This is a genomic window from Cysteiniphilum litorale, from assembly GCF_003428165.1.
In the GTDB taxonomy this organism is placed as follows: domain Bacteria; phylum Pseudomonadota; class Gammaproteobacteria; order Francisellales; family Francisellaceae; genus Caedibacter; species Caedibacter litoralis.
The window spans coordinates 1-57,671 of sequence record NZ_QLIQ01000004.1 but is presented as its reverse complement, the minus strand read 5'-3'; the positions used below and the strand labels follow the sequence as shown (position 1 = coordinate 57,671).

Annotated in this window: 62 protein-coding genes and 1 pseudogene (1 of these 63 running past the window's edge); 14 read left to right on the top strand and 49 right to left on the bottom strand. The window is 34.1% G+C overall.

From position 1 onward, the window contains the following. From DNJ75_RS03045 to tnpA, 21 genes are all read right to left on the bottom strand, one after another. On the bottom strand, positions 1-222 hold the 5' portion of the coding sequence (locus tag DNJ75_RS03045) for a hypothetical protein (RefSeq protein WP_117001710.1). The gene continues 9 nt to the left of window position 1, outside the view; 222 of the gene's 231 nt are visible here — the first part of the coding sequence; it begins with the start codon at positions 220-222; its stop codon lies off the left edge, out of view. A 31-nt stretch (positions 223-253) separates the two neighbouring features. Beyond that, the gene (locus DNJ75_RS03040; RefSeq protein ID WP_117001709.1) at positions 254-2,713 is read right to left on the bottom strand and encodes a DotA/TraY family protein; all 2,460 of its coding nucleotides are present in this window, start codon (positions 2,711-2,713) and stop codon (positions 254-256) included. Positions 2,714-2,845: 132 nt separating this feature from the next. Next, a complete protein-coding gene (locus DNJ75_RS03035; RefSeq protein WP_150468866.1) occupies positions 2,846-3,217 on the bottom strand; it encodes a hypothetical protein in 372 nt (123 codons plus the stop codon). Between the two features lie 16 nt (positions 3,218-3,233). After that, on the bottom strand, positions 3,234-4,718 hold the full coding sequence (locus tag DNJ75_RS03030) for a coiled-coil domain-containing protein (RefSeq protein WP_117001707.1): 1,485 nt from the start codon (positions 4,716-4,718) through the stop codon (positions 3,234-3,236). An 18-nt stretch (positions 4,719-4,736) separates the two neighbouring features. Further along, entirely contained in the window at positions 4,737-8,348 is a 3,612-nt protein-coding gene (locus DNJ75_RS03025) for a DotG/IcmE/VirB10 family protein (protein ID WP_117001706.1), read from the bottom strand. After that, on the bottom strand, positions 8,348-9,439 hold the full coding sequence (locus DNJ75_RS03020) for a DotH/IcmK family type IV secretion protein (protein ID WP_117001705.1): 1,092 nt from the start codon (positions 9,437-9,439) through the stop codon (positions 8,348-8,350). The genes DNJ75_RS03025 and DNJ75_RS03020 overlap by 1 nt, the downstream gene beginning before the upstream one ends. Positions 9,440-9,445: 6 nt before the next feature. After that, on the bottom strand, positions 9,446-10,099 hold the full coding sequence (locus DNJ75_RS03015) for a DotI/IcmL/TraM family protein (protein WP_117001704.1): 654 nt from the start codon (positions 10,097-10,099) through the stop codon (positions 9,446-9,448). Positions 10,100-10,235: 136 nt separating this feature from the next. Then, on the bottom strand, positions 10,236-10,508 hold the full coding sequence (locus tag DNJ75_RS03010) for a hypothetical protein (RefSeq protein ID WP_117001703.1): 273 nt from the start codon (positions 10,506-10,508) through the stop codon (positions 10,236-10,238). After that, a complete protein-coding gene (locus tag DNJ75_RS03005; RefSeq protein ID WP_117001702.1) occupies positions 10,495-11,442 on the bottom strand; it encodes a hypothetical protein in 948 nt (315 codons plus the stop codon). Before DNJ75_RS03005 ends, DNJ75_RS03010 begins: the two co-directional genes overlap by 14 nt. Positions 11,443-11,445: 3 nt before the next feature. Then, complete coding sequence (locus tag DNJ75_RS03000) at positions 11,446-12,141, bottom strand: phospholipase D family nuclease (RefSeq protein WP_117001701.1); 696 nt, start codon at positions 12,139-12,141, stop codon at positions 11,446-11,448. Continuing rightward, entirely contained in the window at positions 12,125-12,421 is a 297-nt protein-coding gene (locus tag DNJ75_RS02995) for a hypothetical protein (RefSeq protein WP_117001700.1), read from the bottom strand. Before DNJ75_RS02995 ends, DNJ75_RS03000 begins: the two co-directional genes overlap by 17 nt. A gap of 2 nt (positions 12,422-12,423) precedes the next feature. Further along, complete coding sequence (locus DNJ75_RS02990; RefSeq protein WP_117001699.1) at positions 12,424-12,846, bottom strand: hypothetical protein; 423 nt, start codon at positions 12,844-12,846, stop codon at positions 12,424-12,426. Beyond that, positions 12,847-13,044, bottom strand: a complete 198-nt coding sequence (locus tag DNJ75_RS02985) for a hypothetical protein (RefSeq protein WP_117001698.1) — start codon at positions 13,042-13,044, stop codon at positions 12,847-12,849. Positions 13,045-13,064: 20 nt separating this feature from the next. After that, positions 13,065-13,271, bottom strand: a complete 207-nt coding sequence (locus tag DNJ75_RS02980) for a hypothetical protein (protein WP_117001697.1) — start codon at positions 13,269-13,271, stop codon at positions 13,065-13,067. Between the two features lie 113 nt (positions 13,272-13,384). Then, positions 13,385-13,603, bottom strand: coding sequence for a hypothetical protein (locus tag DNJ75_RS02975; RefSeq protein WP_117001696.1), 219 nt, complete (start codon positions 13,601-13,603; stop codon positions 13,385-13,387). Positions 13,604-13,625: 22 nt separating this feature from the next. Next, the gene (locus DNJ75_RS02970; protein WP_117001695.1) at positions 13,626-14,120 is read right to left on the bottom strand and encodes a hypothetical protein; all 495 of its coding nucleotides are present in this window, start codon (positions 14,118-14,120) and stop codon (positions 13,626-13,628) included. Continuing rightward, complete coding sequence (locus DNJ75_RS02965; RefSeq protein ID WP_117001694.1) at positions 14,120-14,407, bottom strand: hypothetical protein; 288 nt, start codon at positions 14,405-14,407, stop codon at positions 14,120-14,122. Before DNJ75_RS02965 ends, DNJ75_RS02970 begins: the two co-directional genes overlap by 1 nt. Further along, entirely contained in the window at positions 14,400-14,645 is a 246-nt protein-coding gene (locus DNJ75_RS02960) for a hypothetical protein (RefSeq protein ID WP_117001693.1), read from the bottom strand. The genes DNJ75_RS02965 and DNJ75_RS02960 overlap by 8 nt, the downstream gene beginning before the upstream one ends. After that, a complete protein-coding gene (locus DNJ75_RS02955; protein ID WP_117001692.1) occupies positions 14,635-15,144 on the bottom strand; it encodes a GNAT family N-acetyltransferase in 510 nt (169 codons plus the stop codon). The genes DNJ75_RS02960 and DNJ75_RS02955 overlap by 11 nt, the downstream gene beginning before the upstream one ends. A gap of 8 nt (positions 15,145-15,152) precedes the next feature. Further along, on the bottom strand, positions 15,153-15,422 hold the full coding sequence (locus tag DNJ75_RS02950) for a type II toxin-antitoxin system TacA family antitoxin (protein WP_117001691.1): 270 nt from the start codon (positions 15,420-15,422) through the stop codon (positions 15,153-15,155). 150 nt (positions 15,423-15,572) lie between these two features. After that, entirely contained in the window at positions 15,573-15,986 is a 414-nt protein-coding gene (tnpA, locus tag DNJ75_RS02945; RefSeq protein WP_117001690.1) for an IS200/IS605 family transposase, read from the bottom strand. A 49-nt stretch (positions 15,987-16,035) separates the two neighbouring features. Between tnpA and DNJ75_RS02940 the strand changes: the two genes are divergently transcribed. Beyond that, a complete protein-coding gene (locus DNJ75_RS02940; protein WP_117001689.1) occupies positions 16,036-17,211 on the top strand; it encodes an RNA-guided endonuclease InsQ/TnpB family protein in 1,176 nt (391 codons plus the stop codon). Between the two features lie 90 nt (positions 17,212-17,301). Here the strand turns inward: DNJ75_RS02940 and DNJ75_RS02935 are convergent, their stop codons facing one another. The 20 genes from DNJ75_RS02935 to DNJ75_RS02840 form a co-directional block, all read right to left on the bottom strand. Further along, complete coding sequence (locus tag DNJ75_RS02935; protein ID WP_170137179.1) at positions 17,302-17,877, bottom strand: DotI/IcmL/TraM family protein; 576 nt, start codon at positions 17,875-17,877, stop codon at positions 17,302-17,304. Between the two features lies 1 nt (position 17,878). After that, positions 17,879-18,214: a hypothetical protein gene (locus DNJ75_RS02930; RefSeq protein WP_170137178.1), complete on the bottom strand. Its 336-nt coding sequence runs from the start codon at positions 18,212-18,214 to the stop codon at positions 17,879-17,881. Positions 18,215-18,266: 52 nt separating this feature from the next. Beyond that, complete coding sequence (locus DNJ75_RS02925; protein WP_117001686.1) at positions 18,267-19,553, bottom strand: NAD(P)/FAD-dependent oxidoreductase; 1,287 nt, start codon at positions 19,551-19,553, stop codon at positions 18,267-18,269. Beyond that, entirely contained in the window at positions 19,553-20,224 is a 672-nt protein-coding gene (locus DNJ75_RS02920) for a hypothetical protein (RefSeq protein ID WP_117001685.1), read from the bottom strand. Before DNJ75_RS02920 ends, DNJ75_RS02925 begins: the two co-directional genes overlap by 1 nt. Next, on the bottom strand, positions 20,224-20,583 hold the full coding sequence (locus DNJ75_RS02915; RefSeq protein ID WP_117001684.1) for a hypothetical protein: 360 nt from the start codon (positions 20,581-20,583) through the stop codon (positions 20,224-20,226). The genes DNJ75_RS02920 and DNJ75_RS02915 overlap by 1 nt, the downstream gene beginning before the upstream one ends. Next, positions 20,580-21,704, bottom strand: coding sequence for a radical SAM protein (locus tag DNJ75_RS02910; protein WP_157968174.1), 1,125 nt, complete (start codon positions 21,702-21,704; stop codon positions 20,580-20,582). The genes DNJ75_RS02915 and DNJ75_RS02910 overlap by 4 nt, the downstream gene beginning before the upstream one ends. Next, complete coding sequence (locus DNJ75_RS02905; RefSeq protein ID WP_117001682.1) at positions 21,697-22,809, bottom strand: radical SAM/SPASM domain-containing protein; 1,113 nt, start codon at positions 22,807-22,809, stop codon at positions 21,697-21,699. The genes DNJ75_RS02910 and DNJ75_RS02905 overlap by 8 nt, the downstream gene beginning before the upstream one ends. Further along, positions 22,806-23,960, bottom strand: a complete 1,155-nt coding sequence (locus tag DNJ75_RS02900; RefSeq protein WP_117001681.1) for a radical SAM/SPASM domain-containing protein — start codon at positions 23,958-23,960, stop codon at positions 22,806-22,808. Before DNJ75_RS02900 ends, DNJ75_RS02905 begins: the two co-directional genes overlap by 4 nt. A gap of 12 nt (positions 23,961-23,972) precedes the next feature. Then, positions 23,973-25,430 carry a prepilin-type N-terminal cleavage/methylation domain-containing protein gene (locus tag DNJ75_RS02895; protein WP_117001680.1) on the bottom strand — a complete coding sequence of 486 codons (1,458 nt, stop codon included), beginning with the start codon at positions 25,428-25,430 and terminating at the stop codon, positions 23,973-23,975. 10 nt (positions 25,431-25,440) lie between these two features. Next, positions 25,441-25,995: a type 4 pilus major pilin gene (locus DNJ75_RS02890; protein WP_117001679.1), complete on the bottom strand. Its 555-nt coding sequence runs from the start codon at positions 25,993-25,995 to the stop codon at positions 25,441-25,443. A gap of 23 nt (positions 25,996-26,018) precedes the next feature. Then, on the bottom strand, positions 26,019-27,146 hold the full coding sequence (locus tag DNJ75_RS02885; protein WP_117001678.1) for a type II secretion system F family protein: 1,128 nt from the start codon (positions 27,144-27,146) through the stop codon (positions 26,019-26,021). Positions 27,147-27,157: 11 nt separating this feature from the next. Continuing rightward, positions 27,158-28,942 carry a GspE/PulE family protein gene (locus tag DNJ75_RS02880; RefSeq protein ID WP_117001677.1) on the bottom strand — a complete coding sequence of 595 codons (1,785 nt, stop codon included), beginning with the start codon at positions 28,940-28,942 and terminating at the stop codon, positions 27,158-27,160. A gap of 21 nt (positions 28,943-28,963) precedes the next feature. Then, positions 28,964-29,539 (bottom strand): hypothetical protein, encoded by a 576-nt coding sequence (locus DNJ75_RS02875; protein WP_117001676.1) that lies wholly within the window; start codon positions 29,537-29,539, stop codon positions 28,964-28,966. Further along, positions 29,532-30,920, bottom strand: a complete 1,389-nt coding sequence (gene pilO2, locus DNJ75_RS02870) for a type 4b pilus protein PilO2 (RefSeq protein WP_157968173.1) — start codon at positions 30,918-30,920, stop codon at positions 29,532-29,534. The genes DNJ75_RS02875 and pilO2 overlap by 8 nt, the downstream gene beginning before the upstream one ends. An 8-nt stretch (positions 30,921-30,928) precedes the next feature. Beyond that, positions 30,929-32,539 (bottom strand): hypothetical protein, encoded by a 1,611-nt coding sequence (locus DNJ75_RS02865; RefSeq protein WP_117001674.1) that lies wholly within the window; start codon positions 32,537-32,539, stop codon positions 30,929-30,931. A gap of 20 nt (positions 32,540-32,559) precedes the next feature. Beyond that, positions 32,560-33,165, bottom strand: a complete 606-nt coding sequence (locus tag DNJ75_RS02860) for a TcpQ domain-containing protein (protein ID WP_170137177.1) — start codon at positions 33,163-33,165, stop codon at positions 32,560-32,562. Between the two features lie 70 nt (positions 33,166-33,235). Beyond that, positions 33,236-34,087: a hypothetical protein gene (locus tag DNJ75_RS02855; RefSeq protein WP_117001672.1), complete on the bottom strand. Its 852-nt coding sequence runs from the start codon at positions 34,085-34,087 to the stop codon at positions 33,236-33,238. A 46-nt stretch (positions 34,088-34,133) separates the two neighbouring features. After that, the gene (locus DNJ75_RS02850; protein ID WP_117001671.1) at positions 34,134-35,213 is read right to left on the bottom strand and encodes a hypothetical protein; all 1,080 of its coding nucleotides are present in this window, start codon (positions 35,211-35,213) and stop codon (positions 34,134-34,136) included. Positions 35,214-35,275: 62 nt separating this feature from the next. Continuing rightward, a complete protein-coding gene (locus DNJ75_RS02845; RefSeq protein WP_117001670.1) occupies positions 35,276-35,974 on the bottom strand; it encodes a hypothetical protein in 699 nt (232 codons plus the stop codon). Further along, positions 35,971-36,954 carry a thioredoxin domain-containing protein gene (locus DNJ75_RS02840; RefSeq protein ID WP_117001669.1) on the bottom strand — a complete coding sequence of 328 codons (984 nt, stop codon included), beginning with the start codon at positions 36,952-36,954 and terminating at the stop codon, positions 35,971-35,973. Before DNJ75_RS02840 ends, DNJ75_RS02845 begins: the two co-directional genes overlap by 4 nt. A 69-nt stretch (positions 36,955-37,023) precedes the next feature. Between DNJ75_RS02840 and DNJ75_RS02835 the strand changes: the two genes are divergently transcribed. Further along, positions 37,024-39,852: a type IV secretory system conjugative DNA transfer family protein gene (locus DNJ75_RS02835; protein WP_170137176.1), complete on the top strand. Its 2,829-nt coding sequence runs from the start codon at positions 37,024-37,026 to the stop codon at positions 39,850-39,852. 43 nt (positions 39,853-39,895) lie between these two features. Here the strand turns inward: DNJ75_RS02835 and DNJ75_RS02830 are convergent, their stop codons facing one another. From DNJ75_RS02830 to DNJ75_RS02795, 8 genes are all read right to left on the bottom strand, one after another. Next, complete coding sequence (locus DNJ75_RS02830; RefSeq protein ID WP_117001667.1) at positions 39,896-40,360, bottom strand: hypothetical protein; 465 nt, start codon at positions 40,358-40,360, stop codon at positions 39,896-39,898. After that, positions 40,360-41,304, bottom strand: a complete 945-nt coding sequence (locus DNJ75_RS02825; RefSeq protein WP_150468871.1) for a hypothetical protein — start codon at positions 41,302-41,304, stop codon at positions 40,360-40,362. Before DNJ75_RS02825 ends, DNJ75_RS02830 begins: the two co-directional genes overlap by 1 nt. Before the next feature lie 95 nt (positions 41,305-41,399). After that, entirely contained in the window at positions 41,400-41,594 is a 195-nt protein-coding gene (locus DNJ75_RS02820) for a hypothetical protein (RefSeq protein ID WP_117001665.1), read from the bottom strand. A gap of 3 nt (positions 41,595-41,597) precedes the next feature. Further along, positions 41,598-42,521, bottom strand: coding sequence for a ParB/RepB/Spo0J family partition protein (locus tag DNJ75_RS02815; RefSeq protein WP_117001664.1), 924 nt, complete (start codon positions 42,519-42,521; stop codon positions 41,598-41,600). Positions 42,522-42,534: 13 nt separating this feature from the next. Further along, positions 42,535-43,164 (bottom strand): ParA family protein, encoded by a 630-nt coding sequence (locus tag DNJ75_RS02810; protein ID WP_117001663.1) that lies wholly within the window; start codon positions 43,162-43,164, stop codon positions 42,535-42,537. Positions 43,165-43,278: 114 nt separating this feature from the next. Continuing rightward, entirely contained in the window at positions 43,279-45,060 is a 1,782-nt protein-coding gene (locus tag DNJ75_RS02805; RefSeq protein ID WP_117001662.1) for a hypothetical protein, read from the bottom strand. Between the two features lie 600 nt (positions 45,061-45,660). Then, the gene (gene trfA / locus DNJ75_RS02800) at positions 45,661-46,461 is read right to left on the bottom strand and encodes a plasmid replication initiator TrfA (RefSeq protein ID WP_117001661.1); all 801 of its coding nucleotides are present in this window, start codon (positions 46,459-46,461) and stop codon (positions 45,661-45,663) included. A 13-nt stretch (positions 46,462-46,474) separates the two neighbouring features. Then, a complete protein-coding gene (locus DNJ75_RS02795; protein WP_117001660.1) occupies positions 46,475-47,386 on the bottom strand; it encodes a hypothetical protein in 912 nt (303 codons plus the stop codon). A 333-nt stretch (positions 47,387-47,719) separates the two neighbouring features. On the opposite strand from DNJ75_RS02795, the gene DNJ75_RS02790 reads away from it, so the two are divergent. The 12 genes and pseudogenes from DNJ75_RS02790 to DNJ75_RS02730 all read left to right on the top strand — a co-directional run. Then, positions 47,720-48,565 (top strand): hypothetical protein, encoded by an 846-nt coding sequence (locus tag DNJ75_RS02790; protein WP_117001659.1) that lies wholly within the window; start codon positions 47,720-47,722, stop codon positions 48,563-48,565. Positions 48,566-48,646: 81 nt separating this feature from the next. Then, positions 48,647-49,237, top strand: coding sequence for a hypothetical protein (locus DNJ75_RS02785; RefSeq protein WP_117001658.1), 591 nt, complete (start codon positions 48,647-48,649; stop codon positions 49,235-49,237). 22 nt (positions 49,238-49,259) lie between these two features. Then, on the top strand, positions 49,260-50,132 hold the full coding sequence (locus DNJ75_RS02780) for a hypothetical protein (protein ID WP_117001657.1): 873 nt from the start codon (positions 49,260-49,262) through the stop codon (positions 50,130-50,132). A gap of 79 nt (positions 50,133-50,211) precedes the next feature. Next, on the top strand, positions 50,212-50,667 hold the full coding sequence (locus DNJ75_RS02775; RefSeq protein ID WP_117001656.1) for a cytochrome P450 family protein: 456 nt from the start codon (positions 50,212-50,214) through the stop codon (positions 50,665-50,667). A 32-nt stretch (positions 50,668-50,699) separates the two neighbouring features. After that, the gene (locus DNJ75_RS02770; protein ID WP_117001655.1) at positions 50,700-51,710 is read left to right on the top strand and encodes a DUF1173 family protein; all 1,011 of its coding nucleotides are present in this window, start codon (positions 50,700-50,702) and stop codon (positions 51,708-51,710) included. Between the two features lie 269 nt (positions 51,711-51,979). Further along, complete coding sequence (locus DNJ75_RS02765) at positions 51,980-52,552, top strand: hypothetical protein (RefSeq protein ID WP_117001654.1); 573 nt, start codon at positions 51,980-51,982, stop codon at positions 52,550-52,552. Between the two features lie 44 nt (positions 52,553-52,596). After that, entirely contained in the window at positions 52,597-53,280 is a 684-nt protein-coding gene (locus DNJ75_RS02760; protein ID WP_117001653.1) for an outer membrane protein, read from the top strand. A 201-nt stretch (positions 53,281-53,481) separates the two neighbouring features. Beyond that, a complete protein-coding gene (locus tag DNJ75_RS02750; protein ID WP_117001651.1) occupies positions 53,482-53,700 on the top strand; it encodes a hypothetical protein in 219 nt (72 codons plus the stop codon). A 95-nt stretch (positions 53,701-53,795) separates the two neighbouring features. After that, the gene (locus DNJ75_RS15805; protein ID WP_117001650.1) at positions 53,796-54,008 is read left to right on the top strand and encodes a restriction endonuclease; all 213 of its coding nucleotides are present in this window, start codon (positions 53,796-53,798) and stop codon (positions 54,006-54,008) included. A gap of 103 nt (positions 54,009-54,111) precedes the next feature. Continuing rightward, a complete protein-coding gene (locus DNJ75_RS02740) occupies positions 54,112-54,759 on the top strand; it encodes a hypothetical protein (protein ID WP_117001649.1) in 648 nt (215 codons plus the stop codon). Between the two features lie 176 nt (positions 54,760-54,935). Beyond that, positions 54,936-57,146, top strand: a complete 2,211-nt coding sequence (gene recD2, locus DNJ75_RS02735) for an SF1B family DNA helicase RecD2 (protein WP_117001648.1) — start codon at positions 54,936-54,938, stop codon at positions 57,144-57,146. 13 nt (positions 57,147-57,159) lie between these two features. After that, a pseudogene (locus DNJ75_RS02730) lies at positions 57,160-57,671 on the top strand (DEAD/DEAH box helicase); the annotation flags it as partial.

Below are 57,671 nucleotides of genomic sequence, written 5' to 3'. Positions count from 1 at the left end.
CACTTTTCTGTATTGACTCCGAAGTTTTTTTTGCTTCTCAATTTGCGCAGCTGGATAAAGCAAAAACCCATGTCCTATAATCAAGCCTATGATAATAAAGGTAACTGAGCCCATAATATATGACCCCAAACTATCATCGTAAGACATTCCTGAAAAGGGCCAAAAAAACCATATTAACCAACCTGACCAAATAAAAAACAATAACCTTAAAATATGCTCCATTACTACCTCCTAATAATACTTTATTTATTTGTTACTTATTTGCTTTTTTATTGCTTTTATCTCTTTCTGCTTTTTTAGAAGCAAAGGTATCATATCCCTGTCCAGTAACTTGCATTACTTCTGCAGTTGAATCTACCACATTTACTATATTTGCTTCTCCAAATGTTGGAATGTGTGCAATACCACCTGATACATAATCAAGAACTCTGTCTCTAAAGTTATGCATTACAGGTACGCAAACATTTGCTAAAAACCTATACATGATATTAAGATAAAAATACATAATTGCAACAAATACCCATATCCATATAGTATAACTTTCAATAACAGTAAAAAACATCAAGTTTATTATCGCAAAGCCTATACTTGCGATCACTAACATTACTATATAACCCATGACAGACAGAAACGGTGTTAACAGAACTGCCAGTAATATCATTATCCCTCTTACCTCCTTCCCTGCTAATACGACATTATTACTTGTTGCATAAGTTGCCAACAAGAACGGTAGAATGACGACTGCCTCAATAATCATTTTTAAGTAACCAATAACAATAAATGCAAAAGTCAGCACCGGATATAACGGCAACAAATATCCCAATGCCAATGCCAATCCCTGAAGCGCAAATAGCGCTATGATCATTGACAATAAAGTATCAATTAACATGTTGATGAGAGAATCCGGAATAATAAACCCCCAACCATATAACGTAGAGGTCATTTGCCCTTTAAAATAACTCCCAACAGAATCCACACTTGATTTAGCAAACAAAGCTAAATACTTAATCATGTTAATTGCAGTATAAATATTTTTTCCTAACTCAGACATCGCTCTAAATGGGTCCACACTATAATCCTTAAAGGTAACCTCTTGCGCGATGTTTTTCATTGCCCCATTAGTTTTAGCAGCTAGCTCTCTAGGGTTCATAGTACCAGCACTTGCTGAATATAAAAAAGCATTCATTAACCACTTCATACTGTAATTTTCAAAGTCATTGGTATTGCAATCTACATCTTTGCCATTAATAGTGCATGAATTAGATATGCTGCTTGAATACTTGGCAGTAGGAATAGCTAATTTGTTGTCTTTTGCAAGCGCAGCTTTTAAGGCTTTGCTCGTATAGGAGGCGCTTTGCTGAATAGCTTGGGCTTTATCCTCATTTAAACACACGGGACTTATTAGCCATGAAAACCATTTTGCCATGACCCCACAAGTTTCAATACTGCCAGTCGCCCCTTTTGACGTAATAGAAGATACAGGAGAAGACATATTTGTATTAATAATGTCAGATATTTTTTCTATCTCTTTATAGTAGATAGGGAAAAGCGCCCATCCATTTTGGGTGACTGATTTTTTGATTTCATCCATGTATGCATCTTTATCTTTATTGCTTTCTCCAATAAGTTTTATTGCACTTAGATAGGATGAAAATGCCTCATAATATCGATTCAAAATATCTTGGTATTGTTTTGCTTGATCTTGATTTAAGCTGTTTTTTTGAAGATTTGCTATTTGAAAATCATCCAAAATAACCAAGTTGTATAGTTGCTGAGAAATTGAAGCTGTTGTCTCAAAGAACTTAGCAAATGCTTTAACACTTTCCTCATACGTTCTATCTGAAGCTTTCTCTAATATTTGCGATTTATTAGCATCATAAGTCGCTCCTGGAAAACTAATCACCCCGCATTTGTAAGTTGTAGGTGTATTACCATCATTCACACTCCCTACATAGAATGTGTTTTTATCTTTTGCTTTACTGTTTGCCATGGCTTGCGATAATTCTGTTAGAGAGCGGTATTCCTTCATCCCTGAGGGCATTGCTGCATACTGACCTAAAATCGTTGATGGTGTTATGCTCTCACTATAAGTATAGGCTATCGGTGCATTTCGTGTTTTCTGTGCAAATCCAGGAGAATCTTTAGACTGACTTTCTGTGATTGAGTTATATTGGTTTTGAGCTGTCATCGTTGCAAATGTGCACATTTGCATATTAATAACATCATCTAATAATTTCGGCATCTGATCACTATATTGCACATTAAGATTTATATTCTTTAACAACAAATCGGCAGCATATTGCTCGGTAAGATCACCTATTTTATTTCCCCACAACGCTAAAGTCATAGTAAATTGATGAATATTCGCAATATTTAACGCTTGAGCTGGTGGCACATTTGGCTGAGCTCCACTTGATATAAAAGCAAATGCCACAACAGCCTTAATTCCCAAAGCTAATGGACTTTTTTCCTCTACTCGTTGTCCTTCCTGCTCCAAACGCTGGCTTTTGTGTATAATTAACGTAAACAAATTCCAACCAGCTACGATAAAGTAAATGATAACCGCAATGAAACTAGTTTTTGAAATTAAGTTCATTAACAATGAGTATTCAGGACCACCTGGCAAAACTGGCTCAGTGTAACCAGCAAGATAGCCAACCCAATTACCAAATACATAGCAAAGTGCGGACATTATAAAAGTCGGATCTGACATATTTACATTAATTTATTTTGTGATCTTTGTATCATCGCAAATTATTAATAATGCTGTAAGTGATATGAAAAAATGAATATTATAATTTATGGTAGATACAATGGGTTGTAAGCACCCATTGATGAATTACAATCAATTATTTTGATATTTAAATGAAATTTGTTTGGCATTACTATCCGCATTCTGAATGCCCATTGATGTACCAAAGTATGATACTGCTCCAGAGCCCAAAGCTCCTACCATAAATAGTGCTGATGCCGCAATTGCAACCATAACGTGTCCGGTCCCTATATTTGATCCTGGTTGTTTTTTCCTATATAACAAAAACCCAGCAGCAGCCAATGACCCAATAAAGCATATAATACATATAATGATTAATATTGATACAACCGCCCCCAGTATCCCATTAAACTTGTTCAGACTTGTTTGTATATCATCTGCTAATGCAAAAAGTGGCATTAGTAACACAAGCCCCAATGTTAACGTTTTAATTATACTCTTCATAAGTTCTCCTTTTGGTTTATTTTTTGATTGAAACTCTATAATTAACACCATCACTTGACTGCATTGTCCAGTAAGTCTCATTTTTTTCAATAACTCTATATTTAATATGATTTATCGTGAGATAAGGCATATTCTCCAACGAAACTTGAATAAACCCTATATCATCACTTTTTACCAACAATTTCCCCTGCAGCTCGCCAAGAATATAAAAGTTTGCATCCTTATACCTTTGATGTGTTAATTTTTCCAACTGTTGGTCTATCCGATTTATTGAATCATTCAGCTGTTGATTACTATTAGTTAACACATATATCTTGCTATCAGAACTTTTAATCATTGACGTTATATCCTGTAACGAATTTAAATAATTAGCTGAAGTAGAGTTAAATTTACTATCCAATGATTCGAATGCTTTTATTTGAGAGTCTATTATGTTTTTGTTTTTGTTTATTTGGCTCTCATTACCTTCAATTTTTTGTTTTAATGTACTTATATCTCCTTTTATTTGATTATATTGATCCTGCAAATTACTTATTTGCTCATTGATAAGACTTAATGTTCCCTGTAATTTTGTCATCTGTTGATTACTTTTATCAGTCATGTCCTTGATTTGCTGACTTACCTTAGAGTTTAGTTCCGTATTTTTTTGAGATATTTTTGTATCTAATGTTTTTAATTCTAGAGATGCTTTGCTGACCCCACTACTATTGTTGAAGCTTAGGTATATAGATAATATAATTGTCACAACACATAAAAAGCATATAAGTATCAAAATCCATCTAAGTTTTCTTTTATTTTTTTTTGTTGGCGCATCACGATGTATTTGGTTGTCAGAATCTGGCACGTCCTCATTCTTATCTAATCCATTGGAATTATCGATCTGATCTTCATTATTCTCTTTAGAAGCTTTCGTAACATTATATTCTCTATGATTATTGATAGTTTCCTGCTTGAGATCACTTATAGGCTCATTTGATACGGTTGTTTCATCTTTTTCTAGAGTAGGTGATTTTGCATCAGAACCCACGTTATTATTTGAATCTGCAATATTTAATTTTTCAGAACTAGCTGAACTATCATCATCTAAGCATTCAATCTCAATGTCATCGATCCCATCCAGATAATTACCGTCTAAGGTTTTGTTATTATCACTCAACTTATCATTAGGTACTGATGTTGGTGATATTGAACGATCTTCTGTTAGGTAACTTTTTTGATTTGAATCGTCGTAGGCAAACCCCTTTAATAACTCCTCATACAACGCATCACTATTTTCAATTATGTCATTATTTCCAGCCTTATTGGTTTTAATATCATCTATACTATTGTGATCTGATTCACCGAATGGATGAACTTTTTCAAAAACAGGTTGATTGCTTTCGGCTTTTTCTGCTGCCTTATTTATAACTTCATCATCTACAGATTCTTTTGGCTTAATATAGTCCTGCAATGATTTGATGACTTTACTATCTGTTTTATATTTTTTTTCTAAGTTGTCCATAGTTAATAAGCTCCAAACCTAAGAATTTAATATTTTTTTAGATTGATCAATTGCTGTTTGATCTGGTGCAAATGAGTATTTATCACCCGATGAAGTATTGCTGTTTAATGATTTAATCTTTTCTTCTCCACTTTCAATTACTCCTTTATATTTATCGGAATAGTCTTTTATAAGAGAGGTATCACTAGCAGTGCTCTTTGAACCATTCTTATAAACAGGGGAAATGAAATACAGCCCAAAAGACCTTCCCGTGTCTACGGTTACCGTTGGCGGTCTATTAATATTTTCAGATAACGGTTTAATAAAGTGGCTCGCCCCCTTACCCACGGACATGAAAACTTGATCTGTTGGTGATGGTAATTGTTGCACGATACTCTGTGTCCCGTTTTGAGTTAGAACCTGAGTTGACTGTACTCCTTGCATTACTTCAGCATAGCCACTTAAGATTGTTGCCAGACCTAATGATCCATATCTAAATAAATAATGGTTGTCGACATCATCAGATAACCCTGGCTGCATGTTAGATATATCAAACGCAACCGCATCTATGTCATATACATCACCTTTGTAAACCATTTTTGTAAACTCCAGAGTTATGCTGTCAGTCCACTTTGGTAAAGTAAACGTCCCAAGTATCCTAGCCCCTCTCAATACCCCTGATACTATTTCCGCTGTTACAGGGATCTTTGTATAATCACTATTGACAGAGGATAGTAAAACAGCATAAAACCTTGCTGAAGGCAATACAATGGCTTCTTTCTTGCCACCCTCAACGACCCCCTTATTTTTAATGGCATTATTTTGCAGCATTTTTTCTAGCTCTTGAGGAGTTGTTACAATATTGATTGCAAAAGGAGCTGACGTTACCTGAGATTTCACTTCATTACTCATGTTATTATATGCGTCGGAGACTTTTGATTTAGCCTCACCTAATAACTGCTGCAACGCCTGTTGAGCCTGATCTGGAAGCTTAACTCCTGGAAATGATAATTTGTTATTACATCGCTGATTTTGATAGTCCCAATCTTTCCCTTCATTCAAACACTGATTTTTAGTTGAAATAAGAACAGGAATCTTTTTCCTATTCTCAGGTATCTCACACATTTGTAACTGACTATTCCATTTATACCCATTTTGCATACATCGTGAATATTGGAGCTTTAAATCTTTAAGGTATTGATCAGAGAAATTACCTGTATTACACACCCCCAACAGATAATCCCACTTCCCATTAATAATTTTACAGTTCTCCTTGTCATTCTCTAATGCCTTCAACTCATTAATGCTATCTTCTTCAACACATCTCTCTATTATTGAGTTCCAATAGTTACCATTTTTTTCACAAGCTTTTTTTTGTGCAATGAGTATATTTGCATCAATATCATTGATCTCAAGAGAGCATTGTTCTAACTCAGTATTCCACAACCCGCCAGCTTTGGTGCATGCTAACTGTTCTTTCATAAGCTGATCTGCATTTTTGCTTTTTAATGTGACTTCTTTAGAAGGCGTTGATTTATCGCGACTATTTATATCTCCATTACACTTCTTCTGAAAAGTATCCCATGTGTATCCTTCAGAAATACATTTGTTTTTGATTTTCCTATAATAGGCAACATCATCACTAGTGCACATTTGCAAATCGTAATCCCAATCATAGCCTTTTGATAAACAATCTCGTTTTTTAGCAATTAAATCGGCAAGTTGCTTTTCTGTGAAATTATTCGAACATGTTTTTAACTCAGACACCCACTTAAATCCGGCTAACTCACATGTATTTGACAGCTGATCCTGTAATGATAAATTTTTGCTTGTTGTTGCTATTATGCACTTGTCATTTAAATAATCCCATTTATTGCCAGATGCCTCACATGTTTTTTTAGTTGCTTCCATGAGACTATCAAGTGCCTTATTTCCTGTTGTACAGGATAATTGTTTGTCATCCCATATCTTCCCTGATTTAATACAGCTTGATTTTTTTGCCTCTAAAGCTTCTCTGTCTAATTTGCTTAAATTAGGTTTGCATAGTTTATTTTTCTCATCCCATACCTTATTTTCTGCTAGACAGGTTTCTTTTACTTTATCTGTTTTTGTGCTAACAGCAACATTAACACATTTTGTTATTGCATAGTTCCAACTCCCGCCAGAATCTCTGCAATCCTTAATATCTTTGAGTATCTGTTGAATATCAGCACTACCATCATTACAAACTTGTGCTATATAATTCCATTTATAACCTCTATCTTCACAGCTCTTCTTTTTTAATTTCAATAACTCCATCTGCTCTTTTGAGAGTTGATTATCACATAACCCCAAATCATATAACCACTTGCCACCACTTAATTGACATTGCTTTTTCCTATGCAGTAATTCTTTAAGCTCTTGTGGAGCAATTGAATTTGAACACATTTGTAAATCAGCATTCCAACAGCCCCCTGATGTAATACACTCAAGCTTTTTATTTTGAAGTTTATCCTCTTCCTTTTTATTATTTACATCACAAGTCTTTAATACTGGATTCCATATTTTCCCTTTGGTTTGGCAGTCATATTGTGTGTTTTTTAGAAATTTAACGGCATCAGTAGTCAAACATTTATCTTTGCAAGTTTGTAATGCATAATCCCATTGTGCGCCTTTATTTGAACAGATCTCATATTCTTTTTTCAAGTCACTGAGTAATTTTGTGTCGTAGGCATTTGAACACATTCTTAGAGAATAATCCCATTCCCCACCAGATTTTCTGCAATCCTGAATTTGTGACCATAATTTAGACGTACTCATCCCGCCGTCTAAATCACAAGCCTGAACTTTATAATTCCACCTAAAACCTTTATCTTCACAACTTTGTTTATTCTTCAGTAATGAAGCTATTTCTGCTTCAGACATACCTGAAGTACACAGTAACAATTTCACATTCCAATCATCAGGTGAACAATCTTTTTTTCTTTGCAAGATTTCATTTGTAAAATCAGAACCTATATCACAAAGACCTAACAAATAATTCCATTGCTTTCCTTTTGATACACATTCATTCTTACGTTTCAATAAGCTTTCTATAGCTGATTTATCTTTAGCGTCTTCACATCGCTGTGCAAAAACATTCCAGTTTGCAACACACTGCGCTTTCAGAGCTAGCAGCCTATTTATTTCATCTTCTGTCATTCCCTCAGTGCACAAAGAAAGCTCATAGTTCCATTTTCCTGCAGCACAATTATTTTTAGATTTTTCCAGTTCATTTAACTCTTCTCGCGTTAACCCAACTTTATCACAATATTTCAAACTATCTATCCATCTGCCGTTTAGTGCTTCACATCCATTTTTGTCAATCAGGAATTTACTCTGCGCACTTTGTCCAGACTCTGGTTTGTAGTTGATCACGCTAGCAATGTGATCATCACCCTGCTGTATCTTCCTAATAGCATCTTCATCCGTCAGCTTTTTAGTTCTTGATAATGCAACTTGATTTACTTCTGTTTTTTTAACATCAGAGAGCGGTGCTGTTTGATAATTTGAATCTGATGAATAATTACTAATTTTAGGTTTAGATGGAGAAAAATATATAAAAATTGCTGCCATAATCGCAACTGTAATTATAACCGTTAAAACAATATATTTAAATTTATTATTTTTCATTAGCCAATCCCCTGAGTCTCTATCCCTTGGATAGTATTGAAATCATTTGCTGGATTAAAATCACCAAGTTTTTCGTCATATGTCTTGTCTTGAATTTGAGGGACAATATACTGCTGAGCCACCCCATTAATGGCAAGCATTACCATACTTGTAGGCTTTAGGATATATAAGATATATCCAGTACCATTTGATGGGATTCTTTTTTGGAAATTTGGATAGGTTAAATCATATCGTGTTTTTAGATACATTTCTCCCTTATACGTCCATATGTCAGTATTCGGAATATTTGCATCATGATAGGTGGCATCTTTCGGAGGAGCTCCGATTGAAAACATTAAATCTAAATCTGATAAGACAATTTTCTGTTCACCTACATCCTGTTTTGGGGCAGTTGGTGAGGTGACAGGCATTCTTAAAATGAAGCGTTGATCATAATTTTCTTTTGATTCGATTATTTGCAGACTAATAACTTGTGGGTATCCAGCCAGGGTGACCAACATATTAGTTGGCGGAACAGACTCTTTGTTTGGCTGAATGAAGAGAGTATTTTTATTTTGATCTGGCGCCTTATCAACTTTAAAGGCATCTGGATTCCCTAGAACACTATATGTAATAGGATATGGATTACCGTATTCATCAACTATTTGCAGTGATGACACCTGATGGAAGGCTGTATAAATCACTAATTGCTTACTCTCCGAATATACAGACACCCGATTCCCACCGTTAACCGGAGTAAGCGAAATCGCTTTTGCCTGTTCAATCTGACTTTGATAACGTCTTTGCTCTATTATATCGCTAGGTGTAATAGCTTGTTGTTTTTGCATCTCTATCCCCTGTTGGTATCTTTGTTCAGAGGTTATCATCGCTTTCATATAAGGCATCATTTGCTGATTTTGCTCAATATTTCTCACTATGTTTTTTTTGTAATCATTATCAGCATTACGGATTAGAGAGTTCAATTGCTCTTGGGTGACAACATATTTATCCTGTTGCTCTTCTGCTTTTTTCTCATCGGCAAAACCATTACTTATTGTCATTATTGAAAACAACACCACGCCTAAAGTTATTATCGTTTTTTTAGATATCATAAGCTTCTAGTCTCTCTCTCGCATTGCGTACTGTATTACAGCTAAACCCATTGGATTTTCAATATATGTCTCTCTGTTGATTGTTAGATAGAACCTATATTTTGTGGTATATTTCATTCCATTAAATGCACTATAAGTCACTACAGTCGCAGGAATTGATGCCTTCCATTGAAAAACTCCATTTGAAGTCAATCCTTTTTCAATACTTACAGAACCATTAAAGGTAACTGACCCAAATAACTTTAAGTTTTTAACTTGATATAAGTTATTTGTTTCATTCATAGCTTTGACATATTTTCCAATACCTTCAACGCTAAAGTATTTTGTAAATGCATTCCGCATATTTTCTTCTAGATTATCATAGTTATAAAACTGAACTGACCTAATTACCTCTTCAGTATAATCTTGGATATACTCGTCTGAAAAATATTGCTCAGCAATAGCTGGATATTCATAAACTTGATTGTATTGATTAACCGGAATGAAAGTTCTGCTATTCTTTGCTGATATCAAGTATATAGTCATCGCTAGGACTATTATGAATAGTATCACAGATAAAAAGAATACTACTTTCTCAAGAGTATATACCTGTGATTGATAACTTGGGGCTTTAAGTTCAATTTCGATTTTATCGTCAGTTTTTTGCTTTAACTTTGCCATTATTGATTAAGGTAAGCATTTGTATGTGCATAGATTTTAAAGGACTTTTTAAAAAAAATAAGTGATATGAAATTTTAATATTTTATACCCAATACCAAATCCAAACTGGTTAACCATCAATTTGTACGCTATTCGCTCACCTTAATGCTCGCCAACTATCAACCTTTAATACAATATCTTTTTTATAGGCATTTTTAGTTTTAACTTCTTCTATCCACTCAACAACAGCCTCATGCAAACACATGGTTTCTTTTGCCTTGGCCAGATCACTAATACCAATCTTAATAGCACAACGCTCATAGTACTTGTTCGAATCATTAGGCTTCGTAAACTCACAACGTAGATGGCACTCCCATGCTTTGACCTTGCCAGATTTTTTTCGTTTGGTTTGCTTCTTATTTATCTTCACTATCAATGTCCACTAAGAGATTATTTACTATTGTTGCTGTTACCCTAATCTCGTAACTAAAAGGTCTTATATCATCCTTTTCTTTTGTCACCATATTGAGATTTGATTCCACTAGCAATTCATCAAACAAATCTCTCCTCTTATCTTTTATGCTCTTAATACAATCAGGTGGCAGAAGTTTATCAAATCCTGCATAGACGGATTCCTCAGGAAGAATAATTGTGGGAGTGGTTGACGGAAAATAATGCTTATCTAAAAGCCCGTAAACACGAAGAATAAAGCGAAATGTACTTTTAACTATTTGCCACTCAGATTCTCTACTTATAGAATTATGAGCAATTGCTTTATTTCTATAATATACAAAACCCTTTATATCTCGCGTTAGGTTATCAGATGGTTCGGCGTTATAATTTTTAACATCTTTGAATAGTTTAGTTATATAATTTTTTTCTTTTTCACAAATTTTAAGCTTATCACATGAATTACTCCAAATGTTACGTAAGGAAAAGTCATAGGATCCCTTATCAAATAATTTAGATAGTTGACTAAACACAACATGAGTCACTCCAACACCTAAAATACTATTCAAGAAATTTTTATTTGTTATAACATAGTCATGATCATCAATATGTATTGAGTGCCAAAATATGAAAGTCTCAAGCGCTTCTTGCAATATTTCTCGCATTGCCTTTGGTAGTAATCCACTACTGTACCATTGATTATTTTTCAAATTATTATAATTATCTAAACGATCTTGATTTTCATAACTTTCATTTAGCGTACTCTTCAACCATTCTTGATTCTCAATAAGCCTATCTAGCTCATCTTTGGGTGGTAGTCCTGCTAATAACAGTCTGAAGTTAGACTCTGTTTTCTTCATATTGTTAAAGCTAAAGCCTTCTTTTTCATTAATCTCAGTTTCAAACTCCAACATAACCTAATTTGAACTCCACCAGTCTTTAACTTTACGCCAAGCTTCCGAGGATTCTTGCTTGGTTTTTTCATAGACACTGGCGCTTGATGATTTCACAGTATCCCACCATGTCTTGCACTTACCAGTTGATTCGCAGTACTCCGGCAGACTTTGCGACTCCACCATTCTGTTACTGAAATTCGCTTTATACTGACTCGCCAGTTTGGCATCATCAATAATTAGTAAGTTTTCAGCATTACGGACTTGCGCGGATTTGGTAAAGTTGAATGACCCTGTGACTACTTCTTTGCCGTCAATAATCATCACCTTGTTGTGTGCAATGGCAGGCTTATAGTCTACATACACAGGAATATTTGCATTTGTTAGCGTCCGGACAACGCTATATTTTGACGTAATATTACTTTTGTCGATCAGTGCCACGATCTTAACGCCACGCTTATGTGCTTCAAGCAACGCCTTAACAATTGGTGCTGACGTGAACGAATATGCTTGCACGATAATATTGCTTTTTGCTTTACCAATAGCATTTGTCAGCATATCTGTACACTGCATTGCTGTTTGTGACGGTGTAAAACAAAGTTGATACTTAGCACCGGACAAGGCGCCAGTGTACTCACTCGGTGTTGCTGATTTTGCAAAAGAGTAGGGCACTGTAACCGCTAGCGTTAATGCAATTGTAAGCTTAATTCTTAAATTCATGGTTACTCTCTTGTGATTTCTGACCTCTCGTAATGCCATTTTGACGACAAAAGCTTACATACTTCATCCTTGCTCCCAAAATGAAAAAACCTAACAATATTGCACCAATTATTATTCTTACAAATATATTTACATGACTGTCAAAAGCTAAGCTCAAACCTTTAATAAACAGAAGCATCACGCCCACCGTTCCCAATATGGCAGCTATTAGAATTAACATAGTGAAAGCTTCATGATCAGCTATTTGTTTTAATAATATTTTAACCTTGCTAAAGTCCATATTCACCTCTGCTTTTCTTCTTCAAAAACCGCCACAGCGTCATCTTTACTGAATTTCTTAGTCATTGCCTTATCTTTGTATACATCGCGTACATAGCCCAAGTTTTTGGCATAATCGTCATCAGACTCAACCACCCAAGACACCAAGTCCTCACGTACAAAAATGGAGCCTTTTATTTTGACTGCTTCACTGGGTATTGTGTACGGCTTTTTCAAATAAAACGTGCCAGTGTATCTATAACCAATAGGCAGCTTTTGCCGTTCATCTTTAAGTTTATCCATTACGCCTTTTACATAATCAACGGTTTTGTCGTACTCACTTTCAGAGGATGCGCCAATGAAAGCATCTTTTTTGTATTTGAATAGCCATAGGATTCGATCTAAGGTCTCGATGTCATTTTTTATGTTTTTGCGTTGGGCTGTCATTTAAAGTTCGCCTTTTTTGATTTTTTCTACAAGCTTATCGCAATAATATTTACTATCCTTTAAACCAGAACCTGTTTTATCCATAAAATATTTCATAGCAGGAACCATGTTAAACCCATTATCGCCTGTAAATCGTTTGCTAACTTCATCACCTTTTAAAATTCTCACCACTTCATCTTGATAAGCATCAAATTCCATAATTACAGCCTCATTTTTTGTTATTTTCTCAACAGCGATATATCGCTTATTTTTTCAATCTCAAGCGCCACAGGCTCATTATTGTCCGGTGTCGCTATATGAACGAATACGTTGCCAATATCTGCCACTTTGCCGCTGATTTCTTCAAAGTTAGTATAGGTCAGATAGACACTTTTGTTATTTGATCTGGCTTTTTTTAGTTTTTGCGTGTTTGCGTGTAGATTCATTTTTTCTGCTTTTTAGTTTACTTGTTTTGTTGTTACGATCTTGCTTAATTGCACCTAATTTTTGGCGCATGATTTTCTTGAGAACATCTAAGCGACTATCATTATCCATTCGACTATTTTTCATCGTTCTGCTCATCAGTACCTTTTGTTTTAATACCATCGCGCAGCTCTTTTTTCATCTTCGCCAAATTGAAAGCATCTACTGCGTCACAGGCTTTTTTCCATAGCGCTGCATAATTAGGCTTTGCTTTTTCATGATCTGACAGTGACTTGAGTTTAGCTTTTAACGCTTTGGCGCCCACTTCGGTTTTTAGGAATTTGTCAATATTCATGCTAACAGCTCCATGAAAATAGCTATAAATTATGGTTGCTGACCCGGTTAAAGGTTGCAATATTTGCTACATCAAGATCATGAATCCATTGATCGACCAATGTATCACCCACTCTGTTTTTTACTTGATTTATGTTGCGATCAATTTTTTTGATGCCAATGGCAATAATCATTCTTCTTACCAAATGCAATGATGCATAAAGAGCCAGTAAGATCACAAATAAATTAGATAACGTAGATAAGGTCAATTCATTCAAACTGCTCAATGTGATATGCAAATTAATACCATCATCTACTTTAAGTAGCAGTACGGCTTTGATTAAAAAATAAATGACTAACACCGATTTAAATAAAAACATCCAATCATCACACTTATGACGAATGATGCTTCGTTTAAAATATAAGTCTTCAATTTGTTCTCGCTCTTCATTCAAGCATAAACCCTCATTAATAAGAGGTAAATGATAATTAGATTTCATTATTTCGTTGGATGAATTGTTTGTGTATTGGCTAGCCATTATTTATGCCTCCATTTTCTAGACAAAATATTGAACTTATTGATCTCTTTGCTATAGAACATCGGACACAAAGCCGCTTCTACTTCAATCCTGTCAACACTTGGATTCAGTACCACATTATAACGATGGCAATATTTTCTGATGGTAGTGACTTTGTAGCCTAAATATTTTGCTGCCTCGTTATAACTCATTTTCTTGATCGAAAGCTCTACTAATAACTCTCCTGCGGGTTTACCAAATCGTTTCTGGACTTTAACCACAAAACTGTCTGCATACTGATTAGCCATTGTTTGACTCTCTCAACTTATCTAATCCTTTCGACAAAACCAACGCCACACCATACTGCTGCATTGCAAGCTTAAACTGGCTCACGCTGCTATAGCCTAACAGCTCAGCTATCTTCGGCAATGGTGCGGATTCGCCATTCAAAAACCAACGACTGGTATTCCTATTGTTGGCATAGTAACCAATATCAACACCTAGCATTGATTTGCCTACTTTGCTTTTTGGTTCGCTAAACCTCATCAAGAACCTCTTTAATCGTGTCCATCGTTATAAACAGCTGATTCTCTTTTAAATCTAAAAACCCATAGCGTTTATAAAAGTCACTGGCACTTTTGTTTTTCGCATCAACGACTACTACAACTGAGCCTATTGCAGCACTATTGCGATAAGATCGAGTTAGCGCATCAATCAAAAGCAATTCACCATATCTTTTGCCCTTTGTCTCACTCTTTACTGCCAATCTGCCCAATAAAGTTGCAGGCAGGTACGGATATTTTGGCAGCTTCTTTGCCATTCTATCATCGATATTAGTCAGTTGGTAAAAATGGATAATGGTTGACGATAAAGTATAGTAACCAAGTAATGACGATTCATCTAACAATATATACGTAGCACAAACATGCCTTTTCATATCCTGTTTGGCTTGCCTGAGTATATAGTTATTTAACGCTTCTTCACCACAGTCGAACTTAACACCAGACATCTTTTGCTTTGTCAGCAACTCAATTCTTATTGCCATTAACAAACCTACTGAGACAATGTGTCTTTGTGAGTTAAATAAGCTTTTTTCAACGCATCATTCACCTTAGGTGGATTTTCTAGCGCTGCAAAAAAATTCTCTTGTTGTGACAAGGTGAGCTTAATCAAGTTCTGCTCGGTCGTAACTTTCTTAGCAAAGCTCGTCATCGCTCGCATGCCAAACTCAGTTAATGACACACCCATGAGCTGAGCCGCCTTTTCAAAAATAGCCTTGCTATCTGCTGTCACTTTAAACTCTATTCGTGCCGATTTACTCATAACGCTGCCTTATCCGTAATTTATACGGATATTTTAGTTTTTAATTTCTAATTAGTCAATATCACATCACACTCTCTTTAGTGGTTATCAAAATGCGCCGTAAAACACCTTCCTTTAGATGGGTGATATAAGGCGCTTAGGCTTTAAATTCTAGTGAGGACTGTCCTGCTGCTCAATATACTGTTTAATGACTGATATTGGAGCACCACCACAGCTACCTGCAAAGTAGCTAGGCGACCAGAGAACACCTTTCCAATAATATTTGTGTATGTCTTGGTGGTGTTGCCTTAAACGTCTACTAGATACTCCTTTCAAGCTATTAACTAGCTTTGATACTGCAACTTTTGGCGGGTAATTAATAAGTAGGTGTACGTGATCAGCTTCACCATCGAACTCGACAAGCTCTGATTCAAAGTCATCACAAATTTTGTTAAATACTTCACGCATGGTTTCAAAGTGAGCTTGAGTGAATACAGTTCTACGATATTTTGCGACAAAGACCAAATGGACATGTATTAAGAAAGTGCAATGTCTTCCGCTTCTGATTTCCGTTGTTTTGCTCATGCTATTTTAGTATAATATTAAGTATTAGACTAATATTGTATTTTAGTTAATGAAGATACGCAAGGCATACAAATTTAGACTAAAGACCAATGATGTAATAGATCAAAAGTTTTGGTTATTTGCAGGTCATTGTCGTTTTGTATGGAATTACTTTTGGCAGATCAATCAAAATAGATTGTCTCAAGGTCAAAAGATCATGCGTTATCAGGAAATGGACTATTGGTCTAAGTTGTTAAAAGATTCAGATAAGTATCATTTTCTAGCTGAAGCTCAAGCCCACATCATTCAACAGAAGCTTAAAGACTTAGATAAGGCTTACATGGATGCGTTTGATAAGAAACAGCCAAATAAGCGAATGCCTAAGAAACGTAAAAAGCAGCTTCACAGCTCATTTAGATTTCCTCAAGCTCAACACTTTGAGATTGATAATCACAGAGTTAAATTACCTAAGATTGGTTGGGTCGGTTTTCATAAAAGCCAAGAGATAGTTGGCAACCCTAAAAATATAACTATCTCACATAAGTCAGGATATTGGTATATGTCCGTTCAAGTTGAGGTTGAAGTTACTCAAAGAGATATAGCCAATGATACTGCTGTTGGGATAGACGTTGGTATTGCAAAGTTTGCCACTTGTGCAACGGTTAATAGCGACTGTATCTATGAGCCTAAAAATAGTTTTCGTAGCATTGAGGCTAAGTTAGCTAAAGAGCAATGGAAGCTTAAGCACAAAAAGAAATTCTCTAACAACTGGGCTAAGCAAACCAAAAAGATACAAAAACTTCACTCTAAAGCAGCAAATATTAGAAATGACTATTTGCATAAAGTCAGCACTGAAATCTGCAAGAACCACGCAATGATATTCATTGAGGATTTAAAAGTTTCTAATATGAGCAAATCAGCTAAAGGCACACAAGAGCAGCATGGCAAGAATGTTAAAGCCAAATCTGGCTTAAACAAATCAATTCTTGACCAAGGTTGGTATAAGTTTAGGAATCAGCTTGAATACAAGAGCCATTGGCAAGGTGGTGTTGTAGTTGCAGTTGAACCAAGATATACCAGTCAGACTTGCTCAAATTGTGGAAATAAGGCAAAAGAAAGCAGGTTGACGCAATCTTCTTTTGTGTGCATTAGTTGTGGCTTTGAAGCAAATGCAGATGTCAATGCTGCAAGAAATGTTTTGGCGGCTGGACTTAGCCGTGTCGGTCTGTGTAGCGAACTGCATTAGCAGTCGACAGCAGAAACCAGTGGGAAAGCGTGAGTAAGTACCAACCTACTTAATCAGTAGGAATCCCCTTCCTTTAGGGAGGGTAGGATGTCAAATGATTGGACTCATATAAAATCCGGTCACTCCAAGTCCATCAGGGTTAAGCATCCCTGGTGATTTTGTGATTGCCATTGTAATCACATATGCTGCTTGTCTTTGTGTATCTACATTATATGCGGTCATTAGAATTTTTAATTGAACTATCCATATATATCCATCTGTATTAGCCTCCCACCATACGATTTTAGGCTCATCCAAAAAAGTTATTGATGATAGTATTTTATTCTGATGTATGTACTTTATCTGTTTAAGAGCATTTTGACTAATGTTTTCAAAGCCACTTGGGGTGAAGTAATCCTGGAATGATTTTTCTAAATTCAAAAACACATTACCGTAATCATAGGTTAGCATTCTTCTTGTCACAACCTTAGCAAAACTTTCAATAATCATATCGCCATATATCACAGGGTCGTTATATGTTTTTATTGCTACAACATTTTTTTGAGGTGTGACCAAATAGTATTGAACATTATTTCTTTTCTCAATCAGAATTATTGCTATCACTATGCCTATTATGCTTATTAACATGGTAATAGCGGTGGATAATAATATTTTTTTGCTCGTCAATTTATCTTTCCTTCCCATTGGAAATTAAAAGCTGTTTTAATGCTTCATTAATTGCTAATTGCTTTTCTATCGCCATTTTATATTTTGGAATTTCATACTTAATGTACTCATTATATTCTCCAATATCATTATAGGTATGAATAACGGAACTCCCTCGGTTTTTTAAGGCGATATCTGTTCTAGAATATACATTCTTAAGATTAAATAGACCTGTTGCAATTACAATGTATGAAAAGAGCAACATGATTAATGTCAGTATCAGATAAGCTCTTTTTTTTCTATAAATATTTCTGTTCACAAAACCGTTATAAACTATAATGCATTTAATATACAGCATAACAACGACATGACACTTAATCTAGTGATACGATTTTCTATCTTCTGCACTCCTACACTTTAGGTGCATGTTCAGTGTGAGCCAAATTTTTTTGATATATACTGATGTCTGTTTTAGGATATGGAAAAAACTCTTCTAATTTGTAATCTAAATTTGTAAGCCATCTAAAAGAATCATTTTTGTTCATATCGAATCCATGTATGTTCTTCACAACCTGTTGTGTATTTAAAAACCAATCTGATAGTGTGTTGTTTTCTTTATACCATTCAGCTATAACATGTTTCAATACTTTGATTTCCTCAGTATATTGATGTGTTATTTCCTTTTGGATATCAGTATTACCCATTATGGCTTCAATGGCTGCTTCTCCTCTTAGTATCCCATATGACATTGCTAAAGTAACACCTTGAGACAGAATTGGATCTAAAAATGCTGACGCATCCCCTACACTACTCCAGTTCTTTCCATCCATTTTTTCAGAGTAATATGACCACTCTTTTTGGTATATAAAATCATCAATATCATTGCCAAGATAATCATAAAGTCTAAACTCATGCCCAAGCATAAATATATCTTTTAACTCAGGAATATATTGATATATATTTTTTGTTGATATTTTTGTTCTAATCTCTTTGGTCGTAACAAATCCAAAGCTTGTGAGATCACCTAAATGTATTAACCACATCCACCCATACTTATTATGTATAATATTTGTCGTATTTGGATAAAATTTGCCTACAAGCTCCCAATTAATTTTTACGTATCCTCTCAATGCTACTCGATTTTTATATATTTTATGCCTTGAGCTGAATTCTTGTGCAATAACTGCCGCCTGACCAGATGCATCTATCCAATACTTTGATAATATAGTTTCCCCATTTTTCAGTTGGCACGAAAGCAGTGTTTCTCCCCTTTTCCTAATAGAAGATAGCTCATTTTGGATATAGACAACACCTAACTTCTCTGCGCACTCAAGCAGCATACTATCAAATTTATCGCGCCTAACATGAAAGGACATTCTGTGTCCGTTTGCTATCAGCTTTTTTGGGTAGTTGGATAGCTCTGTGTATTTTACATACCAAGGATCAAGACTCATCCCCCATCTATAAGCTGCTCCTATTTTTGTTTGGAACCCTTGATTTAAACATGCTTCTATAACTCCCAGTTTCTCCAAAGCATACACAGTGCCAGTCAGTAAAGCCTCACCAACTTTATTGGTAATGCTTGGATTAATAGCATCAATTATAACAACATTCATATTTGGGTTTTTATTTTTTATTGCTATGGCAGCACTAGTTCCTGCTGGACCAGCTCCAACGATTACCACATCCCATGCCATCACTTAATATCTCCAAAGAGTTTAGGCAACTCTTCTTCTACTGTTTTCTTAAAAGCGACTCCAATGCTGTTAATATAACTTTTAATACCTGCTTCTCCACCCATAAATTCATAAACCACATCTTCAATGGCTGACTTCACTAAATCCATGTGTTTTAAAAAATTGTCTTGCGTGAATACAGTATCCATATAATTACAGGACGTAATTTTTTCTGGCTTGTACCCAAGTAAGTTGCCTACTATATAAATATAATAATTCGCCACAGGGAGTAACATCCCTCTCATGGATTTTGCCTCTAACCATTTTCTCGTTAATTTTTTAAGGTAATCTATATACTGTATAATATTATCTTCCGAAGATGGGGGTAATAATGATGCGTTAACATCCAAAGACAACATCATTAAAATAATCTCATCTAAATCTAGAAGTAACAAAGACTCATAACTGATTTCCATAGTAACTTCTTTAACGCCGCTATTTTTATAATTCAAGATAACATCAAGATAGACTTCTGATATTTGGGTTCTATCACAAAACTCCTCTGTTAGGAGAAATGATGCGTTGTTTAAATTTGTTGGAATATGGCAACTATCTTGATCTATATAAATATGATGCGCATCTTCATTAGTATATAAATCATTTTCAATATCGCTCAACTTAATTTGCTGCATTAACGCCACCCCCTTGAGCCATGGCACGCACTATGACAGTTACTATAGCAACCATTCATATTGGTGGAATCACTCCCTCCCACAAACATTTTTGCTGCATTCAAAGCTAATGAATCCACTCTAAGTGCAGACGTTAATGTTGCAAAACTATCACCGATTGCCTCCAGGGTGCTCTTTTTTGTAAGGATATTAATTGCATCTGACACAACACCACTATCTGTATTATCAGAATCTATGTCTAGATATTGATCATCTGAGTTAATCTGGATTACATCAGGCAAAATCGACCTTGCTTGAGCAACGGTACTCATGGCTTCTAATGTTAAAATTAGTATTGCTGTAGAACTTTTATTATTCATAAAACCCCCTTCATTTCTTTAATTCCTTGACTCTGTTTATATATTGTTTCCAATAAGATTTTGTTGCCACTGCACTCGCCTGACTCATCTATATACGATGATGCCAGACAACCAGATGAACAAACTTCAGTAAATAAACACTTACTGCAATTTGCTTTTCTTTTACTTCTTGACTCAAGTATATTTGACACAAAAAGTGATGCGGAAGCTCTAGAATTGTCATACTCACTATTTAACGCTGTACATCCAGGTTTATAGCCGTTTGCATCGTATGTATGAAAGTTTTTGTCACAAGCTCCAGAAAAACATACTGGCATTTTATTGAGAGCATTTACATCGGACTCTATGAATTTTTCTAGCCCTAATTTTAAATCATCTAATGGTGATATACTTAATTTCATTTTTTCTGACTCATTCCACAAGGAATATAATTTAAATAGGCGGGACATATATTTACTATATTCAATATTATTCACTCCAATCTCATCCCAATACACTCGAGCATTGCCTGTTTTGGTTAGTTTTTCTATATGTATACTATTAACGCCACAATCTGAAAATCTTCTAAATAAGGCTATAGGATTTTTCCAGTCTTGTATGAAGTATTTTGTTAATGTAATCGTAACATCAAGTGCGATACCATCTTTATGAGCTTGATTTAGCAAAGTCCAAAACTTACTCTCATAGTCCTCATGTGATATTATTTGATTTTTCTTTGTTAATCGTATTCGATGATCCCATGAGACGCCTATTTTCCCACTAAAATATTTTTTGAATACTTGTTCCCACTCATGGTTATAGTTCATCAAGTTGGTTTGTATGCTATGCTCAATATTTACTTTTTTATATTGATTTATGATAGTTACGGCTTCTTCTATCCAACTTGGTGATTTTAGTGTTGGCTCTCCGCCATGCCATTGGATTAATACTCGGTCTCCTTCCTTTGTATGAAATTTCATGTTTTCCACAATTTTATGAATCATGTCCATATTCATTTTCTTAGGGTTTGAGGGAATAAAGCAATGTTGACAATATAAGTTACATCCCTCATGAACTCTCAAATAAAAAATCTTATTATATTGACTATACCCATTCCCAAAGGTTTCTGTATTCTTACTCATTTGCCTCCCTCCTTGCATACTGTATCAACCTCCCCTCGTTATCATTACTTGCCTCACGATATTTTTTTATATGATTCAAAAACAACTTGTAGCCACTGCATTCACCGTCATTAAATTTTGAGGCTATAGGACACCCAGATTTACACCAAAGCCTGTAGTCACACTTCATGCAAAAGTTGTTGAAATGATGAAGGCCTTGCGTTTTAATCCACGATTTGCGCAATGGTGACTGTTGTAACTCTTGAATAGACTTGATTTGATCTAATTTTACAAAATGTTTTTCATGGGAAGATCTGTCGGGGCAAGTATTAACACCTGTGTCTGGTTCTATTACAAGAAAATCTTTTTGGCACGTGGTCCCCCATCTATCACCTGGCATGCCATGAATAACTCCATTAATTCCTGCTATGATTTGCTTTATATATATTGTTTTTTCTTGATTATGAACTTGACTCATTACTATATTAAAAAGCTCTATTAGAAACATACTATGCTCATAATTAGTTGGCCAATCTGAAGGAACCTCCTTTAAACCAAAAATGTTATATCTTTCAAAATTAACATAGTCAAAGTTATTATCGATAAAGAAGCTGATAATCTCTTTTTCTCTACCTATTTCATTCCTAGTTGGGACAACGCCAGGATATACATCTATATTAGCTTCACGTGCTAATGCAACTTTATTAAGCCATAAATCAAAATAACGCTCACTTGAACCTTTAATCTTTCGTTGAGAAAAATCTATACTACTGCCTATCTCAAAATTAAATCGGTCTCTTATTATAGAAATATGTTCATCTTTTAATGGAATTAATGATGTTTGCATGCTTTCAGTATGGTCAGGAAAATGCATATCTATCACATCAAACATTTCAGCATATGTTTTTGCTGATATAGTTAATGGTTCACCACCATGCCAAATAATATGCAATTTTTTCTTTCTCTCACTATGCATGAGTTCTTTAATTCTTTTACATACTATCTCAAGCTTGTTTAAGCTAAGCTTATTTTTCTCTGCTCTAGTAGCCTCAGATAAATAACAATGATCACAGCCAACGTTACAATAATTTGTTGGCTTCAGGTAAACAGTTAGAACTTCGCTCATACAGACACCATCAGTCTATCATTTATTAATTTATCTACCTTGCCCTTGCGCACATCTGATTTAATTTTATCAAAGACAATTTTCCATGAGTGACAGTAATAAAACTTCCCTCCAAGTCCTCGGTCAAAAAGTACAGCATCCCTCATGCATCCTCCTTGGCACTCTCTAAAATGGTCGCACGTCAAACAATCTTTAGGGAGATCGTATTGCCTTCTTTTCATTAATACCGCTGCTTTGCTTGTCATCGCTTTTTTCATAAACCCATCAACATTAACTTTGATTTCAATGTTGGTATCTCTCAATGGAACATTACCTGAAATGGCATTGCCGTATTTATATTTGGGCATCCTCAAATCTGCAAACTCACTACAGTTATATAAATCTCCATTTGGCTCTATTCCAATAAATCGTCCACCACATTTATTCGTCCAAGGGCATCTGTCTTGTTCAATCCCTAAAACAGCTTTTAACATTTGATCAAGAGGCGTTATATCAAAATTAGGCACATCAGAAATCCACTTTTCCCATAAGGATAAAAGCATCTGCGCATATGTTTCAGGTGTAATAAACTCTGATGAGTTTGATGATTTACCCGCTGGATACCGATAGTTATATCTAATATTAAATGAATTGTTACTTAGGCCAAGTGAGTAATCATATATCTTATGACCATAGTCTACCGTATCCTCAGTATATGTTCCAATAACCAAAGGATAAAACCCATCATTTATAACATTTCCCAATGCCTCATGAAATCTTTTAACATACTTTTCGCTTGATCCTTTGATAGTTCTATGTTTTTCATCTGGATCATAACTGGTAGAAATCCTTCCGCCAAATATTTCATCAAAAATTTTTTTCCATCTAGATGTTTTATATAGTAATAAATTTGTTTGCACTGAAAATTTGATGTTAGGCTTTAAAGATTTGGCATATTCATAGCACGACACATAAAATTCTGGCGACATTAACAATGGTTCGCCACCATGCCATATCCAATTAACATTTTCAGCTAATTGCGGGGATACTTTATTAAATATTTTTACAAATGTTTCCACCGTCCACTTGTTAACATCATAAGGAGGTGCAGCGCAGTAATTGCAATCTGCATTACAAGCTTTTGTTGGCTTTGCGATAACTGTTCCAATCATATACTTCTTTTCTCATAGATAGGCGCAATAAACATTAGCTAAACCTTGAAAATAAGTATCTGAACTTCTAACAACCCAACTTGCTCCAGAGTTATCAGCCCATACATTCATTTTTGATCCTGCACCAGACGATGGGTTACCAACTGTTTGGGGTATCACTATGATCTTAGGCTCTCCACCATCTGGGCACGCAGGTTTAGTAATAACGCTATTTGAATATACACTGTAGACATTTTTTAACACATACCCAGCAAGAAATGAAGTGATACGTTTATTTGCTGCAGACCTTAAAGTAATGTCATTCACATAAACATTACTATTGCCAGGAACACCTGTCTGATTTCCAATGTAAGCATCACCATATGTTCCATCTGCCCTTAACTGGCTATTAATATTGGTTGTTTTAGATACTATATTCACATTTGAATTACTGTTAATGTTCCCAATGACTATATTCATGGATGAATTAGTGAAATTAACTCCATTTATATCAACGCTGTTATTAGTCACTTTTAATGAAGATCCATTTGATAACAGATTAATATTAGCCGAATTTATAGTGGTGCTATTTGTGCCATTAATCGAAATGCTATCTGATGAATTTATAGTGCTTTGGCGTGCGGATATGCTAAATGAGTCAATTGCCTGAGATACAATATTCCTTGCATATGATTCAATTGAAGTATTAGCATGGTTCTCGATTCCTGATGATCTCACAATAAATTTATTATTAGGTTCTACTTGTATAGATCCTTGATCATTAGTTATTGTAGCTATTCCTGTATTTTTCATTCTTATAGCGGAGGTATTAACAATCTCCCTTTTATTCTCAGGTTGGGCATCATTAAACGACACATTTGCCTGCATTTGGTTAGCGCCATCAATCCTTAACCAAACATCAGCTGTCTGCTGTATTATGATGTTGATTGTCAGCGTCGCATTAACTTTGTCAAAATTATATGAAGTGGTTCCATTAAAAGCGCCGTGATAAGGACTACCAAGCTTTGATTTAATTGCCATTACAACTTCAGAAGCTAAAACAGGCGATGGAGCTTGAACGCCATTAACATAATCAACTATTGGTCCTATGTTTATCTGAGCAGCGACTCTTGAGTGTACTGGTGTGTTGATTATAACCTGAGGATCAGGGTTATTTATTATGGGGGAATTTAACGTAAAATTACATGGAAGATACGCAATAGGTGATATGCCATGACAAGTTGCATCTTGCAGCCATAAAACTCCATTGTATACACCAGCTGCTAATGTTTGATCTTCAGCAGTGCGAGTTTCTACTGCTGATATAAAACTTGCTAATTGGTTGCCAAGCGCAGCCGCATCTTTACTCTTTTGCCCTCTCATCATGAATTGATAAAAAAGCATTGATAAAAAGCTAATAACCGCAATTACGATAAGTAGCTCAATTAAAGAGAATCCATTTTGCTTATTGTTTGACTTTCTCTTTCCCATATTTTTTACTCTATGAAAAATTTATTGTTAAGTTTGCAGTATCACCATTTCCAGCGCATGCTGTTGCTAATTCACCAGGACCATTCGCAACCTGACCATTTGCAGATACAGAAATCGCATTACCATTTAGATATTTGCTACCAATAGATGTGCATGAACTTGAAGGTATAGCATTTAACTGAACACTAAACTGACGCCCACCTTGTGCTGGATTTACCACAATTGTTGAAGCATTATCATCACCGTACCATGCGGTGCCTATAATGCCTGCAGCGGAATCTTTAACTAAAGTGCTAGGAACTGACCCAGATCTGATCGCTACAAGTGAAGAAACATCATTATAATTACCTCCAGCTGCGGCATATATACTGTGAATCCCTTGAGATATAGCATCTACACCGCTTGTCATTTGCTGATCTTTTGATTTACCCCAAAGCATTGTACCTATTGTAAAAACTATGATTATTAAAAATGCTATGACGCCAATTACAATCAGTAATTCTATGACTGAGTATCCATCTTGTTTAGTGGTTAATGCTTTCATATTTTTTTGATCGTTACTCATTTATATCTCCTAATTATTTACTTTTAAAAACTACCATTTGTCATTCCAATGCCATATATCGCTAACATAAACGCACATAAATAAGCGCCTAAGATCAACATACAAACCGTGTTGATTGTTTTGAAGCCAGCTTGGATTTTTCGTATTTGTTTATCTAGGTAATCAGTTGCAAGGTCATCTATTGCATTTTGAAGTTTTCCTGCATTTGTATATATCTCTAGCAATCCTGATATTTCTTTGGTGAAAAATGTGCTTGATGATAAAGCAACCCCCGGCTTACCACCAGATTTAATAAAATTTCTCATTTTATATATATAGTATGTTAAGTAATCATTTGCATTTACCCCTATCACTTTCAATGCGAAATCAATAGAATTTTTTTTCGACTTCAACAGTAAAGAAAGCGATATTAAAAATTTAACTGCAATAATTTTTTTATAAATTGAGAATGGAGGAATTTTATCTAAAACGTCCAGTCTAAACCTGAATGTGCTTCTCGATATCATATATACACATATAACAACTAGGACAGTGCATATTACCAAAAACTCAACACTATGAGAGAGGATGAACTTATTAAAACTATCAAATTTATAGGTAAATGGGGGAAGTCTATCTGTTGGTATTGCTCCAACAATAGTTGGCATTATCTTTTTAGCTGAGAAAAGCATTAACCCAATAATACCAACTATAAAAATTATTGGCTTTATCATGCTCAGTATAATTGCTGACCGCACTTTACCAAGTTTTTCAGTAATCGCTATGACATTAGATAAGCCATCTCCCACTTCTTTAGCATCAGCAGATGAAAGTAACATTGTTTCATCTTTTGGAATATAGATTTTCACTGCTTCTGAAAATGTCATCCCCATTGCAGAATATCTGTAATATACATCATTAATGATATTTATGATGGTTCCATGTACTTTTATAAACCTGCCATCATGCTTCTTATACATACTCCTAATTTGATCAAGAGCCTCTTCTATACTAAAATTTGATGACATTAGCATAATGAAGGTACGATAAAACTCAATTCTCATGCTCGTGAAGAATGTGACTCTTAACATTAACACCCTCCATGGCGAATATAAACTAATTGTTTTACTGTTCAATAGGGGTTTTATAATTCCCAATACGCTGTTAAACATGTTGAATCTCCCTAAAATTTAATAATGTTTTTATAAAAGTTTTTGTCAAACAAATCTTCCGTCTTCTCTATGTGCAAAGGACCTACTTTGCTTTCCAATGCCTCAGGGCATACCATCCCTTCTAAAACCTTTACTAACCCATGCTCTTTGATTGTCATACCACCTTTTTCTCTCCAAACCTTATAAGCTAACTCATGCTCTTTATTGCGAATATGCACAAGCATTGAACTTGTTGGTGAAACCACCTCAGCAACAACAGTTCTCCCCTTCACACCCAAATGGTTGCAATTAGAACAACCTTTTTTGTTTTTAAATCTTATATTTTTAATAAGCGATTCATCTAAGTTATATTTTTCAATACATGCATATATACTTTTAATCACTGACTTTCTTGATGAGTTTGTGGCATCATACTCTTCAATACTCAGCGAACAATCATGGCATAGTGTTTGCACCAAGGTTTGATAAACTAATAAAAGTAAAAAATCGGGAGAACATACCACCTCCCTCTCCATCCCTATTCCACACAATCGTTCCACGATAGCAAGCGCATTTTGAGCATGCACAGTTGTATAAAATGGATGACCTGACTGAATTGACTTTTGAGCTGATTTAGCTGTGTTTTCGCTACGTATCTCATTACAGTAAATGATATCAGGGTCAAGTCTCATCGTAGTTTTTACTGTTATATCATATACTTTTGAAATTTCTTCTTCAGTCATATTTGCTGACTCATGCACTATCAACTGGTTCACCAATTCAATTAAATACTCCACTGGAGATTCAATTGATATATATTTTCGCGTATCTCCATACCATTCAATTAATCGAGTTAGCATTCCAGCAAGTGTTGTTGATTTTCCAGACCCGGTTGTTCCCGCAATGATTATTCCTCCCGAAGGAAAGCGCATCGCCTCCTCTATTAACTCTATTTGTCTGGTTGAATAACCAAGATGAGTCAAAGGCTTAATATCTGATTTATCTGTTGATAATATTCTCAGCGCTACAATATATGCCTCTTGCCGCTCTAAGTCATCATTCATTAAATCATTCGCTTCTATAGCAGCACTTGCAAATCGTAACCTATATTTTTTTTGATTAATTGTTCGCTCAATAATAGTTTGCTGCATTTCACTACCACTGAATTGAGTATCCTTTTGCCCCTCTATTCCTTTTCCATTATAAATAGCTCTGATCATATGATGAATATAATTAACTTCATAGGTATCATATGTTATTAGATCACCGTGCACCCTAAATTGTATTTTGGCATATGTCCCTCTAACAGTGAAATGTATATCTGTCGCATGGTTTTTAATAGCAACTTGTAATATTTTATCAAAGTCCCTAACATATACCTCACGTAATTGGTTTTGATCATCTTTTCTTATTTTTTGTAGAAAAGTGCTTATTACTCCTGCTTTAGCACGATATGTTTTTGAAGTAGTTAAATTATATTTATGTTCAGCAATCTTTGAATATTTTAATATAATGTCTTTAATTTGAGTTTGAGGCACATCCACTACGTGCAATACTGCTAAATACACCCCACCTTTACTTGAGCCATCCGTTTTTATAAACAGTATATTTTTTAGTTCCGCTTCAGTTAAATGATCTTTCTCATTTTGATCAGTGAATAAAAGCTTGTCCGCAACAAAATCAACATCTTCGTATTTCTCAATTATATTGCGATGATTATTGCTTTCTATCTTATAAGTAACATGATCTTTTTGCTCAACTTGAGTAAAACTACTAGGAAAACTTATTTTTTTGTCTTTTTTTAGAAAAAGTCTCATCTTACACCACTACTCTACAATCTATCTACTTTTATTGTCTTCCGTTGGGATATCCATTACTGGATCTGTTGATGGGTATAAGTAAATTTTTTGTTTAGTTTTTTTATTCTCTAAAATAACCTCTAGAGGGTTTATTTTAGTTACTTTCCAAACCCCTGAAATTACTTGACCAGTCTCAACTGGTAAAACTTCATTATTATTTTGGATGAGCGCTTTTAAGTTGTCTTCAACACCATATATTTGAAATAAGCTAAAAGATGGAGATCCCTCTTTTGGCTTATTTGTTTTTTGTTTATCCTCTTGAGAGTTGTTTACAAATGGTGTGTATATTGGTTGAGAGGCAGATGTTTGCGTATATGCAGTAGGTTGTTCAACATTCGAAAAATCGCCATCTTTAGCTTTTTTTATTTGATTATTGAGTTTTAAATTATCAAGCTTAGCTTTGTCTATTTTGTTTTTCATTTCCTGTAAGTTTAAACTTTGAGACAACTGATCCATGCTATCTGCATATTCAGTGTTCACATCATTCGCTACTGCAATATTACTACAGCCATAGCAAATTATTGTTATTGATAGTGCTAATATATTTTTATGCATAAATTACTCCTTCAAAAGACCATCTTTGAATCTGTGCTTCATCATTAAATTGGATTTTCATGCTCTTAAGCATAAGAAACGGGTTCTGCTGTATTGCTTTTGTAAATTTCAAGAATTCAAGATATCCAGTACCTATTATACTGATTTTCCTATTACCTAACGCTAAACTAGATGCGTCCACCTTCTGATCTTGTTTGATGCTTCTTTCATCAGCAGTAATTGTATATTTCAAGGCTGAACTTTGGATCTTGGAGACAAGCTCTACTAAATATTTTTTTTGAATATCAACATTTGCTATCAACGCATTTATATCCTTGTTTGAATACTCAATTTTTGCATTCAGCGGTATTATAAATGTTCCTTTATTCTGATCTAATGACAACTCTAATGGAGGACTACCTAATATTTTGCGCAATTTCATTAGCATGTCCAAATTTGCATATTCTCTTCTTTCATACAAATACTTCAATTCTTTGATCGCTGTATCATCAACAGATATTTCTTTTAATCCCCAACCATGTTTTAAATACACTACTCTTTTTAGTGCATCATTCATCGCTTTAATTATATCCGCTGCGTTTTTAGACTTAATTCCTTCTAACATCTCTTCATTTCGCTTTTTTTGTGCTTCTTCTTGAGATTTTTTTAGTGCAAGAAATTTAGCTCTTGCATTTTCTTTACTGGCAACTGATGCTTGATATGTTGAATATTTATGGTAAGCGTAGCTAAAAATTATAATTGATAGTAAAAGACTGCCGAAAACAAAAGTTTTCCTATCTTTTTTTACTACGTCTATTGTAATGTTTTTTCTTGCTCTTGCTGGAATCGTGTTAAGAAACTTATTTAAACTAAATTCCTCAATATTTACTATATTTTCAGGAAACATCAGCGAACTTTCAAGTGCATGATCATCAAGCTCTATAATTACTTTACAGTTTCTCAATAACTTTGCTTTTTCTGATAGAAATTTAAAATATTCGATGACCTTTTCTCTTGATAAAACCATATCGCCCGAATACTTAATATCAAAGCCAGCCTCGCCTATTACTCCTTGGCTAATTAATGAATCGACAATATTACTCTCATTTAGATGTGAGCCTGATGGAACAACACCACCATTTTCAATAACACATACCCAATACATTTGAATACCTGACTCGTCACTCAAAGGAAGTTTATCGGTTAGGTATATCAAATTGTCATACTCAAGTGACAATGCTGCAGCCAATGGGATTTTATGTTTATAATTTTTTTCACATAAAACTGATCGCTTCATTCCATCAACATATAAGCCATAACAACCATGATTATATTTTCGGAAATGTTTTTTATTGCTCTCAATATTCCACACCAAATTTACTGCATAATTATTTATAATCATGAGAACCATTAACTCCAATTATCAATAATGTAAGGGGTAACAATAATTACGGTAATTGTTTGCTGATGATTTGTGGACTGATTACCTCCCAACGCCCAAGTGCTAGAAGGTCCAATTGAATTAGTCCCAGTATTATTAACATTATTTTGAAATCCTGCCAATACTGCTGTTTGTCCTGAATGCAAAGGCACAGCCTGCATAAATGTCTTATGCCGCAAATCTGGTAACTCAATTGTGTTAGGAGTGGTTAGCCCTCCAGAGTAAAATTGTTTTTCTCTCATAGCTTCTAACTGAGATATGTTAGAAGATATATTCATCAAAACTTCATTATTTCTTATAATTCTTGGAGTGATAACTATTGAATACCCAGTATCTATAGTTCCTGGAGTAACACTTGTTTGTATATTATCACTACTTGAACTAGATCCGCCAGAATTTGTTACCGATACCTGCTTCACATATGCAGTTGTTCTATCAACTTTAACTGGTGATGGTTTTCCATTTACAGTATAAATAATTGTGCCAGTTACATATGATGTTTTGCCTAATTTTTGCAATGCTGAAGCGATTATTTTTGACCCTGCAAATGGTCCACTTGATATCCCCCCTGTTACTGTAGCTGTTTCCATTGTTGAAGAGTTAAACGGATCTGCCAAAGGCACTGGAACTTTTGTACTACTCCAAGATAAAGATCCTTGTGTAACTTTGTATATCGCATCCCAATTTAACCCATAACTTGATGAATTATTGGTGCTAACATCATATATATCAACCTTGATAGCAATTCTCTTTCCAGATATCTCATTAATTTTTTCTATGTACGACGTTACATACTCCATTATATCTGGCGTTGTTGTTACCGTTAAAGTCCCATTTGTAGGGCTCGCATCTACGCTACCATTCTTTTTAATTATTGATTTAATTGTATCAACCGTAGACTTCCAAGGATCATAATTACCATAGTTATATGACGTTTTAGTGTTTTGATCACCACTCTCGGTTGATGTATTGCTTTGAATTTTAGATTCAGAAGTTTGTGACCCAGTAAGCAAATCAAGATCAAATGTTTTAGTTTCAGTTCTAAACAATGTGATTGAGTCTTGGTTTTTATTATATTTCCACCATAAGTTATACTTTGACGATATTGTGTCAAATAACCCTTTCAATGTACCTGTATAATAAACAACTGTGCCATTGTCTTGGTTTTTATTTTGCTTTGATGAGTTACTATCATCTGAACTTGAATTATCATCCATACCCAAATAAGACTTAGCATCATCTGAAATTCTAATATTAACTCCAGTATCATATGCTATTGCTGTAACTATTTCAGATAGAGTCAATGCTCTTCCTGTATTATATACATATTTTTTATCAAATAATGGGGGGAGAGCCTCTTGAGGTTTTTTTGTTTTATAGCTAGATGTTGCAACATATATATTATTATCAAAACTTATTAAGCTAGCATTCTGCTTTTCATTGGCCTTAGCAAATATATCAGCGCCTGACTGATAGTTTTGCTCAGCATCTTTTTTTGTTTGCTCGATATTAGCGCAGCTAGACAGCAAAACCGTTACTAATATACTTAATTTAAGTTTACTTAAGTTTTTCATAGACATCGTTAATGCACTCCTTTGTTCTATTTAGTTGAAGCTGTTGGCATTAAGAAGTTAGAACTAAAAGAGTCCGGTCTTATCACTATAGTGTTATTTTTCATAACAACAGCTTTAATTGGTGTATTTGTCTGTTTTAAAGAACTTAATAAAGTTAGAAACGGGCCATCACTTGCCAAAAAATCTCCGTACAATGTTGCGTCCTGCTGAACATCAAAATTAATTTTTACATCCCAAATAATTGAGTAGCCATTTTCTCTTGCCCACCGTTCAATTGTATCTTTTACCGTATCACCCTTAAATAAATAATAAACACTTCTACCTTTAGCAATTTCGACTGCTGTTTTCGAGGATTCTGCACAAGCTAATATATGTGTTTCATCATTTTTGCTAATGACAACTTTTTGTGGATTTCCATTGTTGATTTCACGAATGATTTTTGGTGAGAACACGACTTTATTTTCATGAGCACTTTCTTTGCTATTTATAACTTTATCTACTGCCTGTTGATCATTTAGACTAACCACCTCTACATTAAGATTTTCTCTTGATAGTTCAGCCATACTGAAGTTGGGAACAGAATACAATCCAATCAATGATACTGTAAATACTAGTTGAAATTTCAATCTCACAAACAATTCTCCAAATTTTCATCTGAATGTATTTTATTTAATATCAATCAACTATATAAGTGATATGAAATTATTTTGATGAGATAGATCCCTGAATATTATCTGCTATTTGAATTGCCTTCGCATGATTGGCGTTCAATAGGTTTTGATAAGCTCTAAAATATACTTCTAATTTCTTTATCTCCATTAACAACTTTTGCCTCTTAACTTGGTCAGCAGTATAATTTTTCTTATTATCACCAGTAACACCCATTATCCGAGCAATATCATTGCTGTTAGGCATATTTGCCAGTGTACTATTTGTTTGTTGCACCCCCATAACTACGCTTTGAATTAACTGATGAATAAACAATGAGATAACGTTATTTCTTTCTGTTTGCACATAATTTTCAATTCCTTGACTTGTATCTACAACCTTGGTATTTATCATTGGCAGTTTATTTAGAATATAAGAATCTCGTTGCAGTAAGTCCTCAGAGTCATCCTTTTTATTTTTTACAATGTTGTTATAAGCTTGCTCAATATATTGCGCATAACTGAGCTTATCGCCACTTTCATAGCTATAAGCTTCAAGATATTGTTTTGTTTGCATAGATGAGTCAGTTAGAAGCTGACAAGACTGAGCCATTGAATTATTAACAAATGCAAATATATCACAATCCAATATAGGTTTCTGTGCATCTTCTAATCTATGTTTATAAAACTTTGTAACTAAGTCATTTGTCCTTTCAATAAAATTTGCTGCTGAATTATTTCGCGCTTCAATCAATGCTACGCTACCAGAATTCCCAGATTTGATCCTGCTATTCTGAACAGAGTTTTTCTCATTCTCACGTTCATGAGAAACTGATATATCCTTTAAATTCAGAAGTGTCTGGGGTGCATTGAGTGTCAAAATTGCAAATGATGTCTTCGCAACCATGAGAAACAATATTATTACTAACAAATATCTACGACACATAATCAACTTATTTACTTATTTCTCTGTTGGATGGCAAGGGGTTTATCTTTAACGCCATTTCATTTGCATTTAACATATTGTTGGTTAGTTGAGCTTTATACATTGCCAATAATAATTTAGTTTGCATCACATTGACCAATAAAGTATTCCTTTCAACCTGTGCTATTGACATATCCGAATTCTTATCATTTATTTTTTCTCCAGTCTTTTGATCAAAGTTACTTAATGGGTTATTCCCCGTGGTTGCAGTAATAGACATTAACATATCCTTGCTCGTGTATTTATCTACAAAATCTTGATATGTTTGCATCTGCGATGGTTGCCCATTAATTGAAGTATATTCTGACTTTATGCTTTCCAATGTTGTTGCAACCAAATTCAGCATTGCTCTTCTTCTCTGAGCGTTCACATATTTTTCTTTATTAAGAGTAGTATCAGGAGTTGGTGGCACTACCGTTTTCGTTCCAACGATAAGTTGATTATAAACTTCCATTGACTTAGCCTGATCATCATCAAGTGTTCCGCCTGCGTTTCCCATAACTAAACCTGGATCAACAGCCGCCTGTCCATTCTTTAAGTTGCTATTTAAGGTCTTAATGCTTTGATACATTTCTTGATTGTTCTTAGCATCCACAACTACCGGATCGTCTTTTATAGGCTCTCCTTTTTTATCAAACCCCGAAACTCTATCTGTATTTTCTCCAATGTCTTTAATACTTTTCTCTGTAGCAGAACACATAGTGTCACCTATATTCTGAAAGTATGTAACAATATCACAGGCATTTTGAACAGGAGCAGACGCTAGCATTTCAGCATGTTCTGCCAATTTAGTCTCATGAAGATTGCGCCTAACAATCATGTTTGCTGTTGCATTATTCACTGCATCTACTTGAGCCTCTGCCGCTTTATTTTGAGACTGAAGCATTCCATTTAGCCCCGTTCTTTCTATTAGCCAATTTTCCTTATCTTGAATTTGCTTTTGCATAGATTGTAATTGCAACGTTATATCACTTGTTAAAACCCCATCTGCAAACAAAGAAAAAGGAAATGCCAACAAGAATATAAATATAATAGTTTTTCTTTTCATATCAACGTATACGTCCTTCTTTTTATATAATTTAATTGATTGTGGTAACCTACCGGAGCATATTAAACGCTCGTCACCGTGATTACATTGTTTTCAATAAATGCTTTTAGTGAGTAAGGTAGAAGCGATGAGTTGTTGTTTGTAAACCATGAATTTAATTGTGCAACAAACTCTTCTCTTGTATTTTTGTAACCGCCCTCAAAACCATAGTCATGCATTCGTTGTAAATAGAGTTGTTCCAAGCTTACGTTAAATTTAATTGTGAGTGGGTTTCCTGCCTTATATCCATATTGAATATTATATTCTTTAACCCAATTTCTTAAGGTCTCTTCAAGCGAAGTTTCATCAGAATATATCGGATACACTGCTCTATTTTGACTCAATGCTAAAGCTTGTGATTTTGATTCCGAAACAAGGTTGTCATTCTCAGACGTCACCCCAATTATTTGAGTATCACCATTCACATAAATATTCACACCGTAATTCACTGATAAATAACTCTTAATTTGCTCCAGTGTTTTGTTACCAGTCCATTCAATCAATGTATTCCCAAGTCGATTATCCAAATACTTTATTTTAAACTGTGCTCCATAGTACGCTTGCAAAAGACTGTTTAATGTTAGTGATGTTTTATTTTGCTCAACACCATACTCTTTTTGATTAATCAAACCCAATGGAGATATGACTACCGTAGAAAAAGCACTCTGACAACTTACGACAAGACAAACAACATATGTAAATTTCCTCATTTTAATTTTCATTCACCATCATCCTCTTGCAACTTCATCTTTATATCTGATATGTTTTGATATAAATTATTTATTTTGTCAGCCCCGCCATCCGTATAAATATATGCTAGCCCATTATCACCTAAAATTAATGGTACTTGGGGTCCATTATATGTGCTTTTATTAAAAGACATTGATATCTTTAAATCCAAGGCGCCTTCACCCGTTGAAATAGCTGCCATCAAATTATAATTGTTTGCAATATCCACCACTCCCTTCTCATAACATGACTCATTATATTTTCCACCATAAACCTCAGTAGAATACACATCGTTAAGGGCTGCTTTAATATCTTTAGAACACATAGCTTTTACAATATTTTTGTTCAAATTGGTGATATCCTCGATATGCTTCACAGCCACATCTTTAGTTATCTGATTATCGTTTGCATAAGATTTCTTATCTTTCCAATATCCCATCTTATCGAAAGGAATAATCATCACTGAATAGCCTATATTATTTAGACTATCAATTTCACTTTTTAGTCTTTGGCAAAATGAGCATGACGGGGATTCAAAAAATATTAATACCCCCTTCTCAATTGAGCCTTTATGTTTATAAATAACTGCATTGGTAGGATTAGTTACCTGATAGCTCTTATAGATATTTTGAGCCATACCCCCTAGTTGATTTAGGCTCTGTAAAGCAATCAAAGCATATTTATTTTTATCTTGATGCGAGTTTCTATTTGCTGGCAAAGTTTTTATATCCTTGCTCACTTCTAAATTATAAGGCCACCCATTAATTGCTTGATTATTTTTTTGATTATATGTGAAATACCCTTGGCTAGTTTCCAATAAATAGCTATCTTTCCATCTAGATTCTTTTATTGAATAAACAATAATACCTGGTCTACTATCAATAAATGGCTTTATCAAAGCTAAATCATTTTTCCCTGCATGAACTACACCACAGATTAAGAATAATGTAGTAAATATAATTTTATTTTTCATAGCGCATTCAAAATTACTAACTTTCGTATAGCATAATACCCTATGATATTTTATTAAAGTGATATGAAAATGGCTAAATCAAGGCAGTTAAAAGGAGAACGTACAAACAAAATAGTCTACCAAGGACTTGGTTTAAGTGAATTTATATATCACTTATTCCCTTTTATATTTTTGGTTGTATCCATAGCCATAACTGTATTATTAATAGCGGATCTCCATACATTAATATTTACGTCAATAATTCTGGCTGGCATGTATATTGCATACTCATCAGTTAAATCCCATATATCAAATCAACGTGATTATTTTAAATTTCCCATGCCTAAGTATAGTTACGCAAAAGCTTTACCTCGTCTTAGTAAAATTAACGTTATGACAAATTACAACTTCGATACTTCTAATTCTTCGACCATCCATCAGGCAGAGGATATAGCTAAGCTATCAAAAAACAGTAGGTTTGCATATAATTACTCATTAATAAACAAACATCATAAATCAAAAAATAATGTTGATTCATTTCTAAAGAATGACCGAATTATCTTAGGAAATGATCGTATTAACAAAACACCGGTGGCTATAGAAGTAGAAAGATTACTTCGACATATGCTTGTTTTAGGTACAACTGGTGGAGGAAAAACAGTATTCCTGCAACTACTGCTATATCAAGCAATGGCTTTAAATTCTGGCTTTTTATTCATTGATGGAAAAGGTGACCCAAAATTGGGTCGAGACATCCGCGCACTACTTAGAAAGTTTAATCGTGAAGATGATTTCCTTCATATCAATTTTGGCTCAGTTGAATCAGAAAAGCCATATGCCTCTAACTCAAACACAATGAATCTATTTAGCTACGGAACTGCTGAAGATTTCAGGAATCTTTTTATTACATTGGTTCCTGATTCAAAAGATGTTTGGAGTGCTATGGCTAGAGAGTTAGTCTTCAATGTCCTAACTTTAATGGTGTGTGAACGAGAGCGCGAAAAATCAGTAATTACAATTGATAAATTGAAAGATAAAATTTCACTTCATAACATGATTAATTATTATAATGAGCTAGTTGATCGTGGCTACCCAAATAGCGTTTTAGATAGCATGAAAACATTCCTAATTAATCGTCCAGGTATCACACTGAAAAGTTTAGCTAAATCCAATGAGCAAAACAAAGATTCTAGCAGCAACTCAACAGTACAAGATAATGCTGACTCAAGCAAAGAAAACGAAATTGAAATTTTAACAACACCCAAAAATATTCATGATTATCTTTCTACCTCAACCATAGAATCTCAAAGTGTTGAGGTGGATGACAACGACCCTAACAAACACCGAAAATTCGTTATTATTGATGAAATAAAAGCTCTAGAACAACACGCATATTTAACTATGCAATTATCACCAGCATTTTCATTTTTAATTAATGAATTTGGCCATATATTTAACACAACTTCCTCAGAAGTAGATTTAACAGATGTAGTCATACATAATAGATGCCTATTAGTTTCACTCCCAGCTACAACTAAAAGTGACAAAACTTTATTAGCTATAGGTAATTTGCTTTATGCGTCCTTGCAACGGGTTGCGGGTCACTTAGCTTCACATGAACAAGAAGTTAAAAAGGCTCAAGCAAATAAGAAACTCAAAACACCATCTCTATGGATATGGGACGAAGCCTCCTACTATGCTCCTGAAGGCGTTGACACATTCTTTGGGCAACTAAGATCTCTGAACATAGCTCTGGTTCTAGCTATGCAGGAAGTAAAACGTCTTGAAGATATGAATGTTAAGGTTGACGCTGTGTATGAGAATATCAACACTATAGTTGCCATGAAGCTCAATTCAGAATCAAGTATAGAGTTCATTACTTCTAGATGTGGTAAGCATGAGGTAAAAAAAATATCTAGAGGGAAGCTAAAAACTTTAGGCTATGAATACAACAATGAGTTCGAAAATATTGAAGTACCAAAAATCAAACCAGATGATTTGAAAGAAGCTGACAGAAATGATGGTGAAGGATTTTTATTAATAGAAGGAGATTCAATTCCAATTGAAGTACCATATATAGATGCTGATTTAGATACTTCAGAATTAGAAAGACAAGGAAAGACATATCAACTATCTAAAACCATACCTATAGATAAACCAGACTTCCACTACATTAATAGAATTAAAAGTAAAATTTCCCCTATGGATAAATCAAACCATAAGACAATAATTGCTCAAAATACGGATCAATATTTTTTACAAATGGCACTAATAAAAATCCACTTAAAAAAAGTGCTCTTCGATATATACTTATTGACAGTTTTATTAAGAAAGATCGACACGGAAAATGATGAAATAAAGGCATCTCAAGATGATTTTATTTCATTTTATGATCAACAGGCATTGTCTTTTTTACTACTAGCTTTAGACTCAAATAATATTTCTCATGAAAGACTAAACTCACTCTTGTTTAACAAAAGGCATAAGCTAAGAACAATAAAACAGCATCTGAGAGAAAAATTTGATAAGTATGGCTACTATCTTGCCGACCAGTTAAAGACAGATGTCTATCAAAGTAAATCTTTTTTTAATTACGTGAAATTACTATCCAACACAATTTCTACGAAAAGCTACCCAGCATTTTTATTTAATCACATTAAAAGTATGGAAAAATTTTATATTATTAAGGACCGAATCAACAGCACTCCTGATACGAAAAACATTTCATACTGGCGAATTATTAATTATGCACAGCAATCTGGTAGTAACTTTTCTGCTGATAAGGCAATATTTCCTTATATTAATCGAAATATTGATATCAATAATATTACTTGTGATAATTTATTATTATCAGGTTTTCAGAAAGTGAAATTAAAAAATTATATTGATATGAAAAAATATTATAGCATTGTAACTTAAGGCTCAATTTTTTTGTTTCATGTTTCTTATGTCTTTTGCTATGTTATTTCTTACTGTTTACCTTATCAATGTTTCCCCCTAGCAGAAGATCAATCGGATTATCTTTGCTTGATATAATACTGCCTTCATAATGCATTGTTTGCTTAACATGGATATCATTTGAAAATTGCGTTGCTAGTCGATAATTGTTATACGAAAACCACCTACTCAGCGTATCATTTACGGGTTCACCTGCTATAGCATAATAGTCTATTACATTTTTATTAGTAATTTGTTTTAATACAGTTATCTGTTTTCCAACTGCGGTCTTTTGTGTGTCCATATTTGTATAAACAACTAGACCTTTATTGCTAGCATATTCGATCATTTTATCCATACCACTTTTATCATAGATGTTCAAAATTTCTTTAGCCTCATTCTTATCAAGAAATGGTGACATAAAAACATTGCTTGCATAAATACTTACTGCAAAGGCGCTCAAGCTTAATATATAAAAATATTTTTTCATTACTTTGTATCCTCTGATGTTAACAATGACTTGCATACTTCATCACTTTGATTTGTAATGCAGATTATTTTATCTTTATTTGAAATCAATGCTGTGTACTTTCCTGATAACACATATTTTAGTGCTGTCTTGAGATTTTCAATTGGATCTTTAGATGTTTTAAAATATGTTTTACTATTATCTAATTTAATTACTGGCATTTCTTTTGTTCTAAAAACTAAATTATACCCATAGTAATATGCTATTCCTTCTAGGATATTAGAAATTTCACCATGCATGATCTGTAAAACAGTATACCCAGATGTATTTTCCTCAATAACAGCATACCCAGGGTTTTTATACTTATTGTTAAATAACTTAGGCTCTATTTTTATAAGTCCATTCATATATTTTATTTTATATGCTCCATGCTTTATGTTTTCAGATAATAATTGTTCAATGGCATCATTAAGCGTAATTAACTTATCAAATCCAACAGTTGATTTTATTACTGGATCCAAAGGGTAATCATATTCAAATTTAATATCTGCCTGCTTACCCCAGTCGTTTAATATGTCACTTATCTTTCTATTTTCATGCAAAGCAAACTTGTACATTCCATCCGAATATTTAACTGCTATATCAAGTTCTTTTGCAATACCTATTGTTTTAATTCTATCATTAAATACAATATTTAGATCATATCGTTTCTTTATTACAAACAAGTTATTAGGATTGCTGAAATTTGATGGAACTTGAACCAGAACGTCAATGCCGTTATATTTATAATCAGGATAATACAGTTTGAGCAACTCTGATAACAACATCTTTTTTTCTGCGATATATTTTTGCATTAGTTCTTTTTGATGCATAGTTATGTTTTGTGTGAAATTCAATGGTGGGAAATTTGCTGAATATGTCACTCCTGTTAACATGCAGCTGAGGATAAAAGGTAATTTTCTCATAGGTAATACTTGCTCTATTTAATTTATAAGCAATGTAAAGCAAGTTGGTTTTATTTTAAAGTGATATGAAATTTCACGCGCGTGAAATATTAGATTTATTTCTCTGAAAAACTTTGTGTTACATCATCTATAGCATCACCAATTAATTTATAACCATTCGTTTTTTGTATTCTGATTAATTTATCTTTAACTTCTTTTTTAACAAACGTATTTATAGGCTCCATACCGATACTTTTAAGTGCTTTGACTCTATTTTTAGATGATTTTTTTTGTATTGATTTTCTATCCATAATTTATTTATATTCCTCCATTTTAGATTTAATTATATTTTCTATTTCTAATAAGCACTTTGACATATCATTATTATCTTTAAAAAATGCTTTGTTGATTTTCACCCCCGCAGAATCAATTGAAAACGCCTTATTTCCATCTATATAAATGGCTTTAGGTGTGGCTTTACTATTTCTTTTTGTTTCTCCAATTGACTCAATTAAACCTGTTATCCTCTTCTCACCTATACCAGACCTTATTTTATCCGCAATCGAAATTATAATGTTTTCATATTTTATGTCTTTGTTTATATATGATCGTAATAATGCTGCGGTTCTACTTGAGACTTTAGATGCATCTCCAATTGCTTCCCACACAGTGTCTGGAATTGCTGAAAATGCTAATAAATTACTGAAGTATGCTGGTTGAAGACCTAATTTTTTTCGTAACTCATCTTTTGTTATTTTTTCTGATTGTATTACTGCAGAGTAAAACATACCTTTTGAATAGTCTGATACAGATTCTTTTTCGTTTTCTCCTTCGAGAATTGTTACTGCTTCTGTAAAATTAAGTCTTTTTATAATCGCATCGATTTTCAACCCATGCTTTTTACATGCCAACCATCTTCTATAGCCTGCTATAACTATATATTTGATTCCAGTTGAGGCATTTATTTCCTTAGGTTTAAATGTGTTGTCAGTTTTAACAACAATAATTGGCTGAGCTTGTCCTTTTAATTTTATACTTTCTGCCAATCCATCTATATCGCCTAGTTCAAATTCTTTTCTATCTCTAAATTCCCAGTTAGCTATTTCATCAGGATTTAGACTCATAACATTATCGACAAATCCAATTGACTTTTGGGCTTCATTCATTGCATTGCTAATATCAAAATTATCCTTTACTGTTTCATCATCATTTAGCATAGATTTAAATTGTTTTTTCATTTTAACACCTATATCACCCAATTAAATCAATAACTTCATTTGCTAGATTTATAAATTGCTTATGGTTATCTCCATTTTTTTCATACTCCCCAATCCATTGCCCAGCATATCCACACTCTTCCATAACAGTTCTATTAGTTATAAACGTTTTAAATCCATGCCCTGTCTTTTGTATGTCATCATATGCCGAACCTGCCAATGTGGTATTTTTCTTTATTCTTGATGCTAAAATTCTATAGTCTTTATTTGCAATTTTTACCGCATCTAAAGCTTTCTTCAGGTTTGCTTGATCAAAGAAAGATGGGGATGCAGGTAATATAACAAAGTCTGATAACATAATTCCCTTAAGTCCAGCCTCTAAATAATTTGGCGGGCAATCAAACACTATATAGTCATAATGCGGTTTAAGCTCTAATGTTTCATCAAGTATATTTTCAATTTCAATTTTTTTCACAAACGTAATTTTATTTGCAGTAGAAGCCCATACAGATGCATCAGGTTTATTTGTATCTATATCTAATACTATTGATTTAAACCCTAATTCATTTAACGCACCGACTAAGTTTACAGCTGTTGTAGTTTTACATGCTCCACCTTTTGATTGTGAAACAGCAATAACTTTTCCTTTGGGTAATCCTTTCATAACATACTCCAGTTACATTAACACCTTGTAAAATTATATTAAATTAATTGAGTCGTCAACTTTATTGTTATATATTCTCGAAATTTCACGATTTCACGCGCGTGAAATAATGCGTCACGCTATTTTTATACAACCATTCTGTTTCAATAGACTTATCCATTTGTCATGTCCAAAAGGTTTATGTAACGATTTACTTTTAAGTTGCGTCATCACTATATTACACCAATGCTTGAAGTTCATGGCATTGCTGTAGTAATAGTCCTTGTTACTCGCCATGTGATATAGCCATTGGTAAACCTCTTTGTCACTACCAATCACAACGCCTTGACGCTTAACGTAGTCGATGATCCCAACCAATGCCGCTGTTTGCGAGTAGGGCAGTTTTCCTTTGAAGAACACTTGCTCAGCTTCACTAGCCAAATCATGACGCAACCGTGTGTCGCTGACTTTTGGCATCTCAATGTCAGCTAAGGTTGGTACTTCAACTTGTCGATTAACACACTGAGTTGGTTTTACATCGGGATTTTCTCCATCTTCCAACAACGCGCTTAACAGTTTGCTTTTACCGCTATTAGCTGCCTTTAACGGCACTTTAACAAGCAAATAGTGGACAGCATCGAACAAGTCTCTAAAACCAATCTCCGGCTCATCAACCAATATTTCCTGTGCGGTTTTTACTACTCGTTCTGCGTCAACATATCCTGCGGCTTGCATCGCTTCAACGACATTTCCTATCCTCTCTAGGATAACGCGATTTTCTTCTTGAAATTCCAATAATTCGCCACTATTTTCGGTTTCTGCCACAGTGACACTGTGGTTAGTGTCGTTTATTGCACCATCGTCCAAGGTGACAGTTTCAATTACTTCAATTGCGTCATCTTGGGCAACTAGGTTAAGTTTCGCTTGAATTATTGCTCTAACTTCGTCAACATCAGGGATAACAACGTTAGATAATTTGCTGTCGTTGTTATTCTCCATGTTGGTGTCAGCTTCGTACTCATTGGCACCAACCACCAAAGTTTCACTGTTTGATTGATCTTCCAAGTAATCGTAGTCACATTCAGACGCTAAATAATCGATAGAATAACACTCGTTAACACTCAAATCAGACGTGATCATTTCCGCTTCTATCTGGATTTTCTTGATGCTTTTAGCTTCACGGTAGGCGATGCTTACCAAGTGTTTAAAATCGCTTGCATAAGCTTTATTTGTCTTGTTGGCAATGGCTTCTCTGAAAACATCAAGGTCAATCGTACTGGTGTTGTTAATTATGATGATGTGTATAACTTCTTTTTGCTTTTCTGTTAGCTCGTTGTTGATAGCAGCCTCACAGATGAAATCACCTAAGTCGTACTTTGAAAAATCAAAAATAACAGTCATAACATTCATTTTTATATTATTTAATTTAACAGATAGATTGTTATGACTGTTATTTTCTATTTTTTTTTGTTCTTTTATATATGTTTCGTTATTTTGTGTCGAATCTGATTTTGCTTTTTGCGTCGAATCATCATTGCTCAGAAGTGTACTTGATTCTTTGAATTGGGCTTTTGAATTCTTACTAAATATATTTTCAATAGAATCCATAATATTGTTAAATTTAGCCGTGGTATATATGAAAAGCCTTACTGCGCCATCAAAGCAGCGTTTTCTTTTTTTAGAAATCCAATTTTCATGCTCGAGTATAGATAATGCTTTTTTGCAAACTGTAATTCCATGACCTGTGTGATCAGCAATGTGCTCTATATTTGGTAAAATAAAAAATTGATTATTATCATCGTCATAATATTTACTTCCTTTCACTCTGAAATAAATCAAATCAGCTATATCAACATAACTAGGTTTACCAAGATATTGCCTTAGTATTTTACGACCTTCATGAAAAATTGTACTCATAATATATCCTTAATTATAAAGCTTTTAATTAAGGCCGACACACAAATATATGTTTTATAGAGGTAAAAAACACTTATACCATTGATAATTATCATTTTTTTAGTATAATGATAATTACCAGCTGATAGCTGCTACTCTCAATTAGTCGCCAAACTTGCTTGAGAGTTGTGTCAAGGCCTAACGGCTGGGTTTCTCTTGTTTTGTATATTTAATCCATATTCTTTTCCTGTTTCCGCAAAATTTATTTTTTGCATATATAGCTTGCGTTATTTCATAGAGAAAATCAAATACAGGTATAAATGGTATGTGGTTGAGAGCTATATTAACATTTGTATACACGGTGAATGCCTTTATTTATATGGGATAGAAAACCTTGGAACTCATTGCACGATAGTATGCAGTTAAGACCTTAAAACCCTAAAATCATCCATAAATTAAAGGATTACCACCATAATGGTTAAATAAACGGCTGTTTTGTACAAAAAAAATCTTAAAAAAAATGAAAAAAGTTGAAAATTCTGATTTTTTGGAACTCATTGCACGATAGTGGCGTTATTTTGGAACTCATTGCACGAACGATTTATAATTTTCAAGTGATATCTAAATTTTTATATGTATAAAATCATCAATGATTTCAAATTTGTGGATTACTTCTTTATCGATCATTTCATTTAGTGATCGTTTTAAGACTTTCTTAAAGTTGATAAGTGAGGTCTCTGACCCAGTAGTTAAATATAAATCAGATATTTTAATAGGATTAATCTTACTCTCTAAAGCGCTATGAATTTTTTTTGCCAGAGGAGATAGTTTAAGTCTTTGTTCCCAATTGATCAACATATTGTCATCTTTGCAAAATAATTTATAGATTTCAGGCTCTAGATAAATATTCATTTCACCAGTGCGTTTTCCATCCTCGTCAAATTCAGATACCCGTCGTATTAATGAAACAGAGAGTGTAATCTTAGCGTATTTAGAAGATATTTTGACGGAATTGGATTTTAAGCGTGATAAACAGGCATCAAGTCGATTGTATGATCTAGAGTTGGTATCCCATTTTAAAGTGTTTAATAATTTATATGCAGATGTTGTTAATTTGTAATTGTTTTTTTCGACTCGCTCACATAAGGCTAAGTTTATAATGGAGTGGAAGAGGTCTTCATCGTCTGTTCTAAGTTCCTCACCTTGATAAATAATTGTGCCACCATCAATTGAAACAATTTCTTCATTTTTTAAATACTGACGTTTTTGGTTTTTGTTTTTGATAGTAAATAGCTTGCTTAGAATGATTGTACGAATAGCATAAATTGAGTTTGATGCTAAATCTTTTTTACTTTGCAGGCTTTTGTTTTTAGATATTTTACTTTCTTCATTACTAATTAAATCTCTCATGACTTCTTTCATTTGAGTAGCTACCTTATTTGTTAGATTCAAGTTTGTTAATATTGAGCAGATCAATATCTTCGACAAAGCTATGATCTAAAATATATATTTTATTTATAAGGTTTGGATATTTATTGTCTTTCACATAAGCAGTTTTAACACAAGCTAAACCATTTTTAGTATGTTGAGAAATGGTTGAGATATATTTGCTTTTATTTCTTATTGTGCTGGGAGAAATTGTAAAAATTTTGCCAACAACAGCATCAAAGGATATTGCTTTGGAAAAGCTTCCTTCAAAGTTGTTATGATTTGAACAGGTAAGGTATGGTTCAATATCAGCAATTGATTGTTTATGCCCATTATCGTTATATCTAGTTTCAACATTACATGCGCATATAAGTTGATGATTTTGATCATAACCCCTTATCACAATAGAGGTTAAATCATGTTGGCTATTATCATAGGTCATTATATCTGATACTAATGCATCATAAGAAGAGAAAACATCACTTTGAAAGTAAAAATGAGTCATTTTACCCAAGTGATTATTTTTACTTGTAATTAGCTTTAGAGTAATTAAAGCTGGTAGGGTAGGGGGATTTGATAGTGATTCACTTTTGCTTCTGGTAAGAACATCAAACCATGTTGAAGAGTATAAAGGGGTGTGATTATTTACAATTTTCATAAAATATGGTGATTTAAAAGCTAATATAGCACCAGGAACAATATGATAAGGGTAATTGCTTGAGCATACTTTGGAAAAATTAATCCTGAAATTATTATTAGCACTGTAACCTTGATCGGTTAGTTTTAAGATTATTTGTTTCTTAGTTATTATATCATTGCATAACATATGTTGTTGATCCTGAGAAAGCTTGTTAAATTCAACAATAAACGCGCCTTTAAAATGGTTTTTAGTTGAATTATTGACTTCTGTAATAAGCATAGGTACTCAACATTTTCAAATCTAATTTAATAAATGTTAGCACGAAAGATAATGCGTGTAAATAACACCAATTCATATAACGGGGGTATGGACAACTTTTTTAAGTTGATAATATGTAAGTTGTTCTTAAAATTTAAGTATTTCTTAAATTTTTTGTGAGCTATAGTAGGGGATGGGGTTAATATATAAGTTTTTCTTGCATTGTAAGAATCTCTTAAAATATATGATAATCTTATATTATGCCTTTTAGTTTGTTTGACTTTGGCGTGATATGTATTATTATATTGATATGATTTGGTGTTATTTACACTTTATGGACTTATGCTAAACACAATGCCTTCTGAATATGATTTGAAAATACATGAAAACATTATTGCTGATAGTATTTTAGCAATAGATACAGCAATTCATTCAATGAAATCTATTTTGTCAAATAAAAGTAGTAGGATAAACTTTAAAATTTATCAAGCTGAGAATGTGAATTGCCAAAACAATTTAGATGAATTATCCATAGATCAAATAATTGATTTAACTTTTTCATATATGAATGATGATTGCTTGAAAGGGGGAGATACTATTTCTCTTATTGGCTATATTCTCATTCCAACAACAATTTCTACTAAAATTTCAAGCCAAATTCATGATATTAATAATGCAAAGGTCAGCATTGCTAATAGCATTGCTAAAGTTAAATCGCTCTACAATAATTCTAGTCATTATTTAACTCTATTTAAATCTACTAGATTCCATAAGCGCATTAATTGGAAAATGTTAAATAGGGGCATCTCACTTATAAAAGATGAATGCCCTCAGCATTTAACATTTTACTGTGAACAGAACGTTGTTAGTAAATCGATGCCAAAAGAAAGCTTGATTGAAAAATTAATCTCCCTAAAAAAATCTAATTCCGATGATAAAACCCATGATATTAGTGTCATTAGTGAGTCAGACCAGGAGGAGTTTTATATAAGATATCCTCGAGCATCTCGATATGCTGTTAATATATATTTTATAAATAAATCACCAAAAAGAATTATCTGTAGTACGCCAATTTTCGTAATATCAGATAATCTCGTACCATCTGTTTTTAATCAGTCATCGCCTCGCAAAAAAAGATCTGATGCCGGAGAATACGAAGGTCCTATTATCAATTCTATGCCAGTGTATATTAAAAAATGACTTTAGTATCATTTGACCGTATATGATATGTAAAATATAGTTAATAACGATAACTCAATATAACAATTTAGGTTAAATCTAATGCTACAAACTATGCTGCATAAAGTCACTCAGTACTGCTCAAATGAGAAAATAGGTGCCTCTCCAGAAGATATTATCAAAAATCTCTATCACTTTGATCCAATATGCTTTCCTACCATAATTATTGAATGTCTTAAACTGGTATCATTTGGATTTTTGATAGCAGCCATTGTTTGTTATGGAGTTTTAAATCTTTTTGGTGCTACTAGCTACCTTGCTACATATACACTCATATTTTTTGCTTTAATTGCTATGGTAATATTTATAATTAGACACCTATTGATTTTAACCAATCGAATACACTTAGCAAAATTAGATATTGAACTATCTGCGAACCAATACCAAACTCTAAATCAAGAGATTGAAAAAGATCAGACTTTGCGCCATGCATTACAAAAGGTTATTACGAAGTACTTTGATGCGGATAATAAAAATAGATATGTTTATAAATCATGGCTCATTGATATCTATAAAGATGCGATTAATCAAAAGTTTTCCGTTGATATGAATGCAACATTAACTGAGCTAAATAAAGATGATAACCATAAAGATTCGTGTAAAGCACATTTATTTGGAAAAATAGAAAATTAATTTAAGGAGTAAAAGGAATAATATGCTAACTTTTGAAAATACAGACCACGCCATTATTGTTTATAGAAGTGACTCCATAATAGCGACTATTGAGTACACACAAATCAATAAATATGATAAGTCATTGTTTCAAAGTCTATCACCACAAGAAACTCTACAGCTTGATAACTATATTGATTCCATCAAGTTTATAATTAACAAAACCGATTTAAATTTAGATAAAGTTCTTAATCTTAATATTGTCACCACTGAAAGTATGCTGCATAAACTCCAAAATATTAATACGATCCTATCATTGTACAATAAATCATTTGACATGTCAGATGTGCTTTTCCGATCTTTATTAACAAAATATAAATACTTTGCTGAATCTCTAAAAAATGAAGACGGCACTCAAATATTATCAATATTGGATAGCATCGGATTCACTTTGCCTAAAGACATTAAAGAATTTCTCCCTCAATATTCAAGACTTTTTTATCTTTTAACAGAGTCATCTCATGATTTAAAAGAGCTCTACAATGAGGTCCATACATTTACACAAGAAATTTTTAGCAAAACTCAGCAACATTCATTAATCGACTATGGAGCCTATGAAAGAGATCGGTTAAATATAGTAAAACGTAATCATTCAAATAAGCATATTCACAAAGACTACATTCGACGTATGCCATCATTTTGGGCTGTAGCTTGTTGCATAACATTGCTCGCAAGAAAAAATATTGATCTTACATTTCTAAGTGAGCATGAGATTTTCTATTTATGGTGTATGCCCATGGTAAATAACGCAACTGTAGATCATAAGCATATACTCTTACTCGTAAATGACTTCAATAAGCAACTGAAACCAACGGTCATAAAACAATTATCCAAAGCTATAAAAATTGCTAATTAATTTTCATATCACTTTATACAAGTCTTTTTATTGATAAACTCATATTTATTCAGCAAAGCATAAATATTTCAGTATATAAATGATCGAAAAAACAGTCTCACCAAATGACATTTCCAATCTAACACATTTAGGCCATAGGCTACTTAATTTCTTAAAAATAAATGGTAGTGTCAGCTTAAATTTTGATGATAAAGAATCCCTTAATTATGTAAGCATCAGCTTTGGTACGGATAATGACGAAACCATAATCAAAAATAATCTAAATAATAGGTTGAGCATACCAAAGGTTCCCATTCTGTTAAAATTAACTTACGGGGAAATGGAAAAATGGTTGAATATTTTTTTTGAAGTCGTTGATGATTTCAAAATGAATAACATAAGAGAAATAGATAAACTGGTCAAGCACCTTAGAAATGTCAACAAACTCAAAAATGGAATGGTTCAAATTGTTTTAGATGACATTATCAACTTTATTAATAAGCTTGATGAAGCATATGCATTCTACCGTAATGCATATGCTAGGAACGATTTCTAACATTTATTACGTAGCATAGCTAGGAGACTTATATGTTGAAGGTTAATATAGATGGCGAGATATATTATGATGTGGATATATTTTCAACGGAAATGCAAGCACTCCTTGCCCTCACACATGATAAGAGTAAAGATATCACCTGTTTATGCAATAATGACTCTCTTCCAATTAGTATTGTGAAAGGAAAACAACACTTTTTCTTAAGAAGCTATCCCAACACTACACATAAACATCATACTCTATGTAAGTTTCATGCCCTTTTTGGAGATGATGACACATTAAATAAGTTTCGAGTAGATGAAAAAGGTTTAATCCATGCGAAACTTATTTTAAGTGAACCATTAAGTGAGAAAAAAATTCCAACAAACACAAATGACAAAAAAACTCCAACTCATAACAATATTACATCATCACCCACTGGTGTCATTGCTAAAAAGTCTCATCCAGAAAACTTGACCGTTCTACTTCAATTTTTATGGTCTCAAGCGTTCCTTGACACATTCAGTTATCATGCTAAGAAAAAGACTCTAATTGATGTATTTAAAAGATTTTACCAAATAATTACCTCAATGAGAATTGCTAGAAAAAAAGCCTTAGACGTCATTAATGTGATATTCCCAAAGAATGACACAATAAAATATTACCTATCAACAAAAGTAGATAACCCTTTGATCATAGGGATCATTGATCGAGTAGAGCTGCATAAAAAAGCATATAAAATCTACTTTATAGGAATGAATAGACCTGTATTTATGTCGGCAAAAGGTTATGAGCATTATGTCTACCAAACTATTGATAGGGTAGATGATCATTACTGTATTTGTGTGATGCAAGTTAGAGTAGTAGAACTCAAAAATGAAAATGGACAAAGTATGTTTAAAGATATTTATATGGCTGTAGATGACAGCATTACCATTAGCATGTTAAATACTCTAATGATACCTTACTCATCAAAGGATGAGCTGGCAGACATACAAAACCTAATTGCAGAAAACAAAAATTTCAAAAAAATACCAAAAGGAGAGATAGTTTATTCATCGTGAGGATTGATTATACGATTTACTATAAGGGACTACGGGTGAGTAGACCGATACAGACTAAATCATGTATGATCCACAAAAATTATATTTTCATATCACTTACATAATTATTAGATTTAGTTATGATGCTTTTGCCTGCGAAAGTATGCTAACAAGTTCACTTATAGATATTTTAAAGACCTCTCTATGAGGTATTCTATCTAAAAACCTTGACGGCAATAACCTGGTGCAGCTTTAAACTATTGTGAGTCAATTATAAGGAGATCTCAAAAATGAAAAAACTCATGGTCATTTCTAGTATTTGTTTATTTTCAGCATTAAGCGCTAATTATGTTTCTGCACGTAATTTATGCTCTAATGACGGAATAATACCATATAATGGCGGTAGTGAATTCCCAGCTAAAATCAGTCAAGAGTTTGCAAGTTTACCTATTCAGATACAAAATGCATCACAAGGTAATTATTATTATAGTGTTAGCAGCACAAAGAGCACTCATTTTATTGCTGATAATAATTATTGCGATTATAACGTTAATGGTGTTGTCCAGAAAGATGAAAGCTTTGAGGGCCAATTAAATTTTGCAGGTTCCTTCACAGAGGCAGAAAATGACACGCCTGCTAAAATCAACTTTTCTCATGAAAATAGTTTTTTTATCAGCTTCTATGACCCTTTAGCACATAAAGCATGTGCTTTTTCCATATATGCCAATCCAAATAAGATAAATGAACTAAATAGCTCTGACTCTAGCAAATTAGACGTTTCAATTGAAACCACAAAGAAAAAGATTGGTGCATGGCAATATCGAAATGTAACAAGTGTTAACCTGAAATTTAATGGCTGCTAAAATAAGGTTTTTTTATAACGCAACAAACAAATCGGAGAAAATTAATGTTTAAAAAGATTATCCTATCATCCTCAACGATTCTATTAGCATTGAGTAGTGCAAATGCCATGCAATTTGGTCAAGCACGAACAGGTCTCAACTTTTCAATTCAAGGTGGGGCAGGAAAAATAAGTGCACCTGATAATAATCATGGCTACACCAACACAGTAGAAAGCAGTCAACGTAACTATTCTGTCGTTGGGGGTGCAACACTTGGTTTTGATTACGCCATTAAATCCTGGTGGTCTTTAGGTATTGAGTCTGGGTTCTTCTACTCACCTAAAAATGCAGACTATACCGCTAAATTCCCTGATAACACACCTGTTGAGTTATATACTGATTATTATAACATCCCCGTACTTTTGACTTCTAAATTTGTCACCCCCATTGGCTTTACATTCTTTGTTAAAGGCGGTATGACATATATGAATCAAAATATTAAGTTCAGTAGCGCAACCATTACTGGCCAAGAGTTTGAGGAAAGTGTCTCAACTTCTAAGTGGCTTCCTATGGCTGGAGTTGGGGTTGGGTATCAGATTTATGCCGCTGAAATCACGCTTCAATACAATCACATCTTTGGCAAAGGTTCTAACTATGATGCCTATCAAATGGCTACTAATAGTGAAAAACCTTCTCCTTGGGCTGCTGATCAAATCATGCTGGGCATTAATTTTACGATTCCTATGTAATTCTATCTTAATCGGGTTACTGCAGAGCCCTCCATTTTTCCCTGTTTTGAAACAAAAAAATCACTCAATGCCATATACAGTAAGGATTGGAGAAAATGGCTCTGTTTTGTTAAATGGTAATTTCTACCGAGATGTCCTTGTAGCTTAAACATATCTGGGCTTAACGATTTTACTAACATATTCCAATCAAGAGAGGTAAATATGAAATACAAAAGAAGCAATCCACTTTCATATATTCGTAAGTTAAAAAAAGAAAATCTTTATCTCATAAAGATGAATGAAAAATTAGATGAGATAAATAGCTATTTAGTCCATGAATTAGACGAGCAGTATAACATCAAATATCAACCAACTTTTGAAAGTGCATATAACTGGCTTAGTGTTGACGAGTTTGTTGATTTAAGCGAGGAGAATAAATAGAGTTTTCAAACATAAATTTTATATTAGTTTTAACCAAGGTGCTAGTTATCAAGGGAAGGGAGGAAAATTCAAGACACCTTGGCTAATGCTGTCCAGTGAGGGCTAAAAGTTATCATAACCATATTAATCCTGCGCATGTAAAGGATTTTGCTAGGGTGATGATTGGCGGTAGGTATGCCAATGGACTATTTATTCATACAGGGAAAACTGGTAATAAATCGTATCAGGAGATGGGGTTAAGCAATACAGTAATCACTTTAATCAGTGGCTATAAGCTGCACACGCTGATTACCCAGTGCATGTCTTAAACAATAAAATACATAGAAGTTATTACTGTCTTGCTGACTATATCAATACTTGTGTTATTATGACCCATAAGTTGAAGTTATAACTCAGAAATTCAGGTTGTAAATGCACGTTTTAAGCAAGATTATTCTGTATGTTTATTTGATTGGCGCAGGAATTACGCTCATCAGAGAGCTTATATATTCGATTAACCACATGATGAGTATTTATAAGCTCAGAAAAGCAGACCCAACGATTGGCAATCGTCTGCCGATGTTTTATCTGAATATTAAGCGTCCACTATTATGGTTTTACTATTTGATTAAAAATCCTGTGCGCTTTACCAGTGAGATCATTCTTGGTATTCCAAGTTTTAATCTGGTGCCTGTGCTTGAGAATAAGAAGTGGTATCGCAAGCTGATTGCGCGAGTTCCGGAACCTGAAGAGTTTACCATTAAAAGCATTGTGGTTGGTGTGACAAGACCTATAAATAATGAGTATATACGTAACCCTAATTATTCTCAGGCGTACGTCGCATACAAAGGTGACAAGGTGGTTTCCTATGTCAACACATTACTTGGCAAGGGTATCACGCCATGTGCTTACACTATTACGATGACAGAATACATTCATTTAATTAAATCAGGTAAAATCAAAGCACGCTCGGGGGAGATTAATCTAGAGGAACTGTATGCTGCACTTAGCGAGTATACGGATGAGCATGTTGATTTCACATGCCACAAAGTGGCAGTCAAAAATAACCAGATTCAGTAAATGCAGGAAGCCATTAATGCACTTTGGTTTATGTCAATCTTGTTCACATAGCTTGAAGATAAGACATCCTAGAGGTCATATAGATTACTTGAAGTGTAGACATTCCGGGAAGCCACGCTACCCTGTGTTGCCTGTTCATTTATGCGATGGTTATCAGAAGGTTAAAGGCTTAGCAGATGCACCAGTGTGATTCAGAACATATACAGGGCAATGTTGAGCGAATCACCTTTCACAGCGAAGACTCAGGATTTTGTGTTTTACGTGTAAAATGCAAGGGGATTCGTGACCTTGTCACAGTGACAGGCATTTGTGCTGTGGTGAGTGTTGGTGAGCTGATTGAGTCAAAAGGCAACTGGATTAACGATAAAAATTATGGTCGACAATTTAAGGCACTGACAATCAGAGTGGTGCCACCCACAACCATTGAAGGCATTACTAAATATTTAGGTTCAGGATTAATTAAGGGCATTGGACCTATCTTTGCTAAGACACTGGTTAAAGGGTTTGGTGAGCAAATATTTGATGTGATTGAGCAGACACCTGAAAAGCTGCTTGAGCTTGAGGGCATTGGTCCCAAGCGTGTTGCTAAAATCACTTCTGCCTGGGATGAACAAAAAGCAGTGCGAGAAATCATGGTGTTTTTACAATCTCATGGCATCGGGACTTCACGCGCAACACGTATTTATAAAACCTATGGCGATGATTCAATTAACAAAATCACCGAAAATCCTTATCGTCTAGCCAATGATATTCATGGGATTGGCTTTAAAACCGCTGATGATCTTGCTTCAAAGCTCGGTATTGGTTCTCAATCAATCATTAGAGCCAGAGCGGGTGTTGTCCATGTCATTCAAGAGATGAATACCGAAGGGCACTGCGCTATTTTTAAAGATGAATTGATTCGTAAATCAGTTGAAATGCTGGATATTCCTGAGCATATTATTATTGAGGCGATTGCCGCAGAAATTGAAGATGAAAAGCTGATTCCTGATGAAATCAAAGACAAGTCTTGTTTGTATGTCAACTGGCTTTATTATGCAGAAGTTGGTGTTGCCAAACATATTAACCGTCTTTTAGATGCAGAGCGCCCCTGGCGTGATATCAATATCCCTGAGGCGCTTAAGTGGGTGGAAACGGTCACACATTTAAAACTATCTGCCTCACAAAAAGATGCCGTTGGTATGGCAGTTAACAGCAAAGTGGTTTGTATTACAGGCGGCCCCGGTGTGGGTAAGACCACTGTGGTAAACAGCATTATCCGTATTATACGTGCGAAAAAAGCGTCTGTTTCTTTGTGTGCACCTACAGGTAGAGCAGCTAAACGTTTGTCCGAAAGCACTGGGCTTGAAGCCAAAACCATTCATCGCCTTTTAGAGTTTAACCCTAAAGAGGGTGGCTTTAATCATAATGATGAAAATCCCTTGCAAACTGATTTTTTAGTGATTGATGAAGCATCGATGGTTGACGTCACGTTGATGAACAGCCTTTTAAAAGCATTGCCCGATCGAGCAGGCGTTTTAATTGTCGGTGATATTGATCAGCTACCATCGGTTGGACCAGGCAAGGTACTGGCTGACATTATTGCTTCAGAAAAGGTGCCGACAGCACGCTTGACGGAAATTTTCAGACAAGCGGCATCATCGCAGATTATTATCAACGCGCATCGCATTAACTCTGGTAAGGCACCCATTAAAGCTGAAAAGGGTGATAGTACCGACTTTTATGTTATTCATGCTGACAGCCCTGAAACCATTTATGACAAGCTTACTCGTCTTGTTGCTGATCGAATCCCTAATGTCTTTCAATTTAACCCCATTACTGATGTGCAGATTCTAACACCGATGAATCGCGGTGGTTTGGGCGTTAAATCATTAAACATCGAATTGCAGAAATTACTCAACCCAGAACCTATGGCAAGTATTACCAAGTTTGGCTGGACGTTTGGCATGGGGGACAAAGTTGTGCAAACCGTTAACAACTACGACAAAGAGGTTTTTAACGGTGATCTAGGATTAATTCGCAAAGTAGATCATGTTGAGCTTGAAGTAACGGTGGATTTTGAGGGAGTTGAAGTTGTTTATGACTTTAATGAGCTGGATGAGCTTGACCTGGCTTATGCAACGTCCATTCATAAATCTCAGGGGTCTGAATATCCAGTGGTTATTATTCCTGTAGCTATGCAACATTACATGTTATTACAGAGAAATCTATTATACACTGGCGTCACACGTGGCAAGAAGCTAGTGATTCTTCTAGGCGAGGCCAAGGCCATTGGTATGGCTGTAAGAAATGTTACACAGAATAACCGCTTAACACGCTTATCCGAGCGTATTGAGTATTACAGTGAAGTTAGTGAAATAAGTGAAATAAGTAAAGTAAATGCATGATAAGGATCATGATATGAAACTGATACATTTAGTCTGGGTTGCAAGCTCAGACACGGATAATAATGGTCATCTGAATCTATGGCTTGAATCACCTAAAGCTCTTAATAAAAAAGAGGCTTACCCCTATCAAGCAGATCAAAAAATGCTGGATGAGTTTGCTCAGATGTTTTTTAAAGATCATGTTTTTAAACAAACTAAGCTCATCATGCATTTTCCGTGCAATAAAGAAAATGCACTCATCCCATCACCACTGATTGCCAATATCGCTGATATTGAAAATCGTGAGATTGAGTCATTGGTGCCGCTAATGATTCATACACTAGAGATTCAAGATGCGCTGAGCTTTGTTAAAGATCTGAATTTTGCCAGTTATTACTTTGACGATAATGTTCAGCTTGCCGATGATGCCAGATTCTGGATTGCCGTAGTACGTGAATTATCGACATTAATTAAACACGATCAGTATATTCCTTATATCACTGCGTTAAAACAGCGCACTAAACTCAATTTTGCGATGAAATGGCA

What these genes read in the sequence shown, in the direction of transcription:
- DNJ75_RS03040 (WP_117001709.1), bottom strand. Translation starts at nt 2,713, where the DNA reads ATGTCAGATCCGACTTTTATAATGTCCGCACTTTGCTATGTATTTGGT.
- DNJ75_RS03035 (WP_150468866.1), bottom strand. Translation starts at nt 3,217, where the DNA reads ATGAAGAGTATAATTAAAACGTTAACATTGGGGCTTGTGTTACTAATG.
- DNJ75_RS03030 (WP_117001707.1), bottom strand. Translation starts at nt 4,718, where the DNA reads ATGGACAACTTAGAAAAAAAATATAAAACAGATAGTAAAGTCATCAAA.
- DNJ75_RS03025 (WP_117001706.1), bottom strand. Translation starts at nt 8,348, where the DNA reads ATGAAAAATAATAAATTTAAATATATTGTTTTAACGGTTATAATTACA.
- DNJ75_RS03020 (WP_117001705.1), bottom strand. Translation starts at nt 9,439, where the DNA reads ATGATATCTAAAAAAACGATAATAACTTTAGGCGTGGTGTTGTTTTCA.
- DNJ75_RS03015 (WP_117001704.1), bottom strand. Translation starts at nt 10,099, where the DNA reads ATGGCAAAGTTAAAGCAAAAAACTGACGATAAAATCGAAATTGAACTT.
- DNJ75_RS03005 (WP_117001702.1), bottom strand. Translation starts at nt 11,442, where the DNA reads ATGTTGGAGTTTGAAACTGAGATTAATGAAAAAGAAGGCTTTAGCTTT.
- DNJ75_RS03000 (WP_117001701.1), bottom strand. Translation starts at nt 12,141, where the DNA reads ATGAATTTAAGAATTAAGCTTACAATTGCATTAACGCTAGCGGTTACA.
- DNJ75_RS02995 (WP_117001700.1), bottom strand. Translation starts at nt 12,421, where the DNA reads ATGGACTTTAGCAAGGTTAAAATATTATTAAAACAAATAGCTGATCAT.
- DNJ75_RS02990 (WP_117001699.1), bottom strand. Translation starts at nt 12,846, where the DNA reads ATGACAGCCCAACGCAAAAACATAAAAAATGACATCGAGACCTTAGAT.
- DNJ75_RS02985 (WP_117001698.1), bottom strand. Translation starts at nt 13,044, where the DNA reads ATGGAATTTGATGCTTATCAAGATGAAGTGGTGAGAATTTTAAAAGGT.
- DNJ75_RS02980 (WP_117001697.1), bottom strand. Translation starts at nt 13,271, where the DNA reads ATGAATCTACACGCAAACACGCAAAAACTAAAAAAAGCCAGATCAAAT.
- DNJ75_RS02975 (WP_117001696.1), bottom strand. Translation starts at nt 13,603, where the DNA reads ATGAATATTGACAAATTCCTAAAAACCGAAGTGGGCGCCAAAGCGTTA.
- DNJ75_RS02970 (WP_117001695.1), bottom strand. Translation starts at nt 14,120, where the DNA reads ATGGCTAGCCAATACACAAACAATTCATCCAACGAAATAATGAAATCT.
- DNJ75_RS02965 (WP_117001694.1), bottom strand. Translation starts at nt 14,407, where the DNA reads ATGGCTAATCAGTATGCAGACAGTTTTGTGGTTAAAGTCCAGAAACGA.
- DNJ75_RS02960 (WP_117001693.1), bottom strand. Translation starts at nt 14,645, where the DNA reads ATGAGGTTTAGCGAACCAAAAAGCAAAGTAGGCAAATCAATGCTAGGT.
- DNJ75_RS02955 (WP_117001692.1), bottom strand. Translation starts at nt 15,144, where the DNA reads ATGGCAATAAGAATTGAGTTGCTGACAAAGCAAAAGATGTCTGGTGTT.
- DNJ75_RS02950 (WP_117001691.1), bottom strand. Translation starts at nt 15,422, where the DNA reads ATGAGTAAATCGGCACGAATAGAGTTTAAAGTGACAGCAGATAGCAAG.
- tnpA (WP_117001690.1), bottom strand. Translation starts at nt 15,986, where the DNA reads ATGAGCAAAACAACGGAAATCAGAAGCGGAAGACATTGCACTTTCTTA.
- DNJ75_RS02940 (WP_117001689.1), top strand. Translation starts at nt 16,036, where the DNA reads ATGAAGATACGCAAGGCATACAAATTTAGACTAAAGACCAATGATGTA.
- DNJ75_RS02930 (WP_170137178.1), bottom strand. Translation starts at nt 18,214, where the DNA reads ATGCTGTATATTAAATGCATTATAGTTTATAACGGTTTTGTGAACAGA.
- DNJ75_RS02925 (WP_117001686.1), bottom strand. Translation starts at nt 19,553, where the DNA reads ATGGCATGGGATGTGGTAATCGTTGGAGCTGGTCCAGCAGGAACTAGT.
- DNJ75_RS02920 (WP_117001685.1), bottom strand. Translation starts at nt 20,224, where the DNA reads ATGCAGCAAATTAAGTTGAGCGATATTGAAAATGATTTATATACTAAT.
- DNJ75_RS02915 (WP_117001684.1), bottom strand. Translation starts at nt 20,583, where the DNA reads ATGAATAATAAAAGTTCTACAGCAATACTAATTTTAACATTAGAAGCC.
- DNJ75_RS02910 (WP_157968174.1), bottom strand. Translation starts at nt 21,704, where the DNA reads ATGAGTAAGAATACAGAAACCTTTGGGAATGGGTATAGTCAATATAAT.
- DNJ75_RS02905 (WP_117001682.1), bottom strand. Translation starts at nt 22,809, where the DNA reads ATGAGCGAAGTTCTAACTGTTTACCTGAAGCCAACAAATTATTGTAAC.
- DNJ75_RS02900 (WP_117001681.1), bottom strand. Translation starts at nt 23,960, where the DNA reads ATGATTGGAACAGTTATCGCAAAGCCAACAAAAGCTTGTAATGCAGAT.
- DNJ75_RS02895 (WP_117001680.1), bottom strand. Translation starts at nt 25,430, where the DNA reads ATGGGAAAGAGAAAGTCAAACAATAAGCAAAATGGATTCTCTTTAATT.
- DNJ75_RS02890 (WP_117001679.1), bottom strand. Translation starts at nt 25,995, where the DNA reads ATGAGTAACGATCAAAAAAATATGAAAGCATTAACCACTAAACAAGAT.
- DNJ75_RS02885 (WP_117001678.1), bottom strand. Translation starts at nt 27,146, where the DNA reads ATGTTTAACAGCGTATTGGGAATTATAAAACCCCTATTGAACAGTAAA.
- DNJ75_RS02880 (WP_117001677.1), bottom strand. Translation starts at nt 28,942, where the DNA reads ATGAGACTTTTTCTAAAAAAAGACAAAAAAATAAGTTTTCCTAGTAGT.
- DNJ75_RS02875 (WP_117001676.1), bottom strand. Translation starts at nt 29,539, where the DNA reads ATGCATAAAAATATATTAGCACTATCAATAACAATAATTTGCTATGGC.
- pilO2 (WP_157968173.1), bottom strand. Translation starts at nt 30,920, where the DNA reads ATGATTATAAATAATTATGCAGTAAATTTGGTGTGGAATATTGAGAGC.
- DNJ75_RS02865 (WP_117001674.1), bottom strand. Translation starts at nt 32,539, where the DNA reads ATGTCTATGAAAAACTTAAGTAAACTTAAATTAAGTATATTAGTAACG.
- DNJ75_RS02855 (WP_117001672.1), bottom strand. Translation starts at nt 34,087, where the DNA reads ATGGTTGCGAAGACATCATTTGCAATTTTGACACTCAATGCACCCCAG.
- DNJ75_RS02850 (WP_117001671.1), bottom strand. Translation starts at nt 35,213, where the DNA reads ATGAAAAGAAAAACTATTATATTTATATTCTTGTTGGCATTTCCTTTT.
- DNJ75_RS02845 (WP_117001670.1), bottom strand. Translation starts at nt 35,974, where the DNA reads ATGAAAATTAAAATGAGGAAATTTACATATGTTGTTTGTCTTGTCGTA.
- DNJ75_RS02840 (WP_117001669.1), bottom strand. Translation starts at nt 36,954, where the DNA reads ATGAAAAATAAAATTATATTTACTACATTATTCTTAATCTGTGGTGTA.
- DNJ75_RS02835 (WP_170137176.1), top strand. Translation starts at nt 37,024, where the DNA reads ATGGCTAAATCAAGGCAGTTAAAAGGAGAACGTACAAACAAAATAGTC.
- DNJ75_RS02830 (WP_117001667.1), bottom strand. Translation starts at nt 40,360, where the DNA reads ATGAAAAAATATTTTTATATATTAAGCTTGAGCGCCTTTGCAGTAAGT.
- DNJ75_RS02825 (WP_150468871.1), bottom strand. Translation starts at nt 41,304, where the DNA reads ATGAGAAAATTACCTTTTATCCTCAGCTGCATGTTAACAGGAGTGACA.
- DNJ75_RS02820 (WP_117001665.1), bottom strand. Translation starts at nt 41,594, where the DNA reads ATGGATAGAAAATCAATACAAAAAAAATCATCTAAAAATAGAGTCAAA.
- DNJ75_RS02815 (WP_117001664.1), bottom strand. Translation starts at nt 42,521, where the DNA reads ATGAAAAAACAATTTAAATCTATGCTAAATGATGATGAAACAGTAAAG.
- DNJ75_RS02810 (WP_117001663.1), bottom strand. Translation starts at nt 43,164, where the DNA reads ATGAAAGGATTACCCAAAGGAAAAGTTATTGCTGTTTCACAATCAAAA.
- DNJ75_RS02805 (WP_117001662.1), bottom strand. Translation starts at nt 45,060, where the DNA reads ATGAGTACAATTTTTCATGAAGGTCGTAAAATACTAAGGCAATATCTT.
- trfA (WP_117001661.1), bottom strand. Translation starts at nt 46,461, where the DNA reads ATGAAAGAAGTCATGAGAGATTTAATTAGTAATGAAGAAAGTAAAATA.
- DNJ75_RS02795 (WP_117001660.1), bottom strand. Translation starts at nt 47,386, where the DNA reads ATGCTTATTACAGAAGTCAATAATTCAACTAAAAACCATTTTAAAGGC.
- DNJ75_RS02790 (WP_117001659.1), top strand. Translation starts at nt 47,720, where the DNA reads ATGCCTTCTGAATATGATTTGAAAATACATGAAAACATTATTGCTGAT.
- DNJ75_RS02785 (WP_117001658.1), top strand. Translation starts at nt 48,647, where the DNA reads ATGCTACAAACTATGCTGCATAAAGTCACTCAGTACTGCTCAAATGAG.
- DNJ75_RS02780 (WP_117001657.1), top strand. Translation starts at nt 49,260, where the DNA reads ATGCTAACTTTTGAAAATACAGACCACGCCATTATTGTTTATAGAAGT.
- DNJ75_RS02775 (WP_117001656.1), top strand. Translation starts at nt 50,212, where the DNA reads ATGATCGAAAAAACAGTCTCACCAAATGACATTTCCAATCTAACACAT.
- DNJ75_RS02770 (WP_117001655.1), top strand. Translation starts at nt 50,700, where the DNA reads ATGTTGAAGGTTAATATAGATGGCGAGATATATTATGATGTGGATATA.
- DNJ75_RS02765 (WP_117001654.1), top strand. Translation starts at nt 51,980, where the DNA reads ATGAAAAAACTCATGGTCATTTCTAGTATTTGTTTATTTTCAGCATTA.
- DNJ75_RS02760 (WP_117001653.1), top strand. Translation starts at nt 52,597, where the DNA reads ATGTTTAAAAAGATTATCCTATCATCCTCAACGATTCTATTAGCATTG.
- DNJ75_RS02750 (WP_117001651.1), top strand. Translation starts at nt 53,482, where the DNA reads ATGAAATACAAAAGAAGCAATCCACTTTCATATATTCGTAAGTTAAAA.
- DNJ75_RS02740 (WP_117001649.1), top strand. Translation starts at nt 54,112, where the DNA reads ATGCACGTTTTAAGCAAGATTATTCTGTATGTTTATTTGATTGGCGCA.
- recD2 (WP_117001648.1), top strand. Translation starts at nt 54,936, where the DNA reads ATGCACCAGTGTGATTCAGAACATATACAGGGCAATGTTGAGCGAATC.